Raw genomic sequence first — 57,671 nt, forward strand, 5'->3', positions numbered from 1 at the left:
CAAAAGTCACCGCTAAGAAGCTGTTGCTCCCAGCAATCGCTAAAGAAAGATCTGAACGGATGCGCCCCATGCTGAATTCTGTTTTCATCGCTGGCAGTTCAGCCATTGATTTCAATTTGCTTTCCGTCGATCGGCGCAAACTCTTTTCTTCCGCCAAGATCAAATTGACGGCACTTTCTTTGTTCAAATCATTTCGTTCAATCAATAAGTTCTTGGTGGTTGAATAGGAACTTGTCAGCATGACAATGATCGGGATCCCCGCAACCAGCATCAAGGTGATCATCACATAAATTCCTATCGTCTTTTTTCTTTTTTTCACAACTGTGCCACTCCTTCATTTCCAATTTCACACGATCCAATGAAGACTCGTCCGTAGACGACCCTTAGTAAGGATAATCGGTTATTTCTTTGAATGATTAAGAGGGTTCATTGGCAGAAACGGCTGCAAGCGCATTTTCTTTTTTGCTAAGGCTTACGGTTGCTGATCTAACGAATAGAAAAGCTCCTCAGTCATGAAGGAGCGTTGCGACTGCATAAAAATAGCCAGCACGGAAGTTTCCGCACTGGCTGCAGGGGCCCCTTTAATGGGACTGCTTTTTATTGCCTATAATTCTTTGATGACGGCTTTTTCTTCCGCAGTCAAAGCGAAATCAAAGAGCGCTAAATTTTCGGCTTGATGTTTTTCTGAATGGGATTTCGGAATCACGATCACCCCACGCTCGATTTGGTAACGCAAGACCACTTGGCTCCAGGTTTTTTGATACGCTTCACCGATTTGGGTCAAGGTTTCCCGAGCCGCTTCTGAAATCCGTGAAAGTGGCCCCCAGGCTTCTGGAACTACCTGATAGGCTAAGGAATAGGCGATGATCGCATCGTTCCACTTGCCTGGATGCGATTCGATTTGATTGACCGCTGGTTTGATCCGACTGTTTGCCAATAAATAGCTAAGTTCTTCTTCTTGGAAATTGGACACCCCGATCGCTTTTAAGACTCCTTTATCGACATAAGCCTCAAGAACCGCCCAGACAGCTGCGATCTCTGCCAAGTTGTCCCACGGATGATGGATCAAATAAAGATCGATCGATTCCGTCTGCAAGGCTGCTAAACTCGCTTCGACAGACGCTTTCACGGCAGCTGCATCTTGCGTATGCTCTGGTTTGCCAGGAATCTTAGAAGTCAGGAAAAATTCGCTGCGGTCGATCCCGCTTTCCTTGATGGCTTTGCCTACCACGGCTTCGTTGCGGTAAGAAATCGCCGTATCAAAATGCCGATACCCAAGCTTGATAGCAGTCAACAGCTCTGTCGTATCATCATTGATCGCACCTTGGTATTCTCGGTTTTCTTTCCCAAATGTATTCGTCCCACTGCCGATCACTGGAATCTGAATGCCGGTATTCAATTCAATCGTTTCCATGCTACTTCCCCCTTTGTGTTGTTTCTAGTCTATCAAAAAAGCAGGAGTAAGGGGAAGAAAAACTCTTATTGCCGCTAAAAAACGGGGAAAAACACAAAACGCATGTTCAAGCTGCCCCTCCTCCGTTATACTGAGGGTAAGACACGAAACACCCAAATAAGGAGGGTTACTTTTGAAAAAAACACTATTTTTTCTTTGTGGATCACTGACATTCGGTCTAGGTACTTTAGGAATCTTTTTACCTTTCTTACCCACAACGGTCTTTTACTTGCTGACGGCTTATTTCTGGCTGCGGAGTTCCGATACCTATTATCAACGCTTGGTTCAATCAGAAAATTATCAAAAATACATTGAAAAACCACTCGTACAAAAACAGCTGAGCACCAAGGCAATGGTTCGGATGTTTGCCATGATGCTGGTAGTCTTTGCAATTCCTGCACTATTGATCCCCAATCTGCTGGTACGTTTCGTCCTCGCTGCCATCTACCTCGCCCATGTCATTGGGATCACTTGGTATTTAAAAGGACGCAAACCCGCGATTCAAAAAACGGATCAGCCCCTGTAAGAACGACGCTGCACGAACACACCGTAATCCACCAAGCAGGCGAGCCTTGCTAGTGGACTGCGGTGTATTTTTTTCTCCTATTTTAGCGGGAGCCCACTGACGCCTCTTCGATGATGGGGGCGGATTGGGCGATCGCTAACCAGGCAGCAGGGATTCGGTATGGGGAGCAAGAAACATAGTCGATGCCGATCTCTCGCAAAAATGCAATGGAATAGGGATCGCTGCCGACTTCGCCACAAACACCGATCGAGTGCTCTGGCTGACGATCTCTTACGCCAGTGATCGCTTGGCGCATCAACGTGCCAACACCCGCCTGATCTAAGTGCCGGTAAGGATCTTCTTGTAAGATCTCCGACTGCAAATAGGCTTGAATAAAGCTGCCTGCATCATCCCGCGAAAAGCCAAAGGTCATTTGGGTCAAGTCATTGGTACCAAAACTAAAGAACGCAGCATCTTCAGCACACTCCCCAGCGATCAAGCACGCTCTAGGTGTCTCGATCATCATGCCGATCTCGATGTGCAATGGTTGCTGCAGGGTTGCTTCTGCTTGAGCGATCACCTGCGTCAACGTCGCTTTCAACACCTGCAGCTCTGCGGGCAAACTGATCAGGGGCAATAAGATCGCCGCCTCTACCTCGACTCCTTGCTGCCGCAATTCCACAGCCGCTTCACAAATCGCCGCTGTTTGCATTTCATAAATTTCTGGATAGCTCAGTCCTAAACGGCTGCCGCGATGCCCCATCATGGGATTGACCTCTTGCAGCTCGTCAATTCGCCGCTCGATCACTGCCAATGATTTTTGACTACGGCGAGCCATTTCAAGGCGTTCATGCTCATGGGGCAAAAATTCATGAAGTGGTGGATCTAATAAACGAATCGTGCACTTCTTTCCTTGCGCGGCCTGCAGCATTTCTTGGAAATCGGCTTTTTGATAAGCCTTGATCTCAGCCAACGCCTTCAATCGTTCCTCCTTCGTTTCTGCCAAAATGACTTCCCGCATTTTCCACAAACGCTCTTCCCCAAAAAACATATGCTCCGTCCGTGCCAGACCGATGCCCGCTGCCCCAAAGGCCAGCGCAGCCTCAATGTCATTTTTTGTTTCCGCATTTGCGTAAACCTTTAGATCTGCCTGGGCTTGTGCCCACGTCAAAAGCTGATCCAGCAAGACCCGCTCCTGGACACTGGTCATAGGCAGCTGCCCTTGATACAGTTTGCCAGTGCTGCCGTCTACCGAAAGCACGTCACCTTCTTCAATCAGCAGCTCGCCACAGCGAGCCTGCTTCAAAAATACATCGACACTTAATGCCTCGCACCCTACCACACAGCAGACCCCCAGACCACGGGCGACCACCGCCGCATGCGAAGTCATCCCCCCACGAGCGGTAATGATCGCTTCACTCACCACCATGCCTTCAATATCTTCAGGTGAGGTTTCCTGCCGCAGCAACAGGACTTTTTCTCCTGCGCGGCTGGCTTTTTCCGCCGCCTCTGCAGTGAAATAGACATGGCCTGAAGCTGCTCCTGGACTAGCCGGCAAGCCCTGCGCAAAGGCTTTGGCTTGCTGTAAGGCTTCGGGGGCAAATAACGGGTGCAGCAATTGATCGATCATTTCTGGTGTGATGCGATCTAGTGCTTGCCTAATAGTGATCCGACCTTCTGCGACCATATCCGTTGCGATTTGCGCTGCGGCAGCGGCGGTTCGTTTGCCGTTTCTTGTTTGCAAGACAAACAGCTGGCCGTCATCGATGGTAAACTCAATGTCTTGCATGTCTTGATAGTGATCCTCCAAACGCTCAGCCAGTTGCTTTAATTCCTGATAGATCATGGGATGCTGCTGTGCCAACGATTGGATCGGTTGCGGTGTACGAATCCCTGCAACCACATCTTCCCCTTGGGCACACACTAAAAATTCGCCGAAAAGTCCCGGTTCCCCGGTTGCTGGATTGCGGGTGAAGGCGACACCCGTCCCGCTATTTATCCCGCTGTTACCAAACACCATTTCTTGAATCGTTACGGCAGTCCCTAGATCGTCAGGGATGCGATGGAGAGATCGGTAGGTCTTTGCCCGTGGGTTGTTCCATGAGCGAAAAACCGCCGTGATGGCTGCCAACAATTGCTGAAACGGGTCTTGCGGAAACGCTTCTTGAGTATGTTCCATATAAATACTTTGAAACACGCGGCAGATCATTTGCCAATCATTGCCGGTCATCATTTGGTCTGACGCATAATTCTGCTGTTTCTTATAATCTGTCAAGTAGGCTTCAAAGTGCTCTTTTGCTACACCTTTCACCACATCCCCATACATTTGGATCAAACGGCGGTAACAATCATAAGCAAAAACGGGGTCCCCCGTCTGCTGAGCCAAGCCTTGGACGGTTTCATCATTCAACCCAAGGTTTAAGATCGTATCCATCATCCCTGGCATGGAAAACTTAGCCCCACTGCGGACAGAAACCAACAACGGCGACTGCAGTCCGCCAAATGTTTTGTTCCTGCGCACTGCCAATTCTTCGATGGCAGCTTTGACTTGCTTGATGATCGCCTCAGGAAGAACCTGTTCTTCTAAATAGGTCAGGCAAATAGTCGCAGGGACGATAAATCCCTGGGGAACAGGCAAACCCAAATTGGTCATCTCCGCAAGATTTGCCCCTTTCCCGCCTAATAGTGCTTTTTGCTCTTTTGTGCCTTCTGAAAACCATACGACTGCTTTTTCCATCATGTTCCTCCTTTTAAATGTTATATACTATTTCGATTAATTAGCAGTATATAGTATGACACATTTAATCGTCAAGCTGAAAAAAGAAAACTTTTAAGGGATTTATCCTTTTTAAAAGAGAAGGATTGCCTTTTTATTCGGAAAATCATATAATCAATAGCATAGCACATAAAAGAAAGAAGGTGACACATTGGAATTAAGCCAAAGACAAATGAAAATCATTGAGATCGTCAAAGAGCATCAGCCGATCAGTGGGGAGACCATTGCGAAGCAGTTGGGCTTGAGCCGCGCAACCTTGCGGAATGACTTATCGATTTTGACCATGACCGGTTTATTAGACGCCCGACCGAAAGTCGGCTATTTCTATACAGGACAAACCGTTGAGCCTTTGCTTTTCGAAAAACTCTATCATACCAAAGTTGCAGAAATCATGATCCCACCGTTGCTGATCTCACAAACGGTCTCCGTTTATGAAGCGGTCACGACTTTGTTTATGTACGATGTCGGTTCCCTCTATGTCAAAAATGACCAAGACGAGCTGATTGGGGTCCTCTCCCGCAAAGACCTACTGCGCTTTGCGATCAGCAATGCCGCACCAGAAAAAACACCTGTAGCGATGATCATGACTCGCATGCCAAACATCGTGACCATCACAGCCGAAGAAACAATTTTGACGGCTGGTACGTTGTTAGGGCGACATGAAGTCGATACCTTGCCTGTGGTCGATCCGCAGGAACCAAAAAAAGTCATCGGCAAAATCACGAAGACACGGCTGATGAATTACTTTATTCAAGCAGGCAATGACAGTGACAACACACACTTTTAGGGGGCAAAAACAATGAAGAACGTTCGAATATATTTGATTTCAGATTCCGTAGGCGAAACGGCACAAAAGCTGATCGCAGCCGTTTCCGCGCAGTTTCCCACGATCGACCTTTCAGACATCCAGCTCTTTCCCTTTACTAATGATGAAGAGAGCTTAGGCGAGATCCTCAAAGATGCCTTGCTAGACAAATCGATCGTCGTTACCACCTTAGTCAATAAAGAATTAGTCGCCTTTGTTGATGCCTTTGCCAAGCGGACTGGTTTGCAATATGTCGACTTTATGTCGCCCTTGACCACGATGCTGGAAAAAACATTCGGTGTAGAAGCCGTCCAAGAGCCTGGTGCCTTGCATCGCTTGAACCAAGCATATTTCAGCCGGGTGGCAGCGATGGAATTTGCCGTAAAATACGACGACGGCAAAGACCCACGGGGATTTCTCGATGCTGACTTTGTCCTCTTAGGGGTTTCGCGAACCTCGAAGACCCCATTGTGTTTATACATGGCAAACCGCGGCTACAAAGTGGCAAATCTGCCTTTGATTCCTGAAGTTGCTTTGCCAGCCGAAGTGCACCAAGTCGACCCGCGAAAAATGGTCGGTTTGACCACGAATCCAGAATCTCTGACCGAGATTCGGCGATCCCGAATGCATTCATTGGGCTTAAAAGAAGAGACCCATTACACCAATTGTGAACGAATCGAAGCAGAATTAGCTTACGCGAATGAATGGTTCAAAAAGCTGAACATTCCGGTGATCGATGTCAGCAAACGCTCCATTGAAGAAAGCGCGATGCTGATTGAAGAACAAGCCAAAGAACAGGCCCATGTTCAATAAAGACGCCTTGGCAAACCTGACCGAGATCATCAACTTGGAAGCCATCCAGCAGCTGCCGAAAGCCACCGAGCACTTTGTCAGCGATCTGCATGGTGAATACGATGCCTTTGACCATATTTTGCGGAATGGTTCTGGCAGTATCCGAGAAAAAGTCGAGATTTTGTTTACTGGCGTCTTGACGAAAGAAGAACAGACCGAACTTTGTTTTGTCATTTATTATCCAGAGGAGCTATTACAAGAACAGGCCTGGACCCCTGCCGATTGGCGCTTAAAGATGGCACAGCTAGTGAAAGTTGCCCGCTTTACTTCCAGTAAATACACACGCTCCAAGGTACGCAAAGCACTGCCGTCTTCTTTTGCTTATATCTTAGAAGAACTGTTGTACCAATATGATGCTGACTTCAATAAAGAAGCTTACTATCGGGCGATTTTTGATAAAATCATTGAATTAGAGGCCGCCCCGCTTTTTTGCCAAGAACTGGCGTACTTGATTCAGCGCTTCGTAGTGGATCATCTCCACGTCTTAGGCGATATTTATGATCGCGGACCAGCGCCAGACAAAATCGTCGATCGCTTGATGACTTTGCCCTCACTGGATATTCAGCTAGGCAACCATGATATTTTGTGGATCGGCAGCTTTTGCGGCTCGCTGCCCTGTTTGGCCAATACGATCCGCATCGCTGCTCGCTACGGCAATCTGGCATTATTACAAGATGGTTATGGGATCGATCTATCAAAAGCACTGGCTTTTAGCCAAAAATATTACACAGAAAATGAAGGCTTTTATCCGCAAAAAACAGTGGACCCTTTATCAAGCCAGCAAAAAAAAGCAGCCATGCTTTTGCAACAGGCGTTTGCCATCATCCAATTCAAAGTCGAAGCAGCCGTGATCCAGCGGCGACCAGCATTTGCGATGGCAGAGCGCTGCTTGTTGCATCGCTTGTCTCAAGATCGGCAACAAATCCAGCTAGACCAGACCTATCCTTTGATCAACGGCTGTTTTCAACTAGTAGCTCCCGATGATCCTTACCGTTTGACAGCAGAAGAACATGAGGTACTGCAAGATTTGCTGAGCCAATTTCAACGCTCGCCCCGTTTAGCTGCGCATATGCACTTTTTAGTTGAGCATGGCACATTGTACCAGCGCTTCAACGACAACCTGCTGTATCACGGCTGCCTGCCTTGTCAGGAAAACGGCGATTTCCTGGCCTTTACTTTCCAGCAGCAGCCCTTAGCAGGCAAAGCGTTGATGGACTTTTTTCAGCAATGTTTGCAGGAAAGCTTTGCCGCACCAGAAAAGCAAACAGACCTTGCCACCGATATGATCTGGTATCTTTGGTGCGGCGAAGGCTCTTCCCTCTTCGGCAAAAAAGCCATGAAAACCTTTGAGCGCTACTTTATAGCAGATCGCAACACCCATATGGAACAAAAAAATGCCTATTATTCTTTAAGGGAAAACGAAGACTTCTGCTGCCGTGTCCTAGCTGCCTTCGGTCTGCCGCCGACAGGCCACATCATCAATGGCCACACCCCTGTCAAAGTCCGTAAAGGCGAGACGCCCATCAAGGCAAATGGTCGTTTATTGGTGATCGATGGCGGACTCTCTCGCTCCTACCAATCCGTCACAGGCATTGCCGGTTACACGCTGTTGTCAAATTCCTTTGGTATGACCTTAGCAGCCCATCAACCCTTTACAGATCGCCAGCAAGCCATCCAGCAGCGACGTGACATCGTCACTCAGAAAAAAATCGTCGTGCGGCAAACGGAAAGAACAACGGTAGGGCAAACAGATATCGGCAAGCGGCTGCAGCAAGAAAGCCGAGTGCTTTTTGAAGAATTAAAAAATCATCCGATCCCTTGACGAGTCATTCGTCAACCAATCGGATGATTTTTTTTACAGTCCTTTAGAACTATGAAAGGCTTTGAGTTTTTCCAACGCCTGCAGCACAATGATCAAGACCAAGATCGCTAAGGCCAAAAAGAGCGTTTCTAACCCTTTTCCTTGTGCCAAAAGCAGCTCTCTTAAAATTGCTGTAATACTGATCAAAATCAAGTAACGCACCGGAATATGGTGACCTTCTTTTACGTAACGCAATAACATCAAAATAATTTCCAGTAAAATAAACAATGTCGCGATCTCTTCGATCAATAAGGAAAGATCACTGACTTCATGCAGCGGGATCACATGGACAACGATTTTATAGATCGCTTCCGCCATCACCACCAAAACCAACAGAACCAACAGTCCTAACATAATATCAACAATCACACTAATCATTTTTTCGAAGTGCTTAAAATACTTTCCCATAACACCCCTCCTCGCACTTATTATAGCGAAACTGTTCAAAATCACTTTACGATATGCTTGCAAGTGCAGCTTTTTTTAGGAAGGAAGAAAATAAACACGCAGGACTGAGGGTAGTCGCTTTTTCACTAGTCAAAAGGGATAGCTGCTTTCTGCGACTTTACGGAAACACAGCAACGAAAAAGCCTGTTTATAGCAATGGCCGGGCGTGACCTCCTTCACACAAGCAAATAAAAAAGCTAGGCATAAAGCCTAGCTGAAATGGTGCCTTTGGATTGGACTGGTTTTCCTTATAAACTGGGATCAGTTGACCCCTTCGACTGTTAGATCAACGTTTTCACTCGTATCTTCCGCAGCTTCGTCATCGCTATTGGAGGTTTCCGAAGACGGTTCAGTCGTTTCACTACTGGAGCTGCTGGTTGTAGTACTGGTCGAACTCGTAGACGAAGAGCTTGAAGAACTGCTGCTAGCGCTACTGCTGGAGGTATCGCTGGTGGTCGTTGAGCCGCCACTCGGCGCGGTACTCGAACTGCTTTCGCTACTTGCAGAAGTACTGACGCTAGGCTCTGTCTCTACTTCGCTTACAGAAACAGACGTGCCTTCATTTGTCGACGCTTCGATCGAGCGACTAGTCGTTGAAGACGGTGTATACGAACTAACACTGGCTTCATAAAAAATCTGACTGGAATCAGAGGTTTCTTCGATACTGCTGCTTGCGGTCTGGTAAGGTGGCTCGGAGGAACTACTGGAAGAATCTCGAACAAAGGGCGCGGCAACAAAGGCATTGGCATCTTGATTGATCGCCACACTCAAAAAAACCGCAACAAAACAACTGACTAATGCCGACTGCATATTGAACTTGAATTTCATCGCACTCCCCATCCTTTCCCAAAAATATGGTTGGACCTTCCGTCAATGATCTATCTCATTCTTATATTATACAAAAAAAAGCAATCGTCAACAAATTAAGTTTTATTTTCAAAGATGACAAAGACATGAATGCCCGTTGCGCAACAAAAAAAGCCCGAGGGCGACGGTCGATCACCTGCGGGCCCATCCCTTCACTAAGGGTTGGCAGGCGCGACGGATGCTCGTTCCTCTGGCTTTAATGGTTCCTTTACTTAAGAAATTCTTTTACTTATAAGTTTCGCAGATGATTCGGGTCATGGATCGGTGCTTCAATATCACTGTCTCCCATGCGCGGTGTTGGATGAACGGACTCATCGGACATCGCTGTTTCACCTGGTAACGGTTGATCGATGATTGGCTCAGTATCTGCATCACGATCCGTTATTTTGTCCATCGGCTGATAATCGTAGACGCCGACAACGAGTTTGTCTCGTTCGATGTCATCTCGGTAGCCGTATAATGGATCATGTTCATCGTCTCTGTGATCTGAATCGCCAAAAGAAAACGCATCTTTGATTTTTTCCCAAAGCGAACGATCTTCGTCTTCACTAGCAGCATGCTCCACTTCCACATCATCGATGGATTCTAACCCAAATTGATCGATGACTGTTTGATTCGCATACAGCACGATATCGTCTTTGCCATAGCCTTCGTTTGTCAATTGCTCAATAACCGGTAATACTTCTGTTCGAGTGTCGTAACTGCCAATAATCGTTAGGTTTCTGTTGTGCATGTGAAATCCTCCTTATTTTGTGTACGCTTCGATTGTTCTGGTTCTGAAGCAATTCTTTTAAATCTAGCAATTTCTATTGCTTCTTTCATTCTAACGCAGGGTTCCCTGATTGACCAAATAGTTTGATTGCGCTTACGAAAAACAAGTAGTTTCTTGATAAACCGCTAGCAGCTTAGTGAACGCTTGATCCAGCATAAAAAAACCGCGTGAGCCAATGGCATACACGCGGTTGCTTTTGCTTATTATTTGGAAACGATCAACTTTTGCCCGACATAGATCGTATAGCTGCTGTTGATCTCGTTCCATGATGCGATTTGGCTGATGCTGGTGTTGTATTTTTGTGCCAGTGACCATAGGCTGTCACCTGATTTCACCGTGTGCGTCTTCGTTGAACTACTGCTGGTATTCGTATTAGAAGACCCACTGCTAGCAGCTGTCAAGTAGGCACCGCTGACCCAGCCTTTGCCAGAAACATAATACCATTTGTTCGTGCCATTGACGGTCGTCCCGGTTTTTGTTGCGGTAACCGTGACGGTTGCCCCTTTACTTAAAGAACCAGTAATACTGCTGCTGGTAGAAGCATCGGAACGAACATTTAAAATCTCGGTGGTTTTCATTTTCTGATTTGTCGTCGTTGAACCGCTGTTATTGGAAGAGCTGCTGGTTGTTGTCAAGTAGGCACCACTGACCCAACCTTTGCCAGAAACGTAGTACCACGTTTTATTGCCTTCCACTGAAGTGCCGTTCTTTTTCGCTGTCACGGTAACGGTCACCCCTTGACCAAGCGTCGTCACGACACGGCTGCTGGTAGAAGCATCCGAGCGGACATTCAATGCGGCCGTCGTCTTCATTTTTTGATTGATGCTTGAACTGTTGTCTTCTTTTTCTGCTTCAGAAGCATTATTGTTGGTCACTTCAGTAAGGTAGGCACCGCTGACCCAACCTTTGCCAGAGACATAGTACCAATTTTTGTTGCCGTTGACTGATGTGCCGGTTTTCATAGAAGTGGCTGTAAAGGTCGTGCCTTTGCTAAGTGATCCTACCACTGATCCGCTAGTAGAAGCGCTGGAACGAATATTCATCGCTTCCGTCGTCTTCATTTTTTTGTTGATCGTCGTGCCAGAATTGCTATTGTCAGAACCGGTGTTGCCTGATCCGCTATTGTTATTTGAAGAATCGGTCGAAACCTTCGTCAAATATGCACCGCTGACCCAGCCTTTGCCAGAAATTTTATACCACGTGGTGTTGCCGTTGACGCTGGTGCCCGTTTTGGTCGCAGTTGCCGTAAACGTCGTATTGGCTGCTAACGAACCAGTGATAGAGGCACTGGTGGAGGCATCCGAACGAATATTCATGGATGACGTGGTTTTCATTTGCTGATTGATCGCTGTTTCATCACTGACGATCGTTTCATTGCTATTGCCGCCGCCTGCATTTGAGCTGCCAGTGTCATATTGCGTTAAATTATACGTACTGATCAAATTGTTTAATTTGCTGGCATAAGAAGTATCGGTTGCATACCGCCCTTGCAGCCAAGCGGTCGCTTGCGTGTAAGAGGTCGTATTGCTTTTCCACGCACCGCTGTAATAGTAGTTGCCGCTAGAAAAACTCGTGTTGCGCAACACATACGCATTGTCTTCAAAAGACTCTTTTAATGATGGGTATTTCCGAAACTTGGCGCTGATCAAATAATAATTGCCTGAACCATCATCTTCATACGTATCCATTGTCACGTATTGGCCATTATAGCTACCTTTGATCCCAAACATATTGTTGGCCGTGGTCGTCAAAGTTGATGCGCCCCAGCCAGATTCCAAAATCGCTTGTGCCATCATGACAGAGGCATACAGATCGTTTGCTGCCGCTACTTCCGTTGCATAGCCGCAAATCTGACTGATAAAGGCAGCCGGATCGATCGTAGCCCGTGAAAATAATGCCCGACTGGTCAAATCCGAAAGGGCTGATGGTACTTCATCTGCTTCTAAGACTTCATCACTAGCGACTGTTGTACTTTCTGTCGTCGCTGTTTCTGATCCCTCAGTGACCACTTCCGTCCCTGACTCCTCCGTCGTTTCCGAAGTTTCTTCGGTCACAACAGGTGCTGTCGTTTCCTCAACCGGTGTGCTGTCGGTTTCTGGTGTCGTGTTTGTTGTTTGTTCAACGACCTTGAGGTCATTGCTAGTTTCTGTCGTTGCCGTTTCAGCCGCATGCCCTAAGGTCGGGATAAACGTTGATCCCGCTACTAAAGTAGTAGCCATCGTAATACTTTTTTGGGTATATTGTGTGCGCTTCAAGCGCTTTTCTAAGCGGCGTCGTTCTTTACGAATTGTCATTTAATCCCTCCGTCGTATTAGCCTTTTTTTATTGTAACACGATTTATTAAAAAATGGGGGGTTAAGATGAAAAAACAGTGAAATCAACGAGATAATTTCTTGCTGTAAAACAGTTTTCTCTTTTGCTTCATCAGTCAATCCTCTGTTTTAAAAAAAGAAAAAAGAGTGGTTTTGGCACCAAAAAAGCAGCCTTTATCAAAAAGACTGCTTTGGTTGAATTGTTATTTAATAACAGGTGCGGGCTTTTTGGCTTTTTTCAGCATCGCATAGCCAATGTTGAGAACGAGCCCAAAAACCGCCAAGAAAATTGCTGTATAAAAGGCTTTTGTATAATCTCCTTGGTTGCTTTCAGCGATTGCTGCTGCCACTCTAGGCCCAAAGAATGCCGCCGTAGAATAACCAATAAAGACGATTCCATAGTTGACTCCTTGATTGATCGGTCCGTAATTTTCCATAACGATCGATGGGAAAACCCCCATCACGCCCCCGAAGCACAGTCCTAAACCGATGATCCCGACAGTGAAGATCACGGTTGTTTGACCAAGCGTTAATAAGAATAAGGACAATGCCACCACGCCATAGATGATCATCAACGTATTCGTCCGACCAATTTTATCAGAAACGGTGCCCCAAAGGACACGACCAAAACAGTTGCTCAATGAGTACAAGCTGACATAAAAAGCAGCGGCGGCTGCCGTCAAACCGAACATACTTTGCCCGATCACTGATGCGTTAGAAGCAATCATCAAACCTGAGAAAGCCCCTGCCCCTAACATAACGATAATCAAGTAGAAGGTTGGGGTCTTTAGCATGTCCAACCAATTCAGATTGATTTGTGGGCCATTTTTCCCTTGCGCCGCTGGTTGCCAACCTGCTGGGCGATAATCTTCTGGTGCCTTGCGAATAAACAGACTAGCCACTAAGACGATCACGATATAGGCGATCCCTAAAATCCGAAACGCTGCTAGTACATCTTGTGATTCGATCAAACGATTTGCAATCGGTGCGGCAATAATCGCTGCCCCACCCATACCTGCTGTGATCAAGCCAGAAGCCAGTCCCCGTTTATCTGGGAATAGCCGAATCGTATTGCTTAAACAAGCCGAATAGGCAAAGCCTTGCCCTAAACCAGCAAAGACTCCATAGGTCAGGTAAAGCATGGCGGGTGAGTTGACCAATCCCGTCAGGAAGAAGCCCGCTCCGAACAACACGCCTCCACCAGCGATGACCCATCTAGCGGCTCCTCGGTCTGTCAGCAAACCACCCAAAATCATGGTAATCGGGCCAACTGCGGCATTGATGGTAAAGGCTAACATGATCTCTTCCATGGACCAGCCTTTTAATTGACTAAGAGGTCCTGCAAAAACACTAAAGGCGTAAACGGCGCCCGTACACAGCAATACCGCGGTCGAAGCGATCAGAATCAGCCAGCGATTGATTTTTGTTTCCATTTTTTCTCTCCTTTGCTTTAAGCATGTTACTTTATTCACATGTTTTTTCAAAAGCTAGCGCGCGTGTCGAGACACAACGCGCAAGGCTTTTTATTCGAGATGTTCTGCGACTGCTGTTTTTCCAGCAATTCGGCCAAAAGTAAAGATGTCTGTCAACGAGTTGCCGCCTAAGCGATTGCCAGCATGGATCCCCCCAGCAACTTCCCCTGCTGCATACAGCCCTTCAATGATTTGATCTTCCTTCGTCAACACATGGGTTTGCGGATCGATCTTCAATCCCCCCATCGTGTGGTGAACCGCTGGTTTTCTTGGTGTGGCATAGAAAGGCGCTTTTTCCACTTTCAAGTCGAAGACATCTTTGCCAAACTCTGGGTCCTTCCCAGCATCCACATAGCTGTTGTATTTCGCAACGGTCGCCTCTAAGACGGCTGGATCAACATTGATCTGCTCTGCCAGGCCAGCCAAGGTCTCACTGCGGAACAGCGTACCAGCAGCTACTTGCTTATCGATTTTTTCTTGGCTCGTGTTATAAGCGGTTTTCTTGATCTCTTCATCCGCGATCAAATAGAACAATCCGCCATTATCGATCGCCGCTTGGGTCAATACATCGCGGCTTTCGTATTCATTGACAAAGCGTTCACCCTTTTGATTGACCATCACAAAGTTAGCAGGTGGCACTTGCAGGCCACTGAACAAAGCCCCTGTGTTTGGATCAGATACGGGCATCATTTGCGAAAAGCCCATGCCAACAAGGTCCGCGCCAGCACTTTCCCCTAGTTTGATCCCGTCACCAGTGATCGCTGGTGAATTTGACGTTTTGATATCGTCTTCGATCTCTGTCCAATAGGTATTGTATTTTTTCAACATTTTCGTATTCGCTCCGAACCCACCAGAAGCTAAAATCACTGCTTTGGCATGGATCGTGACTTTTTGACCGTTACGGCCTTCCCCGATGATTCCAGTAACCTTGCCATCTTCGATCAATAATTCTTTGACAGGCGTATCGGTTAAGATCGTTCCCCCATGTTCTTTCACGAATTGATGCAAAGCAGAGACAAAGGCATACCCTTCGTTTTTGACTGGTTTATGTCCTCGGCGCCATTTCGCTCCTACTGGCATATCGACATTGTTCATATCAAATTCTACGCCGATTCCTTCTAGCCATTTCACTGAGTCCAATGCTTGATCCGTCAAGATCTTCACTAGCTCGTATTTCCCATAGATCGGTTGACCATTCAAATCTTTGCGTTTTCCGCCTAAATAGGTTTGAATTCGATGCCACAAAGCAGAATCAAATAAGTATTCTTTTTCGGGCGTCGTTTCTGAAAGATACGCAGTGATTTGTGCCTTCAAAGCTTTGAAGTCTGGCAAGTATTCTGCATCGATCTCTTGCTCATCGATCGTCAGCACTTCTTCTAAAGCACTGCGTTCGCCAGGCAATGCGGAAAAGCCGTTTTGCCATTTTGGATCTGCGGCATTCATCGGTCCGCCAGTACGTACGGTATTGCCTCCGATCGCTGGGAATTTTTCTACTAAGATCACGTCTTTATTGGCTTGCAGCACACTGGCAGCTGCACTCAGGCCCGCACCGCCGCCACCTACGACAACGACATCGGTGGTATACGTTTCATCTTCTGTTTGCAAAGCACTGGCGGCTTTTGGCCGTTTGCGCAAGACATCTGGGTTCGCACCAGCCATTTTCACGGCTTTTGCTACGCCATCAACGACACCGTTACTAGTAACCGAAGCACCAGAGATCGCATCGACATTTAAGGTTTGCCCTTCAATGATCTCTTGAGGAATCCGTACGAAAACGACATCAGCGATCCCTTCGGATTCACCAGAAGTATCGATATCGATAGCTTCGATCCGTTCTTCACTCAATTTGACGACCATTGGTAGATCCCCGTTATGTCCTGGTGCTGTGACGGTGTATTCGCCAGGCTCATAAACGACTTCTTCTGGTACGTTCAACAAATTAGCGACTTCCGTAAACCGAACGAACTTGCGGAAACAGCTTTCCAAAAAATCGACCGTTCGTTGATCTTTTAAATTGCCTTGTTCATCAAAGGCTTGATGCGCACGTCCCAACAAGAACTCATTTCCTGGCATGACTGTCGCATTGACACCCGGTGCATCAAGGATTTGGCGCAAATGAAGCTGTGCTCGCGAAGAGCCTTGTACATCGTAGGATGCACCGACGATCATCACTGGTTTGCCATCAAAGGGATGGAGATTGAAGGAGAGCCATTCCAAGACGCTTTTCAATGCGGAAGGAATCGAATGGTTATGCTCTGGTGTCGCAATGATCACCCCATCGGCTGCTAAAATCTTGCTATTTAACCGTTGGATCACTTCACTATTGGTTTGATCTTGTGTTTCATTGAACATTGGGACATCCTTGATTTCCAGCAGTTCAATTTCTGCTAGGGCAGCAAATTCTCGCTGCATAAACGCCACTAATTGGCGATTGGTGGATTTTTTGGCGTTCGTTCCGATTAGGCCGACAAATTTCATGACTGGTTCCTCTCTTTCTTATGCTTGTTCCCACGAAAATTTCTTTGCTCGTTCTTTAGCCGTTGAATATTCACTGACCAGACGGTTCGTGATTTCGACAAACAAGACAAATTCATTGAAACAATCTTCGAGTTCGGCAACTTTTTCGCTATCGATCAAGTTTCCTTGTTCATCGAAGGCTTGCATGGAGTGCCCTAATAAAAATTCCGCACTCGGCATGATTCGAGCTTTTACTTCTGGTGCATCTAAGATCTGACGCAAGTGGGCTTGGGCTCTCGATGAACCTAATGCACCAAGAGAAGCACCCGTGATCATCACTGGTTTGTCGATCAAAGGCCGCGTCGTATAAGAAAGCCATTCAATCATGCTTTTTAGCACCGCTGGGATCGAGTGATCGTATTCTGGTGTACTGATGATCACCCCATCGGCTGCTTCGATCTTCTCTGACAAGGCTTGGACTGCCGCTGGTGCCGTCCGATCTTCTGGTTCATTAAATGCTGGCAGATCACTGATTTCGCAAAGTTCGATCTCCGCTTGGTCACTAAAATGGCTTTGAATAAATTGCAGTAAGCGACGGTTGGTCGAACACGTCGAGTTGGTTCCTACGATTCCAATCAATTTCATTATCATCTCTCCTAATTGTGAATAATTTAACATTTAACAATAAATAAAAAGTTTTTGACCATTGGCTTTGATTTCTTTTTTCAATCGTTTCTCAAGTTGGTTTTTAAGACCTACTGAGATGAAAGGCTTCTTCCTAAACAAAAAAATCTTCCCCAAGTACCCATTTAGTTTACGACTGAATTCTTTATTTGTGAAATATTTATTTAATTATCCATCGATAACAAATTTGTTATAATAAGAAAAATGACTAGGAGGACCACGCAATGGCACTTAAAGATTCCCATCTGATGCTGCAATACCTCGATACCTTGTTAAAGCATAGCAACTATACCAAAGCCGCCAAAGACCTCTACATCTCACAGCCTTACTTGACACAAACCGTGAAACGTGCCGAACAAGAGCTAGGGACCCCCATCATCAATCGGCAGCCGGGTCATTTTCAACTGACGGAAGCTGGTAAAATCTATTATCAATATCTGGAAACCTTGGAAACAGAGTCTGCCAAATTGAAAAGTCGGCTGTCTTGGTATACAGCGACCGAGAAGCGTTCTTTGCGCTTAGGCATCTTGCCGAGCCTTGGTTCCTATCTGCTGCCACTCTTTTTGCCTGCATATTATGAACACTATCCCAACGTGCACTTTTTCTTACGGGAAGACCTGCCGAAGCACAATGAAAAACGACTGTTGAATGGGCAGCTGGACTTTTTTATCGGACAAAATCCTGAGACGATCGCACCGAATCTAACAGTCCACAGTACCAATCAAGAACGGTATCTAGCGATCATTCCGCCTTGTTCTCCCCTGTATCAACCAGAGAAGCGGTATTTAGCACCTGATTCATTGGCAGTCAAAGACTTGCTGCAAAGTCCGTTGATTTTGACTGCCAGCGGCTCGGCGATTCGGCGCCAAATCGATCAATTGCTGCAAAAATACAAAGTAGAGGCGACCGTGCTCATAGAAAGCAGCAATATTTATACAGCAGCGGCATTAGCAGAAAACAACCTTGGGATTGCGATCGTACCAGAAAGCGTGCTGCAAGCAGCGACCGCGACTCCTTTTAATCTTTATCCAATGCCAGAGGAACTCTTGTCCCTCACCTATTTTATTGCCCATCAAGCCGAACGGGCATTGTCAAACAGCGAAGCCGACTTGATCGAGACCTTTTTGCAACACGTCTAGCTTTCTTTTTACAAAAAAACAAGCAGCCACCACCTATATTCCTAGGTGATCGCTGCTTGTTTTCATTCTGCTGTTGGCGTTTCGATCAAACGGGCTAATTCTTGCGGATAGATCAACTCTCCATGTTTGGTAATGATTAACCCAGTGATTCCTTCTAACGGCGCCAGCTCCTGCAAGATGGCTTGTGGCTCTTTGCCGAACAAGCGGGTTGTCCAAATCTCTCCATCAACCGATTGGTCGGAGAGAATCGTGACACTGGCAATGGCTGACTCTAACGGATAGCCCGTATCTCGATCAAAAATATGATGATAGGTCTTGCCCGCTACCTGATAGGTTCGTTCATAGATCCCTGATGTAACGACTGATTGATTACGAACCTTCAACGCTGCGACAAAATTCCCTCTTGGTAAGAAAGGGTTTTGGATCCCGATCCGCCAATAGCCATCTTGATGGCTTGGGGCATCGCCGTAAGTCACCACATTGCCTCCAAGATCGATCAAAGCGGCTGTAACACCAACCTGTTTGAAATAGGTCATCAACAAATCAGCAAAATATCCTTTTGCCACAGCCCCTAGATCAAGCTTCATGCCAGCAGCTAATCCGACGGTCTGCAGCGTTTCATCCAAAATGATCTTGGCAGGATCAGTCTTTGGCAGCAGCTCCGCGATTTTCTCAGGCGTTGGTAGATGAGCATCTTGGAACCCGATCCGCCATTCCTGCACCAAAGGACCGATGGCAATATTTAAGTAGCTATCTTTGGGTACGCTATGGGTTTTCCCTAGTGCGATCAATTCAAACAATTCCGGTGCGGTGGCGATCGCTCCTTGTCCTGCCTGCTGATTGATCTGCATCAACTCAGACGTCGGGTCATTGGCACTAAATCGCTGTTCAAAGGCCGCAGCTCTTTGAGCAGCTTCCTCTAAGATCACTTCTGGGGTTTCATGCTGCACCCAAATCGTGATCACCGTTCCCATTCCCTGTAACACTCGTTGGCCTTCTGGCATTGTCCTTGCTCCTTTGTCCTCTTCTTTTGGCTATCATAGCAGTTTCTGGGAGAAAAAAGTAGTCTGCGGGATGCCGCCACTGCTTTTTTTGAAAAAAAACTGCGAGGTCTCCCTCGCAGTCTGCTGTCTCTATTGCTCAATGATAAAAGTCGAAGCGGCCTTTCGCCAATACTTCTTTGACCCCACCGGTTTGGTACAAGGAACGGTCCATAATGGCTTTTTTCACCACGGAAGCGGGATAGCCTTTGATGCCCATTTTCCCTACTAAGCCAAAGGCATGGGTATTGCCGATAGACGCCACTGAACCTAATGATTCAAAGTGGAAATCTGTTGGTTTTTCCCCGTTCATTTGACGTAAGATATTTTTACCCGCATGCTGCCCCATCTTCAAAGCGATTTGAGCCGTTGTTGGATACGGGCGATTGGTCGCTGGGTCCATGACTGCTGAAACATCACCGACAACATAGACGTTACTATGATCAGGGTCTGTTAGGTCTTGATTGACCATCACACGACCACGACGAGCAGAAAAGTTTGATTCAGCCATCACATGGCTGCCGCTGACGCCTGTGGTCCAAACGATGGTTTTGGCTGATAATTCAGCTGTTGCTCCTGTATCGGCATCATCTTGATAGACAACGACACCTGGTTTGATTGCTTTGATGGGTTTACCAGTCAGGAAGTTCACGCCCCATTTAACGAGATTTTTGATCCCATAATCCGATAGTTTTTCATCAAACATCGGTAATAAACGAGTCACTGCTTCGACACAATACAGTTTGATGTCTTCTGGTTTGACGCCTGCTGCTTTCGCAAAGGTTTTACGGTTTTCCACCAATGAACCTAGCAATTCGATTCCGGTGAAACCAGCACCGCAGACAACGATTTTTAGGTAGTCAGGATTTTGTGTTTCTTTGTATGCCTTCATTTGTTTCAACAAATGATGATAGATGTTTTCTGCGGAGTCGACATCCACCATTTCCAACGCATGCTCCTCGACACCAGGGATCCCAAATGATTCTGATTCAAAGCCTAACGCCACGATCAAATAATCATACGTGCACGTGGATTGATCTTTAAAAACGATCACTTGCTGGTTACGATCGATCGACGCCACTTCCTTTTGAACAAAGCTCGTCTTTTGGGGACGAACAACATCATTGATGGGATAGCAAATGCGGTCTCTTGGTTGCGTACCGGCCACAACTTCATGAAGATCGGTTGCCTCATAATGATAATCGTTTTTGTCGATCAATGTGATGTGAAACGCTTCTTTTGCTCCTTGCAGTACGTGCAATGCTCGCAATCCAGCATACCCTGCTCCTAAAATGACAACTTCCTTCATGTTTCCTTACTTCCTTTCTTTGCTGTAAAAATTATAAAGTCAAACCAATCGCAAAACTCAGCACTTGTACGCATGCTCCGACCGCAAGGATCCGAACGGCACAAATGAAGGTCTCTCTTTTGATTTGTTTTTGCATAAATCGTTTTGTCTGCTGCCAGACAAAGGGCGCCGCGAAAAAGGTCAGAACCAGTGACCAAGGCGCAATGTTGAGGGCAACTGAGGCAATGATCGCAACAAACGCCAAGACGTTCATCGTGATAAATAATTTCAACGCACGGGCTTTACCAAGGTAATGCACTAGCGTATAGCGCTCATTTTTTTCATCCTCTTCCAGATCACAAATGTTGTTTGCCAGCATCAAGTTGGCGATCCATAATGTGTTGGGTAATGAGATCAAGAAAATACTGCCGATCGTGGCAATATTCCATTCAAAGGTTTGATAGGCATTGAGATAGACACAGATCAACGAGATCATAAAGCCCATCGTAAAGCCAGAAAAGAACTCGCCTAAAGGCAAACTAGAAAGCGGCCGTGGACCAGAGGAATAAAAGATCCCGACTAGGTAACAATACAGTCCCATCCAAAAGAGCGGCCAACCAACTACCATTGCCAAGGCGATTCCCATGGCGGCGGAAACGATGATCATGGAGACCATCAACCAAAAAACCAATTTGACAGACAACTGTTCCCGACCAATGATATTGGTTTTTTCTTTGTAATCATGCCCTTCTGTGGCATGATGGTAATCGTTGTAGTTATCTAAAATATCCACCGCCATATTGAAGATCAGCATGGCAATGAAATACAATAGGACATAGCCAAGATGAATCGTTTGATAATTGTACCAGCTGTAGCAGACACCAATGAAAAATGGCAAAATACTGGCGGTTTTTGCTTTAAATTCGACAAGTTCTAAAAATACAGGTAGCGTCACAACTTCACCTCCTTTAGTGAGTGCATTAAACTAGTCAATCACGCCCCTTTACGCTAGAATAAGGGCTGAATGACTGTTAGAAAGGGTTATACTATGTTTGACTTTTGGATCGATTATCCGACGATCGAACAACGATTGAAAACCGTATGTTCCATCATTGAAGAACACGTTACTGTTCGTAACAAAGAGATACAAGATGTTTTGATCGACTTTACTTATTCAGGTGGAAAAATGCTGCGGCCAGCGCTCTTTTTTTTGTTTGCTGACTTAGGCGATCCCCATTATAAAAAAACCGACCAATTAACAAAAATTGCTGCTTCTCTAGAAATTTTACACATGGCCACTTTGATCCACGACGACATCATTGACGATTCGCCGCTGCGGCGCAGTCAAGTCACTGTTCAAGCCAAATACGGCAAGGATATCGCGGTCTACACGGGTGATCTTTTGTTCACCCAATTTTTTGAGCTTTTGATCGAAAGTATGAATGGCTCCCCGTTTTTAAAAACCAACGCACAAGCCATGAAACGACTCCTTTTAGGTGAACTTGATCAAATGCACACTCGCTACAATATCCATGAATCGATTGACGACTATCTGCAAAGCATCAACGGCAAAACCGCTGAACTGTTTTGGCTCGCTTGTCTCGAAGGCGCTCATTTTGGCGGCCTCGACACAGAAAACCAAGAGCGGGCGGGTGAGATCGGTCGCAACATCGGGATCGCCTTTCAAGTATTCGACGATATTCTCGACTACACCTCTGATAGCGGCACTTTGAAAAAACCGATTCTAGAAGATTTGGCACAAGGAGTCTATACCTTACCGCTGCTATTTGCCAAAGAACAGGCACCTGCAGCATTCGCTCCTTATTTGAATAAAAAAGCAGCACTCTCCTTGGCAGAAGCCCAAGAAGTTGCGGATCTTGTCGTCCGTTACGGCGGTGTCGAAAAAGCGCGTGCTTTCGCGGTCACCTACACGCAAAAAGCCTTAGACGACATCGATCTGCTGCCCGAAGCACCTAGCAAAGCCAAAATTCGTTCATTAACTGAACTGCTCTTGCAGCGCAATTACTGAGCCATAGAGCAATGAGAAGAAAAGCGTCCATCACTGATTGATGGACGCTCTTTTTTATCGTCGTCCTTGGTCAATGGCCAATAAGTGTTGAAAATGTTTGTTTTCTGCTGCCAATTCGGCAGGTGTTCCGCTCATGGTCAACTGACCATCTTCAATAAAGAGCACACGGTCCATCATCGAAATTCCTTGCAAGTGGTGGGTGATCCAAATGATCGTTTTGTTCTCCAGCACTTGGAAAAAGGTTTCGAGCACGCCTTGCTCCGTGATCGGGTCTAAGCCGACGGTTGGCTCATCCAATAAGATGATCGGAGTGTCTTTTAGCAAGATCCGCGCCAATGCCAAACGATGCCGTTCTCCACCAGAAAAACGCAAGCCGGCTTCATCCACCATCGTCGCCAAGCCGTTAGGCAAAGCTGCCACCATTTCTTTCAACCCGACTTGCTCCAGTACGCGCCAGACTTCTTCTTCCGAAGCCGACTCATTGCCTAGCCGAATATTATTCAAAACGGTCGTATGAAAAAGATAAGGACTTTGATTGATGACACCGATCAAGTCACTGATCGACTCACTCAATGCCGTCACAGGTACGTCGTTTAAGGTGATCGACCCTTGCGTCGGTTGCAGATCGCCTCGCAACAAGGAGGCAAATGTACTTTTCCCAGAACCGCTGCGACCAAGGATCGCTAGTTTTTGATACGCAGGAATCGTTAGATCCAGCCCATGAAGCACTTCTTTGCCTTCAGGATACTGAAAATGCAAGTCCTTGACTGTGATCGACACGAGGCCCGTCACTTCAGGGACTGACGGTTGCTCCATGGAGACTTGGCGATTTTCTTCTGGCAATGCATTGAAGCGATCGATAGAGTCTTTGTAGCGATTGGTTTCTTGAGCAGCAGATGGTAATGGCGCAAATGCATCAACTAAAGGAAAGACACACAGGACAAAGGCAGCGATCCAGTTGGCTGCTCCTCCGTGGTTACCTGGAAAGCGAATGCTGGTCCAAAGCAGCAATGCGACAGCGATCACTCCAAAGATGCTTTGTAAAAGAAAATCACGCCGGCGATCAAAGGACAGCATCTGTTCATCCACCGCCCGCAACTGTGTTTCCAGTTCCTTATGGGCAGCCACGTACTCGCTGCCTCTTTGAGAGAAGACCCAATCAGAAACCCCTAATACATTATCCGTCAGTGTCGTATACAAGTTGTTTTTCATGTGTTTTTGCTTTTCTTGCCGCGCGCCGTTGATGATCACCGACCAAAGCGGCAAGACAAAGACGATGATCCCTAATAGCAGCAGCATCACCAAAGCAAACCACCAAGAAAAATAGCCGAGTCCGATGATCAAGAACGCATACAAGATCCAAGCGATCACGGTAGGAAAGATCGTCCGCAAATACAGGTTTTGAATATGGTTGATATCTTCTGCCAATAAGCCCAAGATATCCCCCGTGCGATGTGCTTGCTTAAAGAAGATCGCATCTTTTTCTACTACGTTGTACAATTTCAAACGTAAATTAGAGGTCATGCGCAAGACCCAGCTATGACTGGTCAACCGTTCCAAATAGCGAAAGACTGGACGGCCGATCCCAAACGCTCGGGTCAGTACGATGGGGATGTAAACCAATAGAATGTTTTCTGGGATCGATGCCGAGCGGCTGATCAGGTACCCAGAATTAAACATCAGTGCCCCACCACAGAAAAAGGTCAAGAAGCCTAGGAATAAGGCCAGCGCCAAAACGTTTTTGTATTTTGACAAGAAAGGCTTGACCCACGTATCAGTTTTCAATGAGCGCAATAAGCCGATTTTATTCAAGCTGTTCCCTCCTCATTCCATTGACTAGTTCTGTAAAAGCACCTTGCTTTTGCTGCAGTTGTGCCAAGGTTCCTTGTTCCACGATTCTTCCTTGATCCATCACGATGATTTCATCCATTTCTTCCATCCAGTGCAAGCGATGGGTTGCAAAAAAGACTAAACGGTTTTCCATCAGCGGTAGCATCCGTTCTTTTAAGGCAACTTCGGTTTCAATATCCAAATGAGCCGTTGGTTCATCAAACAAAAGAATCTTTCGTTGCTGGTCTAAAAAGGCACGGGCTAGAGCGATCCGTTGGGCTTGTCCGCCACTTAGATGCCGTTCCCCTTCTCCTAACATCGTGTCCAACCCTTGCGGCAGCTCTGCTAAAAGCTCAGTCAAGCCTGCCACTTCAATGGCTTTCAGTACGGCTTCTTTGGTAGCTGTCGGCTGATAAAACGCGACATTTTCCTGCAAGGTCAACCGATAGATATAAGGATTTTGCGGAATATAGATCAGCTGTTCTTGCCAGCTTGCTTGGCGAAAGGCCGTGGTCTTGGCCCCTCCGAGAGTGATCTCACCACTGTCTGGCACGAGAAAGCCACTCAAGGTATTGATCAAGGTAGACTTGCCAGAACCGCTCAGACCGATGATCCCGATCTTTTTGAAGCCAGTCACGTTCAAATTGATATCCGTCAAAGCCGCTTTTTCCTCGTAGGAAAACGCCAGCTGATCGATCGTTAACTGGGCGTCTTCCTGCCAACGAGGCACCGTTACTGCCGGTACTTGGGCTTCGGGCTGATGCAAGATCTCCGTCACCGCAGTCATCGCATTTTTCCCGTCTAAGGTTGCATGGTAATCACTGGAAAAGTCGCGGATCGGCAAGAAGTATTCTGGTGCTAAAATCAAGATGGTTAACGCTGGAAACAGCAAGATTCCTTCATTGATCAGCCGCAAGCCTAGCAAGACTGCCACGACGGCAATCGATAAGGTCGTGAAAAAGTCTAAGGCGAAGGTCGATAAAATACCGACTTTTAATGAAGCCATCGTCGCTTTCCGAAACCGTTCGCTGGAAGCAAAGATACTCTTGCCATATTTTTTACTGACCCCAAACAATTTCAGCGTGTCGATCCCTCGCAGGGAGTCGATGAAATGATTGGACAGTAATTGAAACGTTCGGTATTGTTTTTCCGCTTTGCTTTGCGCGGCATAGCCCAAGATGATCATAAAAATGATGATCAAGGGGAACACCAACAGCAAGACCAAGCCCGACTCCCAATCCAGATAAAAAACGAGTGCCAAAATGACCCAAGGAATGATCGACATATTCATGATTTTGGCAAGAATCAATTTCAAGTAGTTTTCGACTTGGTTGATCCCTTCCAAGACCATCGTTGTTACATTCCCCGTCCCTTGCTGTTGTGCGATCTGAGGACCGACCCGAAACAATTTCTCCAACAATTGATCCCGCAGATCGGCGGCTTGCTGGTAACTGTAATCATCGAGTCTTTTGGAACGGAAATAGATAACGGCTTGTCGGGCGATAAACGAACAAAAGAACAGCAGAATCCAGCCCCACTGTTCCTCTAATGGTCGTCCTTCCCATAAGCCAGTGATGGCACGTGCCAATCCATACGCCTGCCCAATAATGAAGAGCGCCTGCAGGAACGAAAGTCCCGCAAGCAGCCCTAAAAGTTGTTTCATTCCTGGGAGCTTCATGATTTGTTTATCAATCATTTATACCCCTCCAACGCCTCCGTATGACTGATCCGTTTACGGAAGATATAGTAACTCCAAGCCGTATAGGCCAAGACGAAAGGCAAGATCGTCAGTGAAAGATAACTCATGATCTTCAATGTGTAGCGGCTTGAAGACGCATCAGCGATCAACAGGTCATAGCTTGAATCGATCGAACTGATCAAGACTCTTGGGAATAACCCTGTGAAGATCAATGCCACCAAAGCGATCAACGTCAAGCCGCTCGCAATGAAAGCCATCATTTCTTTGCCTTTAAAGACGCCGATATTTGCAATCAGTGTCAGTACAACGATCACGAGCAACAAACCAAGCGTTGTCGCAAAATGATTCTCGAAGAAATCCGTTTGGAAGTAAAGCATCACAGCAAAGACGACTAAGCCTGCATATAAGATGCCATAAAAAATACTTGCATAGTTGCGTGCCCGTGCCCGAATCGGGCCTTCCGTTTTCAAAGCGATATAGTTTAATCCGTGCAAGTAGCACAACAAAGTCAACGCGATCCCGCCAACGATTGAAAAGGGATTGACGTAATCCGTAAAGGTTGCCGTCATGTTGCCATCTTCACCCAAAGGCATTCCTTGGATCATGCTGACAAACATCAGACCGAAGAAAAACGGTACGATCGTACTGCCGATCGTCAACGTCCAGTTCCAAATGTTTTTTTGTTCTTTCGGGAAGTTCGCTCGAAACTCAAAGGAAACACCGCGAATGATCAACCCGACTAAGATCAATAACAAAATCAAATAAAAACCGCTGAACAAAGAAGCATACCAGTATGGAAACGAGGCGAACATCGCTCCGCCAGCGGTCAATAGCCACACTTCATTGCCATCCCAGACAGGCCCGATCGTTTTAACGATCTGGTCTTTTTCCTCTTCATTGTGGGCCAATGTCTGCACAGACATCCCCACACCAAAGTCAAACCCTTCTAAGAAGAAGAAGCCAGAAAATAAAAGCCCAATCAACGTGAACCATAGTAATTGCAGACCGGTCATCCTTCAAACGCCTCCTTATCAAATGGGTCTTCGTACCCTTCTTGGTTGTCTCCTTGGCTGATTTCGCCGAAGGCTTCTTTTTCAGGTCCATGATCCATTTCCCTTTTCACCAGATAGACCATCGTTCCGCCTAAGCCAGAGAACAAGAGGAAGTAAACGATGTTTGAGATCAAGAGTGAGGTCACGGAAACGTTTGGTGACACACTATCTTCGATCGTAAACAAGCCGTAAACCGTCCATGGGTAACGTCCTAACTCCGTGATCAACCAACCAGCTGTATTGGCAATAAATGGGGTGAACAAAGTGATCGCCACTACCCAAAGCAGCCAGCGTTTTTCAAAGAGCCACGGTTTCTTCTTACGCGTAAAATACAACCCCAGACCAGAAACCAACAGCATCAAGGCACCAAAACCAGCCATGATCCGGAAGCTCCAAAAGAGTGTGTTGACCGGCGGGTAGTAATTACGGTCGCCATAGGTTTCAATCAATTGCTGATTGACCGTATCCATCCCATCGATTGATCCGAAGGGTTCATTGAAGGCTAAGATACTCAACATATATGGAATCGAAATACCGAAGACTTGGTGATGTTCTGCTTCATTCGCCCAAGCAACGACGGTCCAAGCCGCAGGACTCCCAGTATCTTCATACGCCCCTTCCATTGCGGCAAATTTCATTGGTTGTTCTTCAACCAAGTATTTCATTTGTTCATCCCCAGCTAGCAAGACGGTGAATGAACCGAACAATGCCACCGCAAAACCGATCCGCATTGATTTTTTGAAGAAGTCGCGGTCAATGTCTTTGTCTTTCTTCAACAGACGAAAGGCTGATAAACCAGCAACAATGATCCCACCCATCGTGATGGCAGCGGTGATCACGTGTAAAAACTCATACCACACCTGTGGATTTGCCAATAATGCACCGAAGTCAGTCATTTCTGCCCGGCCATTGTTCAAGGTATACCCCACTGGATGCTGCATAAAACTATTGGCAGCTAAGATCCAAAACGCCGATAGCATCGAACCTAGCGTCACCAACCAGAAAAAGGTGGCGTGCAGCTTGGGACTGACCCGATCCCATGTAAAGATCCACAGTCCTAAGAACGTCGATTCTAAGAAGAACGCCAACAAAGCTTCTAAAGCCAAGGGCGCACCAAAAATATCCCCGACAAAACGAGAATAGTCTGACCAGTTCATCCCAAATTGAAATTCTTGAATGATCCCTGTCACGACCCCGACAGCAAAACTCAATAGAAAAATATTCCCCCAAAACTTCGTCATCCGGCGATATTTTTCATCTTTTTTGATCACATAAAGTGTCTCCATAATTGCAACGACGACACCAGTTCCGATCGAAAACGGTACAAAGAAAAAGTGAAAAATCGTCGTCATCGCAAACTGGATTCGCGCTAGTGTCACAATATCCATCCTACATCCTCCTATTTCATAAAAAGTACATTAAAATAATTCTAAATAAAGAAAAATTCCAACTTCGAATATACTCCTCTAATCAGTAAAAAAGAAGCAAATTGCTTGCATTTACTGATTTTTAATCACTTCCTCTCCGATTCTTAAACATAAGGCGCTTTCATCGGCGGGAAACAGCTTTTTCTAGCTACTCCCAGCCATAACGGGTTCCTTCAGAAAGCAATGGATCACTCAATAAAATCCCCGGAAACTCTTCTTTCAATACAGATGTGCTTAATAATTGATACATAGCAAACGTGTTCTTCATCCCTAATCTTTCCAGCTGATCTAACGTTTGCTGCATCAAGTCCGCCGCTTGTGCCTTATTTTGTTTTAATAGACATGTCCAGCCTTCAAAAAACGGCATAAAGATCGCTTGTTCAATGTGTTCTTTTTCATAAACATGATCTCGCCATAAATGAAAGGTCTTTTCCGCATAATTCGCCTCGTCGAAAACAGCAAAGACAGAAAATACCGTCTCAAACGTGTTGTACAAAATATCTTCATTGCCAGGAATTTTTGCAAAGCGCTGACTCTTTTTGATGGCGATCGTCAAGCAGCGCCAAAGCAAAGCTGGCTCCATCGAAATTGCTACGCGGGCAAACAGCCGCAGCTCATAAACACCCCATGTATCGGTATTCAGCAAGTAATGCTTGGCAGAGTCCAAACAGTAATTGTGTTTCAGGTAAGCCTCCTCGATGGGCACCCCTTTAAAAAGCTCCTCTTTCATCAAGTAGTCAAAACGGATCAGTTGTAAGAAGTGGTCCAGCTCCAAGGAGTAATGCTGTTGAAAATACGTGGTCAGCTTTTGATATTTCTTTTTTAATTTAGGTACTTCATCAATGGATTCGATCCCCATCGAACGGACATAGTCAACCATTAGCTTTTGAGCCTCCGAATGATGCTCCCCCGTATGCAGCAGCTGAAATTCGGCAAAACTCACTTCCAATTTATCTAGCAAGCGATGAAATCGTTCGCAGGAAATCGTCGTTTTGCCATTTTCAAATTGCGATAACAAAGACATCGACAATTGTTCATCCACTAATTCCTTCAACAGCAAGCCTTTGCTTTTGCGAAGCTCTTTCACTGTCGCACCATAATTGTTCATTTTTTCACCTTCTTTTTCAATATATTGAAATAAGCAGTTGCTTTTCCCGAAGAGCCTTTATAGTTGAATTATCTTATAGAAACGAGGGAAAAGCTATGGATACCCATATAAAAAAGAAAATGCTTCACGTGAAACATTTAAAAAAAAGCTTCAAAGACAAAACCGTTTTGAAAGAGGTCACTTTTGACGTCACTCCTGGCGAAGTATTTGTCTTACTAGGATCAAACGGCGCTGGAAAAACCACTTTAGTCAAAATTTTGTCCACTATCCTACCTTTTGACCAAGGAACCGCGCGGATCGATGGGATCGACTTGACCAAAGATCCAGCAGCGATTCGCGAAAAAATCAGTCTGACAGGGCAATTTTCCGCCATCGATCAAGAACTGACCGGACGAGAAAACTTGCTGATGATTGCTGCCTTGCGCCATGTCAAAAACAAACAGTTTATCGTCCAACATTTGTTAGAGCGTTTTGATTTGGTGGATGCCAGCAACCGACTAGTCAAAAATTATTCTGGTGGCATGCGACGACGCTTAGACATCGCCATGAGTTTTATCGGCGAACCTGACCTGCTCTTTTTGGATGAACCAACGACCGGGTTAGACCCGCAAAACCGCTTAGCCACATGGCACATGATCAAAGAGATCGCCGCTCAAGGACGAACGATTTTCCTAACGACTCAATACCTCGAAGAAGCTGAATTTTTAGCAGACCAAGTCGCCATCTTGCATGAAGGGAAAATCATCTTGCAAGGAACACCAACGGAAGTCAAAGCACTGCATCCTTCACAAACGATGGAAATCAGCGTATTGACGAAAGAACACTTGCAGACCGTGCGACAGCATCTGTCTGACTTTCCGCTGCAAGTCAATGAGTCCAGTCTCTCTCTGGCATTTCCCGTCAGTCAAGACTTCCAGCATTCCTTCACGCTGTTGCAGGAACTCAATCAACTACCGATCACTATCACCAGTTTTAATCAAAAGAATGCTTCGTTAGAAGATATTTTTCTAACACTTGTCCAAGGAGGAAACCAATGAAAGCAATTATAGAAACCAACACCTTATTCAAACGCAATCTCTTGCTATCGATTCGCAGTATGGAGACTTTGCTAAGTGGAATTTTGACCCCAGCGATTTTAATGATCCTCTTTGTCTATGTTTTTGGGGGAGCCATGAACGTCGGTGATACCTCTTATGTCGATTTTGTCGTTCCCGGTGTCTTCGTCCAATGTATCGCCCAAAGTGCTTCCTCCGTTGGGGTAACGGTGACGGAAGATTTAAAATCCGGCATGGTGGAACGGCTGATGACCTTGAATATTTCTAACTCAGCCTTTTTAAACGGCCATGTCTTCGCCGCGACCCTTCGGAGCTTGATCAGTACCTTGGTCGTATTGATCGTTGCCATGGTCATCGGTTTTCGCCCTCAAGCCACAGTTGCTGGCTGGGGGCTCGCCTTCCTATTGATCTTTTGCTTCACCTTCGCTTTTACTTGGGTCTCCGTTCTGGTTGGTCTCATCGCCAAAAGCCCCGAGACAGCTACCTTGTTTACTGTCTTGATCACCCTTTTGCCCTACTTAAGCTCTGGTTTCGTCCCTACGGAAACCATGCCGCGCCCATTAGCCATTTTTGCTGAATACCAACCAATGTCGCCGATCATCCATTCTTTGCGAGGGCTTTTGTTAAACTTAAAAGATACCACCTTGATCAGTGCCTTTAGCTGGTGCGGCGGTATCGTAGTGGTGAGCTGGTTCTTGGCACGAATGCTTTATCAGAAACGGTTACGCTAGGTAAAAGGAATCAGTGGTATAATATAAGTAGTTTTCTATTATAAAAAGGCAGGGATACTCATGGATCTTAAAAACCGGCTGATCGCCTTCGCTCAGACCTTCAATGATGTTCAGATCGACCATCCATTTGCAAAGTTTCCCGAGTACCAAGTCTTGCGGCACCGTAAAAGTGGTAAATGGTTTGGCTTGCTGATGACTGTAGAAAAGCAAAAATTAGGCTTGGAAGGAACGGAAATGATCGAAATTTTAGATATCAAAGCAGCGCCCGAAATGGTTTCGATCATCAATCAAAGTCGCGGCTATTTACCCGCTTATCACATGAATAAAAACCATTGGCTCACCGCATTACTAGATGGCTCTGTATCAGAAAAACAACTCCAATCTTTGTTACGAGACAGCTATGAACGTACCCGTTAAACCCAAATATCACCAAAAACCGATCAACGATGCGCCTATATAGGAGCACCGTTGATCGGTTTTCTTTTATAACGGATCCTGTGTCATCCGTGAGTCTAACGAAACACTTAGGCCAACTCTTCTCCGTTTGTTGCAATGACTTGTTTGTACCAATCGAAGGATTTTTTCTTGGAACGATCCATCGTGCCGTTACCTTCGTCATCAAAGTCAACATAGATAAAGCCATAGCGTTTGCTCATTTCGCCTGTTGAAGCACTGACAAGGTCGATACAGCCCCATGGCGTGTAACCGATCAAGTCTACGCCATCAGCGATCGCTTCGCCCATTGCTTCAATGTGGCGGCGCAAGTAATCGATACGATAATCATCTTCGATCTTACCTTCTTCGTTAAAGGTATCAATGGCTCCTAAGCCGTTTTCCACGATAAACAACGGTTTTTGGTAACGATCATACAGTTCATTCAACGCGATGCGCAGCCCTTCTGGATCGATTTGCCAGCCCCATTCACTTGCTTCTAAGAATGGATTGCGGACGCCGCCCAACAAGTTTCCTTGCACTTCATCGGCTTCTTCTGTGGTGATATCCACGGCAGAAGACATGTAGTAGCTGAAGCCAACATAGTCAACAGTATGTTCAGCGATCAAGGCTAAGTCTTCTTCGGTAATCTCAAGATCCTCTTTATTGACGCCATGTTCTTTGTACAAACGATCCGTAAAGGATGGGTATTTTCCACGTACTTGCACGTCGGCACAATAGTAGTTGAAGGCTTGATTATGGATCATCGTCGCCACTTGGTTGACTGGGTTCGCATCAATGCTGTAAGTCGTTGCATAAATGATCATACAGCCGATCTGTAACTCTGGGTTTAATTCATGGCCGATTTTGACAGCTTTACTGCTGGCAACAAATTGGTTGTGCCACGCTTGGATCACGTTTGTAAAGTCGCTGGCACCCGTGCTGTTGACCATCCCTTGACTCAATGCGGAGAAATGGAAAGCAGAGTTGATCTCATTGAAGGTCATCCAGTATTTGACTTTGCTGTGGAACCGTTCCAAGACAACTTTTGCAAAACGTTCATAGAAATCGATCAATGCTCGATTTTTCCAGCCACCGTATTCTTTGGCTAAATGCAAGGGCATTTCATAGTGAGAGATCGTAACCACTGGCTCGATCCCGTATTTCAAACATTCATCGATCAGCGCATCATAAAATGCCAGTCCAGCTTCGTTTGGTGTCGTTTCATCGCCTTTTGGAAAGATACGTGTCCATGCGATGGAAAAACGATAGCTCTTGAAGCCCATTTCTGCAAACAACGCAATGTCTTCTTTGAAACGGTCATAATGGTCGATCCCGCGATGATTTGGGTAGGTGTATTTGTCCTCATCGATCGTCCAATCAAATGTATCACTGCCTAAAATCGCTAAACGCTGTTTGCCGCCAGGCATTGCATCCGCCACTGACAAGCCTTTGCCATCGCGATCGAACGCCCCTTCTAATTGATTCGCTGCGGTCGCGCCGCCCCATAAGAAATTTTCTGGAAATTTTGCCATTTGCTCGTTCTCCTTTTGTTTTCTTTTGATAAACCTACCTAGCTGATTACTGAAAAATCCCCGATAAAAAACAAAAAACCTAAATAAGAGCCGCTGCTAAAACGAGAAGAGCGCTTTCTTATTTAGGTCTTGCCTGATCGAGTCAGTAACAATCCACGTGGGTTTTCTTTCTTTAACTATAGCACTAACTCGTTGGCTTGTCATCATAAAATCGGTTTCTTTTAAACCGTTTCTCCCGTTGCATCGATACTTTCAGTTTGAACCTCCGCTTGCGCTGCTTCTGCTTCGGTTTTTAATTTTCCTTTATCTAATATTTTGACAAAAGGAATGTACAGCAAGCAGCCTGCCAAAACGCAAACGACTTGTAGAACTGCGACCTGCCAGCCTCCAGCTAGAAACCCATTTAGAAAAATCGGTGTGCCAAAGGGAACTTGTACGCCACTAAGTCGTGGGACGATCCCACTCCAGATCGCTAGGTATGCCACAAGTACTTGAACCAATGGTGTTAATATAAACGGAATCGCCATGATTGGATTCAAAATCAGCGGTAAGCCAAAAATCACTGGCTCATTAATGGTGAACAATCCAGGAACGGCACTCAGGTTAGCGACTGTCCGTGATTGTTTGGATTTCGCCAACAGCAAAATAACGATAATCAATGACAATGTTCCTCCTGCCCCACCAATACCAGCAAACAAATCATAAAACGACTTGCTCAAAATATTCGGTAGCTCGGAACGCGCAACGCCGCTAGCTAAAGCATCCATATTTTCCACATCCATTGGTAAGTACAAAGCGGTGACAAAGCTACCCACCACCAACGAACCATGGATACCGAAGAACCATAACACCATTTGGATCAGTACAATAAATAACAACGAACCGACACTAGAAGACAAGCTTTGCAGCGGCATTGCCAAGATTTGATAGATGAAATCTGAGAATGAGCCATAAGAAGTAAAACTGAATGCCCAGCTAATGACGATCGCGGTAAACCCAGAAATAATTGCTGGAATCAAACCGGCGAAGGTATCCGTCACAAATTGCGGCACGCCTGCTGGCATTTTGATGGCGATATTTTTTTCTAAAATAAAGCAGTACAAACGAGCAAAGACTAAGCCACAGATCATAGCGGTAAACAAGCCTTGAGCACCGAGTTTGCTCATGTCGAGGGTCGTTGTTTCCTCTAAGGTAACCATTGGCGTCATCATCAAAAAGGCAAACAGTGAAACGATGCCGGCAGGAACCGCCGATTGCTTAAATTCTGTCGCTAAACGGTGACCGACCAGAAAGGAAGCGTACACTGAGATAACCCCGACGGTCATACTGTAACCGACGGAAAAATAGCCGCCAATATTGATCGAATTGATAAAGTCTGTCCATCCTTGAATCGGCAAAACTGCTAACAATAAGGCGATCGAACCAATAATGTTGATCGGCAGCGTCGCCATCAACCCGTTTGAAATTGCCTTTAAATACCGATTGTTGGAGATTTTATCTGCAAATACTAACACCTTATCCATATACTTATCCATTTTTTTCACTCCTTTATTTGGATGACGAACAATACGTCTTCGTGACAATTGTGGGGATGGAAAACAGTGATACCATCGGTAACTGTCAGTTTTGGTTTCAAGAAACGATTGGTATTCAAATCGATCAATGTGACGGTCGCTGTAGAAAGATCTCCTTGCAGGCGGACTGTTGTATTGCTTGGCAAGTAAAGCAACGCATCCTTCGATCCTGCGATGGCTGCCATACGAATCTGTTCATCTGCATCGATCAAGCGCTCTTGGCAAGGCACAAGCTCCTGAATATTTAATAATTCGAATAATTGCTTGATAAAGCCATAGTCATCTGCCCCAGGAAAAGATAAAGCTTCTGGCCAAATCATCGGACGATCAAACGCTTCCCCGATTTCTTCCGCAAAGGTTGCCGTCGGGGTTTGCCAACTCCAGATGCCGTGGGCACCGTACGTGATCCCAGCCGAGCCGCCGGCTAAGAGTGATTGCCATGCCGCTTTGCGGACATCCTTTTGACCAAATCGACCATATACATGACGGGCATAGCCCATTTGTTCATAACAAGGTTCTGAGTTGATGATCGGCAGCTGCGATTGTCTTTGATAAAAACGCTCTGCCAAATAATAAGGCATATTCAAAAAGGCGCTGTTATGACCTGATTGGTATAAAAATAAGTCCAAATGTTCGACGATCGTTGCGGGAATCTCTTCAAAACGTCCCTTGATATGAATCGTTTTCAGGGTATTCGGCGAATGCTTTTCAAAGAAAGCAAAGGCTTCTAGATACGTATCGATGGTTGGCTGTGTTGGGAAATCCGTATCGCCACCAATAAAGTAGATCGGATGGAAGGCATCAAACGTCTTAATCACTTTTTGATAGTAGACCTGGCGGCAATCCTTCGGCAACACGTTGCGTTCTTTGTCCAACTGGCTAGCCCACGTGCCGGCGACATAGTTTGACCACAAGACGACCAAAGCTAAAGTAAAGCCTTTCTCATCGGCAATTTTACAAAGACGCTGAGCCCGTTCGAAATAGGCATCCTCCCAAACAGTAAAATCAAAGACGCCCGCATCAACAGGAAACGGCAAGCAGTCAAATTGACCACGGCTGCGATCCCATTGCGGTAACACATTGATTTGTAGGGTATTGAAGCCCTGCTCTTTGCGTTTGTCTAAGTAGGTGATCCAGTCATTTTCTTGAATACTAGTAAAGGCACTCCAGCAAGTATCGGCTAAATAAAAGAAATGCTGGCCGTCTCGCAATAAGGTGCGTTTGTTTTGGCTCACGGTGATTTTCACGGTGGTGCTCTCCTTTCATTGGCACAAGTTGTGCACTGGCGGTTTTTTAATCAATATAACTACTGAGCCAGCCTTCGCACAGCTCGAACCATTTGGCGACATGGGCATTGAGGTGACTTGGCTTGCGTGCCGTTGTTCGATCCGCTAATGCAAGTCCGTGTTCGCCTTTTTCAAAAATATGCAGTTCAAATGGAATTTCTGCTTCTCTTAATTTGACCGCCAGCTTCAACGAGTGCGCCACATCGACTAAGACGTCTTCCGTCGTATGCCAGAGAAACATCGGAGGTGTCCACTGATCGACATGATGCAAAATGTTCATGGATTGAATGGCTTCTTCCGTCGGTTGTTTACTCCCAAAAAAGCGTTCGTTGGCAGTTAAAGGTGTTTCGATCAGACTAGCGGCAAAGCCTAGCTCATCGATTGGGAAGGCGTGCTCTTGATAAACCAATGGGTAGCCGGCGATTGCCAGATTCACTTTCAGTAAGTCACTGCTGACGCCCAACGCTTCTGCCAGCTCAGCATCGTGCCAGCGCGTCGCTAACTGCAACGCTAGATGACCACCTGCTGAAAAACCGCAAACGATGATTTGTTCCTCATCCACCAACCATTCTTGAGCATGCGCACGAATGATTTTGACGGTTTGGGCGGCTTCCATCAAGGCATTATGGGGAACGTTTTTCACCTGGTCACCGGTGGTGTACCATAAAACAACGCTATTTAGCCCGATACTATTGAATTTCAAGGCAATGACTTCCGCCTCTCGATCACTGGTAAAGGCGTAGCCGCCGCCTGGACAGACGATCACTAGCGGTCGTTTCTTGCCGACATTGTACTCTTTGGATTGGTGCAATAAATAGGTATCCACGTAAGCCGTTTGATTCAGTTGAATTCGTTGAATCTCCATATAGTTCCTCCTTTATCCTTCACTAAAAGCAGCTGACTTCTCAATGAACCGTTTCCATTTTTCATATTTCAAACGGATCACGGCCTGTTCGGCTTGCGGAACGATCGTGGTTTGCTGAATAGCTGGTTCATTCATGGTTGGTTTGGCAACAAGCATTGTGCCGATGGCTGAAAATTCTTCGACTTCGCTGACGATGACGGGTTTATTGATCAAAGTCGCCAATAAGCTCATCAAGGCGCGGTTTTTCGAAACACCGCCATCGATCATTACCTGATTGATCAGTCGTTCAGCGACTTCTTCCATCACATCGATCACTGCTTTGATTTGAAAAATGATGCTTTCTAAAACGGCTTTCAACAGCTCATGAGTCGTCGTTGTGCGTTTCATGCCGACAAAGCTGGCAGTCATCGTATTATCCCAAAAAGGGGCACCCATTCCTTGCAATGCTGGGATAAAATAGATGTCTTCTTGACTGTCACTGGTCAGCACTTCTTGGCAGATCTCAGCTACATCTGGCAGCGGAGCCACTTGCTCACTGAACCAGTTGATGGCGTCACCACAGGAACGGATGATGCCTTCTAGCGCAAACGCTGTTTCCTGGCTAGTTTGCCAGCCGACCGTCGTCAAAATGCGGCGATCCCGCAACGTCTGCTCCTGCTGCACTTGCATCATGATCGAACAACCGGTGCCCATCGTGATTTTTACATCCCCAAGGCTTTGACAACCTTCACCGAATAATGCCGCTTGTGAATCGGCTAAGATCCCTTTGATAGGGATTCCGTGATAGCTACCAAAAACCGTATCAGCAGGTTGGATCGCTGGCAAGTCTGCTAAATGGATGCCAAAAAGTTTGACGAGCTCTGCATCCCAACGGCCCTCTTCAATATTATAAAACAATGTTCGGCAAGCGTTGCTGGCTTCTGTCGCAAATACTGTCCCTTGCGTTAAATTCCACAACAGCCAGCTGTCCATCGTACCGATCGCCAACTCGCCAGTTCCCGACTTTTCCTTGATGGCCGATAATTCTTGTGCCAGCCATTTCACTTTGGTGCCAGAAAAATACGGGTCTAAGCGTAAACCGGTCTTCTGATTGATCGTCCTTTCCCAGCCTTGTGCCGTCAATTCTTCACAAATCGCGGCGCTGCGGTTGCATTGCCACACGATCGCATTGTACAGGGGATTGCCAGTCAATCGGTCCCATGCAACGATCGTTTCCCGCTGATTGGTCAATGACAAGGAAACGATTTGATCTACAGTGATCGCTTGTTCTTGAAACACTTGTGCCAGCAATTCTTGGACATTTTGCCAAATCTCGAGGGGATCATGTTCGACCCACCCGACTTTTGGATAAATTTGGCGATGTTTTTTATCGTAACGCTGCAGGATTTTCCCTTCTTGAAACAGTAAAAGTTTGGTACCGGATGTACTCTGATCTAAAACAAGCTGATAGGTCTTGTCCATCCTAAACTCCTAGAAACGCAACCGCTGTTTTCGCTATGGAGGCACCGTCTAAGCCATAATGGGCAAACAGTTCTGACGAAGAACCAGTAATCAAAGCTTCATCCGGAAAAGCAATGATTTTTTGTCGAATGTCCGTTTCTTCTGTCAGTGTTTCCGCCACGGCAGCTCCTAAGCCGTTGTATCGGCTATGTTCTTCCACAGTGATCACGGTGCCTGTTTCTTTCGCCACTCGTTTGACCGTTTCTGAATCAAAGGGCTTCAAGGAATGAACATTTAAAACGGTAGCAGTGATACCTTGTTTTTCCAATAGCTCAGCAGCATCCAACGCTTGGCGCACGGTTTCGCCAGTGGCGAGCAATGCGACATCTTGACCGCTTCTCAGCTCAATGGCTTTGCCGATCTCAAAAGGATAATCTGCAGAATCATAGCAATCTTCAACAGGATTGCGACTGAGACGGATATAGGCTGGTTCATTTGATGCCGCTAAGGCTTTAAACATTTGGATCGTTTCAAAGCGATCTGCTGGCAACAGCACTTGCAAATTAGGGATCGCTCGTGCCACTGCGATGTCTTGCAAGGAATGATGACTCATGCCTAATGCCCCATAGCTGACACCGCCGCTGATGCCTACGAGTTTGACATTTTTATTCGAATACGCGACATCGACTTTGATCTGCTCGATACTGCGCATGCTGAGAAAACAAGCTGGAGAGGCAACGAAAGGGCGTTTGCCCATATGGGCTAAGCCGGCCGCAATACTGACGATGTTTTGCTCTGCGATCCCTACTTCCACCAATTGTGTCGGTAATTCCTTGGCAAAAGCTGCTAACGAAGCGGAACCACGAGAATCACTGGTCAACACCGTGATCGCAGGATTCTTTTTTCCTTCTTCAATCAATACGTCGCACATCGCTTGGCGATTGGCAATATTATTTTTTCCCATGAGTCAAAACCTCCATTTGCTGATCAAGTTCGGCAATGGCTTGTGCAAGCTCTTCTGCCGTTGGCACTTTATGATGCCATTGCGCTTGATTTTCGGCTGCAGAATAGCCTTTGCCTTTGATGGTTTTAGCAATGATCAGCTTCGGTTGATTGGGCTGATGCGGTTTTTCTAATGCAGCCACCAAGGCAGCCATATCATTGCCATCAACGATATGCACATCCCAACCAAAGGCACGCCATTTTTCATCTAGCGGCTCCACTGCCATCACATCTTCCGAGGCGCCCGTGATCTGCAAGCCGTTGCGATCAATGATGGCGGTCAAATTGTCCAGCTGGTAGTTGGCAGCCGCCATGGCTCCTTCCCATACCGAGCCTTCTGCTAATTCGCCATCTCCCAACAACGTATAGGTTTGATACGTACGGTGATCCAGTTTGCCTGCCAAAGCGATCCCTACTGCGACGGGTAAGCCGTGACCTAGCGAACCAGTATTCATCTCAACACCAGCTACTTTATTGTTTGGATGACCGATCAGTCTTGAACCAAATTGCGAAAAGGTGGCTAATTCTTCTTTCGGCAAAAAACCTTTGTCCGCTAAAACGGCCCATAATACTTCTGCAGCATGTCCTTTACTTTGGATATACTGGTCACGATCTTGCTTTTGGGGATCTTTCGCATCGACATTCATTATCCGATAATACAGAGCCACTAAAATATCGGTACAAGAAAGATCCGAACCAGTATGTCCCGTTTTTGCTTGATAGATCAGCTCTAACACGGATTTTCGAATCGTTAAAGCCTTCATCTCCAGCTCGTTTATTTCCATGATTGATCCCCTCTCAAGTATGCTTTGACGTCTTCTTCGATTGGATCATAAAAATCTGGCTGCACGCCGATGTATTTGCACGCTTCGTACAAGATCGGCACCACATTTTTTCTGACCGCCGCAACGTGATGAATATAAGGGCCCTCAACGAGTTTGAATTCCAAGCGATTCAAATTCGCAAATTCCAGATAGAGATAGGTTCCTTGATTGTATGGTCCATCGATCCCTTTACCAGTACCCATCAGCAGTGAGTACTCGCCGTTGTCCCCATCAAAGCGACACAGCGTATACTCGTCTTTGATTGCCCGAAAAGCGACTGATCCTGGATAGTCAAAAACAAAATGTCGTTGCGGCAAGATCGGTTTGGTCTCTGCGGTGGAATAAGCAAAAACTCCTAAGTGCTGCAGCAATTCGCCATTCTCATTTTCTGGATGGCGGCAGTTGACATCCGCAAAGATTGCTCGGTGTTCCCCCAACGAAGCGGCTTCGACTAACAGTTCCGAGATCGCCCCATGGACATCCGTCTCACAGACAAAAGGCAAGCCTTCTTCTTGTAACAGCGACAGGGAGGCATACGGTAAAATACCGATTTCGTCTTGTAAGGCCGTCCAACACTGGATGACTCCTGCATTGCAGCCGTAGCTTTCACATAAGTTTTGCAAAGCCACTTTAAGGGCTGCCACCATCTCCAAATCTCTCGCCGAAATTTGGACTTCCGTATTGGTTTCGAAATAATCAATGACTGCTTGCAATTTATCTGGCTGCTGTTCTTTGACTTTCTTGATTTCTTGCACCACTTCTTGGATCGGTACTGGTGATAGCGAAATATTGAAACGCTCCAATAGTTCGCCTTCGTTGCAGATCACGGTCCAAAAATCAAAGGGACGTGGACCTACTTGCAAGATTCGTGTTTGTTTGAAGGTCTTGACGACATTGCAGACTTTGATAAAGTCTTGCAAGCCGCGGGCAAATTCTGGTGAATCAATATCAGAATTTTTGACATAGGTGAAAGGTACCTTGAAACGGCGCAAGACTTTCCCAATAGCGAAAAGACCGCATTGCGTATCCCGCAAACGTGAACCATCGGCGGCTGGTGTCTCGTCTTTGGGTCCCCATAGTAAGACGGGAACATCTAGTTTTTTGGCTAGACGAGCACAGGCATATTCCGTACCAAAGTTTTCATTGGCTAGAAAAAGACCGTCGATCTTCGCTGCTTTGAATTTTTCGGCGATTTTTTCAACCCCTTCATCATCGTATAGCAAGCCGTCTTCGTTGATATCTAAAATATCTACATAATCAATGGCCAGTTCGTCCATTTTTTGTCGTGTCAGATTGGCGTACTCAATGGCTGCTTCTGCACTAAATAAATTTCTTCTAGTCGGGGCGAACCCGATGGTTACTTTATCCATAAAACCACCCTTTGCGTTTTAGTATATTTAGCTAAATTTTTATTTCTTCGGCGATTCGTACTACATTTCTGCTCAGAAATTCCTCATCCGTCAGTAAAACGATTTTTTTATCAGGAAAGGTTGCGGCGACTTTCGCTTGATTGAAGCGGGTTTGAGGAGCTAAAATCAAAAAATCATAGTCATTTCCCACCATAAATATTTCTGAAAAAGGCGCGGAATTCACTTGGTAATGCTGATCATCCGCTAGTTGCTCTTTGAGCGCTTTGACGAGCAGTGCGCTGGAGAGCCCAGTTGCACAAAAGAGACCGATCTGTGTCATCTATTCACTTCCTCAAAATGTAATCCCTTACTTTTTACACCTTAAATATAGCACAAGCTAAATATTTTGCAATAGTTTTAGATAAATATTTTTGTTTAATAACTAAAAAAAGACAAAACGCTTGCTAAACGTTTTGTCCTTTTTCATATTTTTCTTCTTAATTGATGCTTTCGCGTTCGACGATCGTCGTGGCGACCAGCATTTTCAGATGGTTTTCATCTTCACTCGTGATTTTCTCGATCAAGCGTCGCACGGCTTGGCGACCAAGATACACTTTATCTACTTTGACGGTGGTCAGCGGTGGGTTGCAAAATTCCGCCAAAGGAATATCATCGAACCCAACGATGGTCAACGGATGATCGGGAAACACTTCGCGAATGGCTTTCATTGCACCGATGGCGATATTGTCATTGACCGCAAAAAAAGCGCTTGGCAACGGTCGCTGATCGGCACGCAAGGATTCCAAATAGACCTTCATATCTTGATAGGAGCCTTCCAAGGTGGGTTCTACTAAGGCTTCCGTCTCTTCATAATGGATCAGATCATGCTCTTGGATCGCTTGGATGAACCCTTGCTTGCGTTCACGGAAGTTGTTGATTTGAAAGGTAGAATTGATAATGCCGATGTCACGGTGGCCTTTTTCGATCATCTTTTCAACGATCTCATAGGCACTGTCACGATTATTGATGGCGACAAAATCAAAGTCCTGCGAATTAAACACCGTATCTAAAATCACTAACGGTACTTCCAAATGGCGAAAGACTGCTAAATCTTGTTTTTCCAATTCCGTTCCTAACAATAGCAAACCATCTGCTAATTCTGGACGGATCTTTTCAATCGGGTCTTCTTCTGGTGCCAGTGTGATATGGGAAATGACCAGTTCATAGCCTAACGCACTGCACTCCATTTCGATTCCTCGGATCAATTCAGAAAAGAAAGGCGTATCCCCTACGACATTTCCTTGTTTGTTCATTACGACAAATTTGATTTTTTGGCTTTCCGTTTTTTTAATTTCTCGCTGATCAAAATACCCCATCTCACGAGCGATCTTCAAGATCGCTTGCCGTTTTTGTTCACTGATCCCCTTACGATTGTTGATCGCATTAGAGACTGTTCCGCTGGAAACGCCAGCTTTTCGGGCAATATCAGAGATCACAACTTTCATTTGCTCACCGCTTTCTGCTTCTCATTCTGTTAAAAGTATAGCAAAAGAATTGTTTTTTTACTACCAAAAAAGCTAAAACAAACTAAAATTTTTAGTTTGTTTTAGCTTCTACTTTAATTAGTTACTTTGTTCCGCCAAAATGCAGAAGGACAATGGGGCGATGGTTATCCTTGACGTTGCTACGCCGCGAGAAGCGATCCCAGCTCCTTTGGGGTCAGCAACGAGGTGCCAAGAAGTATTTTCTGTTGCCGTCGGTAAGTCAAAGGACCAGCTTTCTTCCGTGCTGTTGAGTAAAACGAACAAGGAACGCCATGGATGCTGTTCGTCACGATTGGGTACTTGATACGCCAAGCGATTTTCATCCTTTGTCTCATAAAAGACCATGCTTTCAGCCGTTTGGGTCGTGGCATCTCTCAATGGTGCATAGGACTGCCGCAATGCCCACAAGCCCCGATACAGCTCGCGCAATTCTTTGAAGGTTTTGGCACGTGCCCAATCCAGCTGATTGACTGCCAGTGGCGAACGGAAGGAATTTTCATCGCCTTCTTTGGTACGTCCAAATTCTTCCCCAGCTTGGGTCAGCACGGCTCCTTGGCTAGTAAACAAAATGGCTGCTGCTAGTTTGTTACGAGCTAAAAGCTCAGGATCAAAATCATAATTTCTTTCCTTCGCTGAAGCCTGCATGGTTGCCACCAGTTTGTCCCATAAGGTCAAATTATCATGGACTGACGCATAGGCGATCACTTGACGGGGCGATTTTGCCCAGCGCTCGGCGCCTTCTTGCCCAGCAACTTTCGTATTTCCTTGAATCGCCGTTGCCAAATTTGCCGCATAAAAGGTTTGCTTGACTTGCGGTTGACCATTCATTCCTTGAATAAACGCGCCGTCTGTTTCTTCAAAGACATCGCCTTTGATACTGTCTCTTAAATCATTGCTAAAAACCGCAACGCCTTCTGACAGTGCCCAAACATTGCTTTTATTGGCTGGGATATTCGGCTGAATGATTTGATTGCTACCGGCATCCCATGGCTCACCGTATAAAATCACATGGCTGAAGCCGGCAGCATCTAGGCGTTGCCGCAACTGGTTCATGGTTTCCACATCGATCAAGCCCATCAAATCAAAACGAAAGCCGTCGATTTTGTATTCTTGCGCCCAATATAAAACTGAATCAATGATAAATTTACGCATCATTTTCCGTTCAGAAGCCACTTCATTGCCGCAAGCAGAACCGTCCGCAAAATTCCCCACATCATCTTGGCGGTAGTAATAATCAGGCACCGTCAAATTAAACCACGATTCTTCTGTGATCGCAGTGTGATTGAAGACCACATCCATTACAACGCCGATGGCTTCTTCATGCAGCGATTGGATCATTTGCTTGCATTCACGAATCCGCGCCTTGGGATCACTAGGATCAGAAGCGTATCGTCCTTCAGGGACATTGTAATTTTTCGGATCATAGCCCCAGTTGTAGGCAGACGAAGTTTCATCATTGTCAAAATCGAAGATCGGCAGCAGATGAACATAATTGATCCCCAGCTCTTTTAAATAGGCTATGCCAGTTGGTTGACTTTCATCTCCCACCAGATGGGTCTTTTTTTCAGTAAAGGCTAAATATTTCCCGCGATTTTCTGGTGAAATCCCGCTGTTTTCGGCGCCGCTGAAATCTTCGACATGTAATTCCCAAATATAGGCATCGGTGATCGATTGTTGACCGACGCCGTGAGTCTCCTGCCAACCTTCAGGATCTGTTTCCTTTAAATCAATGATGGCCCCACGGTTTCCGTTGATCCCTACTGCCTTGGCATAAAGATCCACCGCTTCGACTTTTTGACCGTCTCGTTGAAATTCAAACGTATAAAACAGCTCTTTGACGGTTTCTTCCGTCGTGACTTGCCAACAGTTGTCTTCTTGGACCATTGGCAGTGTCAGCAGGCGATCATCAGCCCCAGCGACACCGCTTTGATAAATCAATACTGAAACGGCCTCTGCTTCTGGTGACCAGCATTTGAACGTGGTTTGCTGTCCTTGAAAAGTCACACCAAGATCATTCCCGTGATACGTATGTTCTTCTAAAAAACCGATCCTGCGATCGATCGCAATCTTTTTTTCTCCATACTGCGTGTTTTGTCCCATCAAAATTCCTCCATTCAACGTTGCTAACTATAAAACCCAGTTACTTTTCTGCTATTTCTACCTTCTCATATTTCTTGAAAATTGCCAACAATAACTGACAGCGTACATACAAAAAACAGCTAAGACCAAAAAAGCATGCAATGTACATGCTGAAAACCAGCGCATAGGGTGAAAGAAGCATGATGACAATAGGGGCTGCAGTCAGAAGATGAAGACTAAGTATTTTAAAAGGGTGCTTTGCGGCGACTTTGATGCTGTTCAAAAGGATCGTTTTGATTTCGCTATCGTAACGTGCGAGTAAGAAAAACGGAACTTGGAAAAACTGAAGCCACATGAACGTACAAATTACTAAGCCTACGGTAAAAAGATCAGGAGTCCCTTTTAGTTGGAAATAATACAACCAATCAGCAGTCAAAAGCCACAAAGAAAAAAGTAGACTAAGCCAGATGAGAGTGCTCTTTCGAAAGCTTTGGCAAAAGACCGACCAAAACTGCTGAACAACAGTCGGTGCTTTTCCTTCTATCAGATCAGTCGCCACTTTAGAACCCGCAGTGATGGCTGCGCCGATCGTGAAGAGCGGCAAACTAAAAAACAAGAGCAGTACATTCAATAGGAGCAACTGGCTGAATTTCCAAGCGATTCGTGCGAAGAAGTTTTCTGAATGAAAAAAGTGTATCATGTGGGTTTACTCCTTTACTGATCCGACAACGATTCCTTGAACGAAATATTTTTGTAGAAGCGGATAAATAATCAATAACGGCACCACTGCCACCACGATCTTCGCTGCATTCAAGTTTCGATCAGAGACCGCTAGTAGACTTTGTAGCTGCTCGGAAGTCAAATTTCCGGCTTGTTGCATTGTTTCAGCAATGTTGACTGATAGTGTTTGGATATAGGTCATTAAAGGATAGTTTTCAGTCTTGGTCATATAGATCAGTCCACTGAAAAAATCATTCCAACTGCCGACAATACTGAATAGAGAAACTGTTGCCAAACAAGGCAATGACATTGGGATATAGATTCGTCCCAAAATCTGCAGTGGGTTGGCACCATCGATCCGAGCAGATTCTTCCAATGATTTGGGGATTCCCCGAAAGAAATTCATCACCAAGATCACACTGCCGATAGGGACTGCACTAGGTAAAATCAGGGACCAAATCGTATTCAATAACCCTAGATTGCGAACGACTAAATACGTTGGGATCATGCCGCCGCTGAAGAGCATAGCAAAAACCATCACGCCCATGAATAATTTTCTCGTTCGAAATACTTTTTTTGATTTAGACAGCGGGTAAGCCATCGTTACGATCATCAAGAGGTTCAACAGCAGCGAAACGATCACACGAATGACCGAGATCCCAAAGGAACGCCAAAATTGCTGATCGCTCATGATGCGCTCATAAGCTGCTAAGGTCAGATCCACTGGCCATAGCCCCACAGCATTTGCCGCGACCGCACTGCTGCTGCTTAAAGAAAGTGCCACGACATTCAACATCGGTACTAAACAAGAAAGAGCTAAAACAATGACGATCAAATAAATTACTGCATGCCGTATACTAAATTTTTCTTTCATCTCTTTTTTCCTTTCCTTAAAACATCACTCTGTCAGTCTTCTTCTCCGCAATTTTGTTGGAAGACCAAATCAAGAATAGACCGATCACCGATTTGACCAGACCAACGGCAGTCCCTAAGCTGTAGTCTCTACCGATCAGACCGATTCGGTAGACATAGGTATCGATAATATCACCGCTTTGATACACAACCGGAGAATACAGGTTATAAATTTGGTCGAAGCCGGCATTTAAGATATTAGGCAGCGACAAAATCGTCATCAGCAAAATAAAAGGCATCATCCCCGGCAGGGTTACGTGCCAGACTTTTTTTGACCAAGAAGCACCATCCATCGTTGCTGCTTCATATAACCCTGGATCAATCGAGGTAATGGCAGCAAGGTACACGATCGAACTGTAACCGAAACTTTTCCAAACATCGGTCCCGATCAGCAAACGCGGAAATAGCTGATTACTACCCAAAAAGTTTAATGGTTCTACACCAAAGTTTTGTAAAATCTGATTCACCGTTCCATCAAGGCTGAATAAATTGACCACTACTGAAGCCAGTATGACCCATGAAAGAAAATGGGGCAAATAAACGATGGTCTGAATGGAGCGTTTCATCCACTTTACACGTACTTCATTTAATAGAATCGCAAAAAGAATCGGTACGATCGTATTAAAGATAATTTTCCAAAAAGTGATAAAAATCGTGTTTTTAGTCACTAAGAAAATATCCGGTAAACTGAACAAATAACGAAAGTGCTCGAATCCCACAAATTCAGAACCTAATACACCTTTCGCTGGCACATAATCTTGAAATGCCATCAACAGCCCAAACATAGGACCATAAGAAAAAATCAAAATAAAAATGATGCCTGGTAAAATCATCCCTAAAAAGAAAAGCTGGTCTCGAGAAAACCACTTTTTCTTTTCTTTTTTGCTTTCTTTTTCAACAGAAAGTTCCATTTACTTACTCCTCCATAAAATTTTTGCCTCACCAGCCGCTTGATGAAAAAATTCGAACAAAGAAAAGGCACCTGCAGTCGATTTTCCTGCATACAACCTTGCTTTTCTTTGTTCGAAAGATGAGTGTCAGAACCGCTGGAGTGGCCGCTTAATTATCTGCTCGCTGATCTACTACTTCTTGCATTTCTTCAAGTATGGCTGTCCCACCTTGGCTATTCCAGGTCTCAACATAGTTGTCGAAGTTTTCCAGGGGTTCTTCTCCAGTGATAAACTTAATGAAGGTCTCTTCCTCCAGTTTCCCTACTTGTGCGCCGTTTCGTTCATTGGCTTTGATCGAATCAAAACGCGGTGGTTTCACTTCATTCAAACGTCCTTGCTCTCTGATACCGCCCATCACATTATTGACGGCTAAATAGCGGGAAGCATAGCGGGTCCAGTCCACCGGATCGGTTTCTTCAGGGCTATCCAGATATTGCTTGATTTTTTCGGCATTTTCTTTGATGAAGAAGTTAGAGATATCATCGATAGATGTTTCACCAACCGCCGCCTTGGAAGCTTCTACAGCATCATCAATCTCACTATAGGCTTTTAAGAAAACAACATTCCATGGACGAACCGTCCCATCGACATCCACTTTCGCATAGTCATAAATTTCCGGAAACTCGGTTTCAATATCTTCCGAGTTGGCAACTTCACCATAAATCAGATTGATCATCTCCATGATTTTTTCCGGCTCAGAAAAACCTTTGCGCACCACGATGTATTGCCCAGTGCCACGGTTAGCCACGGCATTGACCTCGCCATCGCCGTTAGCATTTTCAAGCGCATAAGGAACAAATTCAGCATTCGGATCATTTTGTTTAGCTTGTACTAACCCCCAGTCAGGCATGTGCCAAGGACCAAAAGCGATGCCCGTTTCTCCATTAACCATCATGGCATGGATATCGTCATACGTCCGGGTACCAAATTGCGGATCCATGAACCCTTCATCTTGCCATTCCTTCAGCAGCGTTAGTGCTTCTTTCATTTCTGGCGTATTGGATCCATAAAACATCTGTCCATTCTCATCTTGGAGATACGATTTTGGGTAGGCTCCAAACGCATTCATAATGGCTGTCCCTGTATATGCCGTGCCGCCATGATTTGGCGAGGACAACCAGAAGGCCAATGGTAAACCAACCGCTTTTCCGGTGTTGGCTAAATCATTTTCTTGAAAAGCAATCGCTGTTTCCTTCAACTCATCCAATGTAATTGAGCGATTGCCATCTTTATCCAGTTCAATACCCAGCTCATCTAGCCAGTCCTGGCGCAACCAGACAAGATTGGGCCCGAAGTCATCGCTAGTAGATGGGATCGCCATCAAGCGATCATCAAACGTAGCTGCTTCTAACTGAATCCCATCAAACGAATCATAGATGTCTTTTAGAAAATCGTCGGCATGCTCCTCAAATACTTCGGTCAAGTCTTCCACTAAATCATTGTTAACTAATTCTTCCAATTCATCTCTTGATCCGACGATCATTGTATCCGGTAGTTCCCCTGAAGCGATCGCTAGCGATACTTGCCGATCGTAATCTTCCCCGTGAGCTTCAAAGGCACTCTCCAGTTCGATGCCCAAGCGTTCTTGAATCAATCGAGTATACGCGTTGTTGCTGTAAGAGTCCCCCTCCGGCAGTTTTGAGTTCGGTGCGGTTTGGCGTCCGATCGTAATCACGGTATCCCCATTTTCATTGGTCTTTGCTTCTTCTGAACTGCATCCTGTCATAATAAGTGCTGAAGCCATGGCTGTTAAAATTGCTGTTCCCCGCCTGAATTTCATTGTTTTCCTCCTCAAACTTTTTTGATATCCTTATTATACGCAATCGCTTCCATAGAAAATATAGCACTTTTTTCAGATTTATAGCACGATTTCCAGAAAATAAAACGTTTACAAGTTTGCTCTGTTGCTTTTTTGTTTATCGCTTACTATAGAAAGAAGAAGCGACTGTGTAATTTTCTCTATACGAAAGGACGGCGAAAACCATGTACCGACTGCTGCTTGCTGATGACAGCTACGATCAAAGAGAAGTGATCAAATACTTCTTGAGTCAGCATGAAAAAGAATGGCGGATCGAAGAAGCCAAAAATGGCCGCGAAGCCTGGCAACTTTTTCAGAAACAGCCCTTTGACTTGATAATTACCGACGTAAAGATGCCCTTTATGGATGGACATGCCCTCGTAGCGAGAATCAAAGAAGCAGTTCCTGAAATTCCTGTGATGTTTATCAGCGGCTTTGAAGATTTTCATTATGTAAAAAAAGCCATACAGTTACAAGCGGTTGACTACCTCTTAAAACCAATCGACCCTGATGATTTTTATGAACAAATAAATAAAATCATTCTTTTTATCGATCAACAAAAGCAGCGCTCTTACACAAAAACAATCGCACAAACCCATTATTTGAAAGAGATTCTGAGTAAACTTTTTTATGGCTATCCTTGGCATTCACTACCGAAGGAAGAGCAATCGGTTGCACAAGATTTTTTTAAGACTCATCCCTCTTTTTTTCTCGTTACTTGGCCGCTGGATTCTTGGAATGCGCCGGATTTCGTCCCTTCACTGTCTGCTGCATTTCCTGAAATGTTCAGTTTATTTTTAGCTCCAGCACAACTGCTCTTTTTTAACGAACCTTTGCCAAAAAGGGAAATCGAGGAGCGAAAAAACAACTTGACTACCTATTTTTCCGAGCAGTTTCAGCAAAAAATAACACTTTTTGACAGCGGACCAGTTCCCCATCATTCCGGGGTGTACGGCACCTATCATGACTTACTGAAGACCAGTCAGCGGTCTTTTTATCAGCAAAACAAAGGGAAAATCTGCCAGCTGCTTCCGGGAGATCACTACATCGTCAAGAAAGCTCTTTTTGAAAAAACCGTTTCGTATGTGAATCAATACGAAAGTAAAAAAGCACACGCGCTTGTGAAAACAGTTTTCGACTGCTTTGAAACAAATGGACGTGAGGAACCAACCAATACCAAATTTTATTTTGCGACCTTTTATCAAACCATCATCGATCAGTGCACGATCGCCTTTGATGCGGAGCATGGCGCTAATCAGATCGGAAAAATACTGGAAGCGTCAAGTCTACAATTAATTGCGGATATTTTTGATGCCCTCTTCCGTTATATCCATGATGCACTGCTTCAAATCAACGGGAGTCAGTCAAATGACTATGTGCGCCAAGTAAAATCCTATATATTCGCTCATTTTCACCAAGAGTTGAGCTTGGAGCGCTTAGCAAAGGAAGTCAATATCAATCCTAACTACCTAAGCGAATTATTCAGTACTTCTGAAGGCATGGGTATCACCAAATACATCAAGTCTTACCGTATCAAACAGGCTCAGAAGCGTTTAAAGAACTCGAACTGCAGCATTCGAACTATCTCCAAACAAGTTGGCTTTAATCATTATTCCTATTTTTGCAAAACGTTCCGAGAAATTGTCGGAATGACGCCGGATGCCTATAGAAAGAGAGGTCCCTCTTGTTAAGAAAAGTCCACGATTGTTTTAAAAATTTTCGTTTTCAAAAAAAGATCGCCCTTATTTCAATTCTTTCAAGCATTGTTCCTCTGATCGTTTTGACCTTTGTCGGGGTATCTATCATCCGAGCCTTTATCCAACAGCAGGAAAAAAGTGCTTACTCCGATAATTTCAAAAGTATCAGCTATCAGTTAGAAAGCAAGATCCATACCTATCGGGACAGCCTGCTCTTTTTAGCCAACAATACCGCCTTGACGCAAGAGCTTTCTAATCAACGCTTCTCAAACTTTGATCAATACAATCTCTTTCAAAATACGATCGTGCCTTTGTTTCACAGTGTTCGTTTTCCGCAAGCAGATATTAAAGGCATCACGCTATACACCACGATCGATCTTTATGATCATGGGCAATACGTCAAAAAAATCACGGCTGATACAGCACTACCTTTTCTAAAAGAAAAACCTTCGACCGAGATTCGAACGTATTTTGACAAAGAACGGGAGGAACTTTCTTTTTATACCAACCTTTTTTTAAAAGACCATACCGCAGATTCCTTAAACTACATCGTTTTAACCATCGACCGAGCAGCATTGTTCACGAATCTTGATACAGTCACTGAGGAGCCTTATGATTTGACGATCCAGTCAGAGACCGGGCAGACGCTTTACCGCATTGATTATTTGACGAAGCAGCAACGTACTCAAAAACAGTGGCTGGTTGGAAACGCAGTTATTGAAGAGGCACCTGTACTGCTGGATAATCATTGGCAAATCGTTTTTGTTAAAACCGCACAGTCATTTTTCAGCAGTCTACTGTATCTAGTTGGTGCGGCACTCATTATCTTTGGTTTTGTATTAGTGATATTGGTTTTATCCAGCTGGTGGCTAGCAAAAACAGTGGTACAGCCGATCAATTCTTTGGCCCAGAAAATGGCTTCTTTATCAATGGATCAATTCAAAATCGAGCATAGTTATTCTTCAGAAGATGAAGTTGGACAGTTATACACCAATTTTCAAAAAATGCTAGATAAAATCGCTGAGCTGATCAATGAAGTATATGAAGCCGAACTGAAACAAAAAGAATACGAATTGCGGGCTCTGCAAGCCCAGATCAATCCGCATTTCTTTTATAATTCCTTAGCATTGATCAGCAATACCGCCACACTAAACGGCAACCACGAAATCCGTGAGATGGCTCAGCTGCTGTCTCGATTCTACCGTCTCAGCCTAAACCAAGGATCCAATCGGTTATCCGTCAGCAAAGAACTCGATCTGACGATCACCTATGCTAAAATTCAGCAAAAAATGCATCACCACTCCTTTGACTTAGTCCTCGAAATCGACTCAAATATCGATGAATATCCGATGATCAATCTACTCTTGCAGCCGTTTGTCGAAAATGCCGTCTTTCATGGTCTGGATCATATTGAAGATGACCGCAGAGGTGTATTGACGATCCGCTGCCTCAAAGAAGGACAATGGCTGCGGTTTGAGATTCAAGACAATGGTCCTGGGATTGATCCTGAACAGCTAAAACAACTGGAGCAACCTTCTAATCAACATTATGGTATCAACAATGTGCGGCAGCGGCTAGCATTGTACTATGGCACGCAAGCTTCCTTAGCAATTCAATCAGTAAAAGGTGAAAAAACCACAATTGTTCTACTCATACCGCAAGACTTACCTCCTCAAAAAAAACCGTTAGTGAATAATGTTTGATCACTAACGGTTTTTTTGTGTCGAAATATTCAGATATTTATTTTAATGCTTGATTTCAAGTACCTATTCTTCTACAGCAAACGCACCAGCCTCTAACAATGCTTGCGGTCCCCGATCACGTGGCGCGCTTTCTGGTTCCTTTAGCATTCGTTCCCAATACTCAATGGTATCTTTCATAAAATCATTCTTGCTGTCACTACACCCTTCACGAATAAACAGCAATACCAACCCACTAAAAAAGATCAAGGCTTCTTCATGATATTTTCTCAGATCGCTTTTATGCGCACATTGAAAAACAGCTGATTCAGCAATTGCTTCTTGAAAATAAGCAAAAGAACGCTCTTTTATGTAAGGACCACAGCCAATATCATTTAAAAAAAGTGCGAAAAAGAGGTTGCGATTGCGGCTGGCAAATACGTAATAGTCCTGCCAAAAGCTGTATAAGGAATCGAGTGTCTCTTCTGACTCTTTTTTTGTTTCGTGAATGTCGCGAAACACATCATCAACCATCGCCTGTTTATAATTTTGCATGTTTGAAAAATTTAAATAGATCGGTTGGGTCGATGTTCGTGCATATTTAGCAATGTCGCGGACAGTGATTGGTCGATAAAGATATTCCACCAGATATTTTTTTAAGCAATTGATCAAATATTTTTTCGTAATCGTTGCTTTTCTCATAATACCCCTTCCTTTCTGGACGTCACCAATTCTTGCTGATGTTCGTCTCATTCACTTTGACTACTTGCAGCTTTTAGAAGCACAACCAACGCCCATTTTCTTACTGAAAGTAATCTTTATACTTCTACTTTAACAAAAAAGAGCACGTTAACCTATACTTTCCGCCGATTTTCTTAATTTTATTTTTTATTTTTGACCATTTTATCAAAGAAACTCTTGTTTTCTTATGGTGCTCAGACTTAAGGCTGATTTTGACTGGTGCTGCTTGTGGAATGATACTATGTAATGTATAGTATGAGTATGAACAGGAGGAGAGCCTTTGGATGCCCAATTAAAAAAAGGATTATTGGAAATTTGTGTTTTGGCTTATTTGCAGCATGGTGACTCTTACGGCTATGAATTAGTCAAAAACATATCTCCTTTACTGCCAATCTCAGAATCAACGCTCTATCCTATCTTGAAGCGCTTAGAAGCCAGCCGAGCGGTTGAGACTTATAATAAAATCCATCAAGGACGGACCCGAAAATATTACCGCTTGACCAAAATCGGAAAACAGCGGATCGACGATTTTTTAACCAACGACTGGCCCCAATTGACATTGATCCAGCGATTTATTAAAGGAGGAACATTAGATGAACAGAGTTGATTTTATCAAGGCATTGGCTGCGGAATTATCTGAAAAAGTCAGACCTAGCGAGATTCATCAGCTGATCAACTATTATGACGAGATGATCGAAGATTTGATGGAAGAAGGATACACCGAAGAAGAAGCCGTGGCACGCCTTGGCTCCCCAAAAGAACTGATCCAAGCAGTTACCGAAACGGAAGAGGTCGTAGTAGAGATTCCCCGCCGCTTTCATCCCTTTTTGCTCTTGATTTTAGTACTAGGCTTCCCATTGTGGGGCAGCCTCTTGTTAAGTGCCGCTTTGCTGATCCTAAGCTTTTTAATAATCATCTGGTGTGTGCCTTTCACCACTGGCATGATTGGTGTCACTACGTTTATCGGTGGGATCGCCAGCGTTGTCTTAAGTCCCATGCTGATGGCGGATGGTTTCTATCTCTTTTTAAGTCAATTAGGCATGGGGATTTTCTTATTTGGTTTAGGGCTGCTTTGCCTGATCGCCACTTATAGTATGAGCCGACCTTTTTCACGTCTTACCCACTCCCTTGTCGTTTGGCCGAAATCATTTGTTCAAAACTATCGAAAGAAGGCAGTCCTATGATCAAAATCAATAAGCGCTTTTTCGTTTTTCTCAGTCTGTTGTTTATTATTCTCGGACTGGTCATCACCTTTATCGGTTTTTCAATGTCAGGCTACTCACCTGATGCCTACCATATTGAGCATCGTCGCTGGTATCAACTCGTTGGTTTCTATACGGAATAACAGACGGAAAATAATTATAAGTTGATTTTTTCGTCAGAAAAACTAGCAATTTGCATTAATTTCATGTATCGGTGAAAAAATTGAACTTCTCTTTTTGACGGAACCATATTACTATATAGGTACATCCTGTATCCTATTTCATAGGGTAACCAGAAAAACCCATACCATCCTATGGGTTTTTTTGCTGTCTATAAAAGCAAAAAAACGTGCCGCAAGTCCAGGTATCGCTAAGCCAGCTGTTTTAGCTAACCTTGGCAGAACCTGTCTGCAGTACGTTTTTTCTAATGATCGATTATTCCCCTAGTACTGGCTGTTCTTGCACAGTGCCAATAGGAAACAAGGCGCGAAACACTCGGCGAACGATTGGACCTGCAATGAACAATTGCAACGGCAATGCGACGATCACATTTTTCCCAATGTTGCTTAGCCAATTGACGAACACCGAGTGATCAGGGTTTGGGTGCATCAACGCACCAAAGAGTGACATACAGATCACCATGCCGGCGATCATCAATGAAGAAATCAACCCGATTTTTTTCCAAGTAGCTGATTGATGGTCCAAAAATCGAAACGCCAAACCTTTTGCCGGACCAGAAACAATGAACCAATCCAAAATAAAGGCCACACAAAGGGCTAATGGCAATTCATTCCACGCCAATTGGAATGCCAATGCAGAAACACCGACTTGAAACATGAGGTTATAAACACTCATAAAATACACCATGAAAATACACATAAGTGTCGTATAGATCAAACTTTCTTTTTTGTTGATGGGCATGTAACAACTTCCTTTCTCTTTTTCGTACTCAACTATTCTAGCAGAAGAAAATTTTTCGTGTAAGTAAAAGTTTGAAAACTTTCAAAAAAGTTTTTTGCTATTTTTTTATCCACTTCTCTTGACACTTTCTTATGAAGTCAGTAGAATAGCGATAGATTGAATCGTACAGATAACAAGCGGGTTCGCTTGTCGAGAGAGAGGCGGTTTCTATGAGAATAGAAACGGTCTCTTTTTTTGCGAATTTTTAGAGGTGAGAATATGGAAAACAACAAAAAACTCGTGGGGGCGATCCTCGCAACCGGATTGATGTCATTTGCAGGTGTGCTGATTGAAACAGCCATGAATGTAACGTTTCCGACATTGATCGATCAATTTACGCTTTCAACATCCGATGTTCAATGGGTGACGACCATCTACTTACTGGTCATCTCCATCATTGTCCCAATATCGACCTACCTTTTGAAACGCTTCTCATTGAGAACCTTGTTTCTAGCTGCCAACGCCTTTTTCCTTGTTGGCTTGGTGATCGACTTTTTATCGCCGACGTTTGCCATTTTGCTGATTGGCCGCTTTTTCCAAGGTGCCAGCACAGGGATCGCACTGCCTTTGATGTTCCACATCATTTTGACTTACTCCCCCTTTGAAAAACGGGGAGCGGCAATCGGCTTAGGGAATTTGACCACTTCCATCGCTCCAGCGATCGGACCGACATATGGGGGCTTATTGACCGCCCATTGGTCTTGGAATGCGATCTTTCTTTTCTTGATCCCAGTCTTGCTGATCTCCCTAGTACTCGGCCTTTACTCGATCCCTAAAACGGCTGGGGCAAAAGACACTTCCCTGGATTTACTGAGTGTATTAGGAATCGTCTTGATGTTCAGCGGCTTCTTATTGTTCTTGAATCAAGTAGGCACCTTAGCGAGTCTACTGCCGCTGCTTTTCGGTTTCATTGGTGCTGGCTTGTTTTATCAACGCTCAAAAGGCCCGAACCCTTTGATTCGTTTGGCTGTTTTGAAAAACCGTAGCTTCAGTTTGTTTCTGTTTGGCTTTCTTGTTTGTCAGTTCCTTTTACTGGGCATTTCCTTTGTCTTGCCGAACTTTGTCCAACTCGTCTTGGGAAAAGATGCCTTTACTGCAGGATTAGTTATGCTTCCTGGGGCGGCGATCGGGGCGATCCTTGCGCCGATCTCTGGTCGGTTGCTGGATAAAGTTGGACCGAAAAAACCGATCCTGTCTGGTTTGACGTTGATTGCCATCGGTTGGCTTGCCTTAGCCCTCGTTTTGCGTTCGCCTTTCATTTGGAGCCTAGTTGCTGGACATGTCTTTTACATGATCGGGATCGGCTTAGCCTACAGCAATATGATGACCACCGGCTTAAACAAGCTGACTCCTGCGTTGTACGCGGACGGTAATGCGATCTTTAATACGCTGCAGCAATTTTCTGGTGCAGTGGCGACGGC

The 57,671-nt window shown here is 45.1% G+C and carries 50 protein-coding genes (2 of these 50 running past the window's edge); 15 read left to right on the top strand and 35 right to left on the bottom strand.

The features are described 5' to 3' along the window. Positions 1–319, bottom strand: the beginning of a protein-coding gene (locus ECA1_RS02685; protein ID WP_060791657.1) for a methyl-accepting chemotaxis protein. 1,727 nt of this gene lie to the left of the window's left edge; 319 of the gene's 2,046 nt are visible here — the first part of the coding sequence; the start codon lies at positions 317–319; the stop codon falls past the left edge of the window. Between the two features lie 285 nt (positions 320–604). After that, positions 605–1,414 (bottom strand): aldo/keto reductase family protein, encoded by an 810-nt coding sequence (locus ECA1_RS02690; protein WP_060791658.1) that lies wholly within the window; start codon positions 1,412–1,414, stop codon positions 605–607. Between the two features lie 172 nt (positions 1,415–1,586). Here ECA1_RS02690 and ECA1_RS02695 point away from each other — a divergent pair, with 172 nt between their 5' ends. Further along, on the top strand, positions 1,587–1,979 hold the full coding sequence (locus ECA1_RS02695; RefSeq protein WP_005232815.1) for a YbaN family protein: 393 nt from the start codon (positions 1,587–1,589) through the stop codon (positions 1,977–1,979). 82 nt (positions 1,980–2,061) lie between these two features. On the opposite strand, the gene ppdK is transcribed toward ECA1_RS02695, so the two are convergent. Further along, on the bottom strand, positions 2,062–4,695 hold the full coding sequence (gene ppdK, locus ECA1_RS02700) for a pyruvate, phosphate dikinase (protein WP_060791659.1): 2,634 nt from the start codon (positions 4,693–4,695) through the stop codon (positions 2,062–2,064). Positions 4,696–4,885: 190 nt separating this feature from the next. On the opposite strand from ppdK, the gene ccpN reads away from it, so the two are divergent. From ccpN to ECA1_RS02715, 3 genes are read left to right on the top strand one after another with little or no spacing between them, the layout of a single operon-like run. Beyond that, positions 4,886–5,521 (top strand): transcriptional regulator CcpN, encoded by a 636-nt coding sequence (gene ccpN / locus ECA1_RS02705; RefSeq protein WP_060791660.1) that lies wholly within the window; start codon positions 4,886–4,888, stop codon positions 5,519–5,521. Between the two features lie 12 nt (positions 5,522–5,533). After that, on the top strand, positions 5,534–6,352 hold the full coding sequence (locus tag ECA1_RS02710) for a pyruvate, water dikinase regulatory protein (RefSeq protein WP_060791661.1): 819 nt from the start codon (positions 5,534–5,536) through the stop codon (positions 6,350–6,352). Beyond that, positions 6,342–8,213 carry a fructose-bisphosphatase class III gene (locus ECA1_RS02715; RefSeq protein ID WP_060791662.1) on the top strand — a complete coding sequence of 624 codons (1,872 nt, stop codon included), beginning with the start codon at positions 6,342–6,344 and terminating at the stop codon, positions 8,211–8,213. Before ECA1_RS02710 ends, ECA1_RS02715 begins: the two co-directional genes overlap by 11 nt. A gap of 33 nt (positions 8,214–8,246) precedes the next feature. Here ECA1_RS02715 and ECA1_RS02720 read toward each other — a convergent pair whose 3' ends face one another. From ECA1_RS02720 to ECA1_RS02750, 7 genes are all read right to left on the bottom strand, one after another. Continuing rightward, positions 8,247–8,660: a phosphate-starvation-inducible PsiE family protein gene (locus ECA1_RS02720; RefSeq protein ID WP_010748527.1), complete on the bottom strand. Its 414-nt coding sequence runs from the start codon at positions 8,658–8,660 to the stop codon at positions 8,247–8,249. 300 nt (positions 8,661–8,960) lie between these two features. After that, positions 8,961–9,527 carry a hypothetical protein gene (locus ECA1_RS02725; protein WP_015508723.1) on the bottom strand — a complete coding sequence of 189 codons (567 nt, stop codon included), beginning with the start codon at positions 9,525–9,527 and terminating at the stop codon, positions 8,961–8,963. Between the two features lie 268 nt (positions 9,528–9,795). Continuing rightward, positions 9,796–10,299, bottom strand: a complete 504-nt coding sequence (locus ECA1_RS02730; RefSeq protein ID WP_060791663.1) for a general stress protein — start codon at positions 10,297–10,299, stop codon at positions 9,796–9,798. A 242-nt stretch (positions 10,300–10,541) separates the two neighbouring features. Further along, entirely contained in the window at positions 10,542–12,632 is a 2,091-nt protein-coding gene (locus ECA1_RS02735) for an SH3 domain-containing protein (protein WP_060791664.1), read from the bottom strand. Positions 12,633–12,853: 221 nt separating this feature from the next. Beyond that, entirely contained in the window at positions 12,854–14,083 is a 1,230-nt protein-coding gene (locus ECA1_RS02740) for an L-lactate MFS transporter (RefSeq protein ID WP_005226552.1), read from the bottom strand. A gap of 90 nt (positions 14,084–14,173) precedes the next feature. Beyond that, positions 14,174–16,600, bottom strand: coding sequence for a flavocytochrome c (locus ECA1_RS02745; RefSeq protein ID WP_060791665.1), 2,427 nt, complete (start codon positions 16,598–16,600; stop codon positions 14,174–14,176). A gap of 18 nt (positions 16,601–16,618) precedes the next feature. Beyond that, positions 16,619–17,224, bottom strand: a complete 606-nt coding sequence (locus tag ECA1_RS02750) for an NADPH-dependent FMN reductase (protein ID WP_060791666.1) — start codon at positions 17,222–17,224, stop codon at positions 16,619–16,621. A gap of 263 nt (positions 17,225–17,487) precedes the next feature. Between ECA1_RS02750 and ECA1_RS02755 the strand changes: the two genes are divergently transcribed. Beyond that, positions 17,488–18,402, top strand: coding sequence for a LysR family transcriptional regulator (locus ECA1_RS02755; RefSeq protein WP_010748521.1), 915 nt, complete (start codon positions 17,488–17,490; stop codon positions 18,400–18,402). Positions 18,403–18,464: 62 nt separating this feature from the next. On the opposite strand, the gene ECA1_RS02760 is transcribed toward ECA1_RS02755, so the two are convergent. The 3 genes from ECA1_RS02760 to ECA1_RS02770 all read right to left on the bottom strand — a co-directional run bounded on the left by ECA1_RS02760 (position 18,465) and on the right by ECA1_RS02770 (position 21,685). Continuing rightward, positions 18,465–19,406, bottom strand: a complete 942-nt coding sequence (locus ECA1_RS02760) for an FAD:protein FMN transferase (protein WP_060791667.1) — start codon at positions 19,404–19,406, stop codon at positions 18,465–18,467. 136 nt (positions 19,407–19,542) lie between these two features. Continuing rightward, on the bottom strand, positions 19,543–20,751 hold the full coding sequence (locus ECA1_RS02765) for an NAD(P)/FAD-dependent oxidoreductase (protein ID WP_060791668.1): 1,209 nt from the start codon (positions 20,749–20,751) through the stop codon (positions 19,543–19,545). Between the two features lie 31 nt (positions 20,752–20,782). Then, positions 20,783–21,685 carry a prenyltransferase gene (locus tag ECA1_RS02770; RefSeq protein ID WP_060791669.1) on the bottom strand — a complete coding sequence of 301 codons (903 nt, stop codon included), beginning with the start codon at positions 21,683–21,685 and terminating at the stop codon, positions 20,783–20,785. Positions 21,686–21,778: 93 nt separating this feature from the next. On the opposite strand from ECA1_RS02770, the gene ECA1_RS02775 reads away from it, so the two are divergent. Beyond that, complete coding sequence (locus tag ECA1_RS02775) at positions 21,779–22,759, top strand: polyprenyl synthetase family protein (protein WP_005226544.1); 981 nt, start codon at positions 21,779–21,781, stop codon at positions 22,757–22,759. A 54-nt stretch (positions 22,760–22,813) separates the two neighbouring features. Here the strand turns inward: ECA1_RS02775 and cydC are convergent, their stop codons facing one another. From cydC to ECA1_RS02800, 5 genes are all read right to left on the bottom strand, one after another. Next, the gene (cydC, locus tag ECA1_RS02780) at positions 22,814–24,571 is read right to left on the bottom strand and encodes a thiol reductant ABC exporter subunit CydC (protein WP_060791670.1); all 1,758 of its coding nucleotides are present in this window, start codon (positions 24,569–24,571) and stop codon (positions 22,814–22,816) included. Beyond that, positions 24,564–26,285, bottom strand: coding sequence for a thiol reductant ABC exporter subunit CydD (gene cydD / locus ECA1_RS02785; RefSeq protein ID WP_005226535.1), 1,722 nt, complete (start codon positions 26,283–26,285; stop codon positions 24,564–24,566). The genes cydC and cydD overlap by 8 nt, the downstream gene beginning before the upstream one ends. Further along, positions 26,282–27,301, bottom strand: coding sequence for a cytochrome d ubiquinol oxidase subunit II (cydB, locus tag ECA1_RS02790; RefSeq protein ID WP_060791671.1), 1,020 nt, complete (start codon positions 27,299–27,301; stop codon positions 26,282–26,284). Before cydB ends, cydD begins: the two co-directional genes overlap by 4 nt. Continuing rightward, on the bottom strand, positions 27,298–28,728 hold the full coding sequence (locus tag ECA1_RS02795) for a cytochrome ubiquinol oxidase subunit I (RefSeq protein WP_060791672.1): 1,431 nt from the start codon (positions 28,726–28,728) through the stop codon (positions 27,298–27,300). Before ECA1_RS02795 ends, cydB begins: the two co-directional genes overlap by 4 nt. A gap of 187 nt (positions 28,729–28,915) precedes the next feature. Further along, a complete protein-coding gene (locus ECA1_RS02800; protein WP_060791673.1) occupies positions 28,916–29,875 on the bottom strand; it encodes a helix-turn-helix domain-containing protein in 960 nt (319 codons plus the stop codon). A gap of 95 nt (positions 29,876–29,970) precedes the next feature. On the opposite strand from ECA1_RS02800, the gene ECA1_RS02805 reads away from it, so the two are divergent. The 3 genes from ECA1_RS02805 to ECA1_RS02815 are packed head-to-tail and all read left to right on the top strand — an operon-like array spanning position 29,971 to position 32,078. Continuing rightward, positions 29,971–30,912: an ABC transporter ATP-binding protein gene (locus ECA1_RS02805; RefSeq protein ID WP_060791674.1), complete on the top strand. Its 942-nt coding sequence runs from the start codon at positions 29,971–29,973 to the stop codon at positions 30,910–30,912. Beyond that, positions 30,909–31,661: an ABC transporter permease gene (locus tag ECA1_RS02810; protein WP_060791675.1), complete on the top strand. Its 753-nt coding sequence runs from the start codon at positions 30,909–30,911 to the stop codon at positions 31,659–31,661. Before ECA1_RS02805 ends, ECA1_RS02810 begins: the two co-directional genes overlap by 4 nt. A gap of 60 nt (positions 31,662–31,721) precedes the next feature. Further along, positions 31,722–32,078: an MmcQ/YjbR family DNA-binding protein gene (locus ECA1_RS02815; RefSeq protein WP_060791676.1), complete on the top strand. Its 357-nt coding sequence runs from the start codon at positions 31,722–31,724 to the stop codon at positions 32,076–32,078. Between the two features lie 107 nt (positions 32,079–32,185). Here ECA1_RS02815 and ECA1_RS02820 read toward each other — a convergent pair whose 3' ends face one another. The 15 genes from ECA1_RS02820 to ECA1_RS02890 all read right to left on the bottom strand — a co-directional run bounded on the left by ECA1_RS02820 (position 32,186) and on the right by ECA1_RS02890 (position 49,953). After that, positions 32,186–33,628, bottom strand: coding sequence for a glycoside hydrolase family 1 protein (locus tag ECA1_RS02820; protein WP_005226517.1), 1,443 nt, complete (start codon positions 33,626–33,628; stop codon positions 32,186–32,188). 221 nt (positions 33,629–33,849) lie between these two features. Further along, complete coding sequence (locus tag ECA1_RS02825) at positions 33,850–35,163, bottom strand: PTS sugar transporter subunit IIC (RefSeq protein WP_060791677.1); 1,314 nt, start codon at positions 35,161–35,163, stop codon at positions 33,850–33,852. A gap of 5 nt (positions 35,164–35,168) precedes the next feature. Further along, complete coding sequence (locus tag ECA1_RS02830; RefSeq protein WP_060791678.1) at positions 35,169–36,449, bottom strand: glycoside hydrolase family 140 protein; 1,281 nt, start codon at positions 36,447–36,449, stop codon at positions 35,169–35,171. A gap of 46 nt (positions 36,450–36,495) precedes the next feature. After that, positions 36,496–37,353 (bottom strand): alpha/beta hydrolase, encoded by an 858-nt coding sequence (locus tag ECA1_RS02835; protein ID WP_060791679.1) that lies wholly within the window; start codon positions 37,351–37,353, stop codon positions 36,496–36,498. A gap of 12 nt (positions 37,354–37,365) precedes the next feature. After that, positions 37,366–38,814 (bottom strand): FGGY-family carbohydrate kinase, encoded by a 1,449-nt coding sequence (locus ECA1_RS02840; protein WP_060791680.1) that lies wholly within the window; start codon positions 38,812–38,814, stop codon positions 37,366–37,368. Between the two features lies 1 nt (position 38,815). Continuing rightward, a complete protein-coding gene (locus ECA1_RS02845; RefSeq protein ID WP_060791681.1) occupies positions 38,816–39,757 on the bottom strand; it encodes a transketolase family protein in 942 nt (313 codons plus the stop codon). Then, entirely contained in the window at positions 39,744–40,580 is an 837-nt protein-coding gene (locus ECA1_RS02850; protein WP_005231740.1) for a transketolase, read from the bottom strand. The genes ECA1_RS02845 and ECA1_RS02850 overlap by 14 nt, the downstream gene beginning before the upstream one ends. Next, positions 40,571–41,989, bottom strand: coding sequence for an L-fucose/L-arabinose isomerase family protein (locus ECA1_RS02855; RefSeq protein WP_060791682.1), 1,419 nt, complete (start codon positions 41,987–41,989; stop codon positions 40,571–40,573). Before ECA1_RS02855 ends, ECA1_RS02850 begins: the two co-directional genes overlap by 10 nt. Positions 41,990–42,020: 31 nt before the next feature. Beyond that, complete coding sequence (locus tag ECA1_RS02860; protein WP_060791683.1) at positions 42,021–42,308, bottom strand: PTS sugar transporter subunit IIB; 288 nt, start codon at positions 42,306–42,308, stop codon at positions 42,021–42,023. A gap of 157 nt (positions 42,309–42,465) precedes the next feature. Beyond that, positions 42,466–43,473, bottom strand: coding sequence for a LacI family DNA-binding transcriptional regulator (locus tag ECA1_RS02865; RefSeq protein WP_016608965.1), 1,008 nt, complete (start codon positions 43,471–43,473; stop codon positions 42,466–42,468). Positions 43,474–43,590: 117 nt separating this feature from the next. After that, on the bottom strand, positions 43,591–45,612 hold the full coding sequence (gene pulA / locus ECA1_RS02870; RefSeq protein WP_060791684.1) for a type I pullulanase: 2,022 nt from the start codon (positions 45,610–45,612) through the stop codon (positions 43,591–43,593). A gap of 40 nt (positions 45,613–45,652) precedes the next feature. Then, positions 45,653–46,291: a DUF624 domain-containing protein gene (locus ECA1_RS02875; protein ID WP_060791685.1), complete on the bottom strand. Its 639-nt coding sequence runs from the start codon at positions 46,289–46,291 to the stop codon at positions 45,653–45,655. Between the two features lie 6 nt (positions 46,292–46,297). Then, positions 46,298–47,185 carry a carbohydrate ABC transporter permease gene (locus ECA1_RS02880; RefSeq protein ID WP_015508704.1) on the bottom strand — a complete coding sequence of 296 codons (888 nt, stop codon included), beginning with the start codon at positions 47,183–47,185 and terminating at the stop codon, positions 46,298–46,300. Positions 47,186–47,201: 16 nt separating this feature from the next. Beyond that, positions 47,202–48,134 (bottom strand): ABC transporter permease, encoded by a 933-nt coding sequence (locus ECA1_RS02885; RefSeq protein WP_060791686.1) that lies wholly within the window; start codon positions 48,132–48,134, stop codon positions 47,202–47,204. Between the two features lie 148 nt (positions 48,135–48,282). Next, entirely contained in the window at positions 48,283–49,953 is a 1,671-nt protein-coding gene (locus tag ECA1_RS02890) for an extracellular solute-binding protein (protein ID WP_015508703.1), read from the bottom strand. A gap of 203 nt (positions 49,954–50,156) precedes the next feature. Between ECA1_RS02890 and ECA1_RS02895 the strand changes: the two genes are divergently transcribed. Further along, entirely contained in the window at positions 50,157–51,662 is a 1,506-nt protein-coding gene (locus ECA1_RS02895) for a response regulator transcription factor (RefSeq protein ID WP_060791687.1), read from the top strand. Further along, positions 51,656–53,371, top strand: a complete 1,716-nt coding sequence (locus ECA1_RS02900) for a sensor histidine kinase (protein ID WP_060791688.1) — start codon at positions 51,656–51,658, stop codon at positions 53,369–53,371. Before ECA1_RS02895 ends, ECA1_RS02900 begins: the two co-directional genes overlap by 7 nt. A 63-nt stretch (positions 53,372–53,434) precedes the next feature. On the opposite strand, the gene ECA1_RS02905 is transcribed toward ECA1_RS02900, so the two are convergent. After that, positions 53,435–54,049 (bottom strand): TetR/AcrR family transcriptional regulator, encoded by a 615-nt coding sequence (locus tag ECA1_RS02905; protein WP_172462561.1) that lies wholly within the window; start codon positions 54,047–54,049, stop codon positions 53,435–53,437. Positions 54,050–54,368: 319 nt separating this feature from the next. Here ECA1_RS02905 and ECA1_RS02910 point away from each other — a divergent pair, with 319 nt between their 5' ends. The 3 genes from ECA1_RS02910 to ECA1_RS17600 are packed head-to-tail and all read left to right on the top strand — an operon-like array spanning position 54,369 to position 55,433. Next, positions 54,369–54,695: a PadR family transcriptional regulator gene (locus ECA1_RS02910; RefSeq protein ID WP_060791690.1), complete on the top strand. Its 327-nt coding sequence runs from the start codon at positions 54,369–54,371 to the stop codon at positions 54,693–54,695. Beyond that, on the top strand, positions 54,682–55,272 hold the full coding sequence (locus ECA1_RS02915) for a DUF1700 domain-containing protein (protein WP_010748498.1): 591 nt from the start codon (positions 54,682–54,684) through the stop codon (positions 55,270–55,272). The genes ECA1_RS02910 and ECA1_RS02915 overlap by 14 nt, the downstream gene beginning before the upstream one ends. Next, positions 55,269–55,433: a hypothetical protein gene (locus ECA1_RS17600; protein WP_005226470.1), complete on the top strand. Its 165-nt coding sequence runs from the start codon at positions 55,269–55,271 to the stop codon at positions 55,431–55,433. The genes ECA1_RS02915 and ECA1_RS17600 overlap by 4 nt, the downstream gene beginning before the upstream one ends. Positions 55,434–55,725: 292 nt before the next feature. On the opposite strand, the gene ECA1_RS02920 is transcribed toward ECA1_RS17600, so the two are convergent. Next, positions 55,726–56,211, bottom strand: a complete 486-nt coding sequence (locus ECA1_RS02920) for a DUF2798 domain-containing protein (RefSeq protein ID WP_005226468.1) — start codon at positions 56,209–56,211, stop codon at positions 55,726–55,728. A gap of 258 nt (positions 56,212–56,469) precedes the next feature. Here ECA1_RS02920 and ECA1_RS02925 point away from each other — a divergent pair, with 258 nt between their 5' ends. Continuing rightward, positions 56,470–57,671: the 5' portion of an MFS transporter gene (locus ECA1_RS02925; protein WP_010748497.1), read on the top strand. The gene runs 172 nt beyond the window's last position; only the first 1,202 of its 1,374 coding nucleotides appear in the window; its start codon is at positions 56,470–56,472; its stop codon lies beyond the right edge, outside the window.

Origin of the sequence: Enterococcus casseliflavus NBRC 100478 (assembly GCF_001544095.1) — a bacterium.
In the GTDB taxonomy this organism is placed as follows: Bacteria; Bacillota; Bacilli; order Lactobacillales; family Enterococcaceae; genus Enterococcus_D; species Enterococcus_D casseliflavus.

Coding starts and splice junctions, on each gene's coding strand:
- cydD (WP_005226535.1), bottom strand. CDS start 26,285: ATGATTGATAAACAAATCATGAAGCTCCCAGGAATGAAACAACTTTTA.
- ECA1_RS02920 (WP_005226468.1), bottom strand. CDS start 56,211: ATGCCCATCAACAAAAAAGAAAGTTTGATCTATACGACACTTATGTGT.
- ECA1_RS02800 (WP_060791673.1), bottom strand. CDS start 29,875: ATGAACAATTATGGTGCGACAGTGAAAGAGCTTCGCAAAAGCAAAGGC.
- ECA1_RS02820 (WP_005226517.1), bottom strand. CDS start 33,628: ATGGCAAAATTTCCAGAAAATTTCTTATGGGGCGGCGCGACCGCAGCG.
- ECA1_RS17600 (WP_005226470.1), top strand. CDS start 55,269: ATGATCAAAATCAATAAGCGCTTTTTCGTTTTTCTCAGTCTGTTGTTT.
- ECA1_RS02860 (WP_060791683.1), bottom strand. CDS start 42,308: ATGACACAGATCGGTCTCTTTTGTGCAACTGGGCTCTCCAGCGCACTG.
- ECA1_RS02735 (WP_060791664.1), bottom strand. CDS start 12,632: ATGACAATTCGTAAAGAACGACGCCGCTTAGAAAAGCGCTTGAAGCGC.
- ECA1_RS02740 (WP_005226552.1), bottom strand. CDS start 14,083: ATGGAAACAAAAATCAATCGCTGGCTGATTCTGATCGCTTCGACCGCG.
- ECA1_RS02905 (WP_172462561.1), bottom strand. CDS start 54,049: ATGAGAAAAGCAACGATTACGAAAAAATATTTGATCAATTGCTTAAAA.
- ECA1_RS02855 (WP_060791682.1), bottom strand. CDS start 41,989: ATGGATAAAGTAACCATCGGGTTCGCCCCGACTAGAAGAAATTTATTT.
- ppdK (WP_060791659.1), bottom strand. CDS start 4,695: ATGGAAAAAGCAGTCGTATGGTTTTCAGAAGGCACAAAAGAGCAAAAA.
- cydB (WP_060791671.1), bottom strand. CDS start 27,301: ATGACCGGTCTGCAATTACTATGGTTCACGTTGATTGGGCTTTTATTT.
- ECA1_RS02755 (WP_010748521.1), top strand. CDS start 17,488: ATGGCACTTAAAGATTCCCATCTGATGCTGCAATACCTCGATACCTTG.
- ECA1_RS02845 (WP_060791681.1), bottom strand. CDS start 39,757: ATGGGAAAAAATAATATTGCCAATCGCCAAGCGATGTGCGACGTATTG.
- ECA1_RS02690 (WP_060791658.1), bottom strand. CDS start 1,414: ATGGAAACGATTGAATTGAATACCGGCATTCAGATTCCAGTGATCGGC.
- ECA1_RS02760 (WP_060791667.1), bottom strand. CDS start 19,406: ATGCCAGAAGGCCAACGAGTGTTACAGGGAATGGGAACGGTGATCACG.
- ECA1_RS02710 (WP_060791661.1), top strand. CDS start 5,534: ATGAAGAACGTTCGAATATATTTGATTTCAGATTCCGTAGGCGAAACG.
- ECA1_RS02745 (WP_060791665.1), bottom strand. CDS start 16,600: ATGAAATTTGTCGGCCTAATCGGAACGAACGCCAAAAAATCCACCAAT.
- ECA1_RS02720 (WP_010748527.1), bottom strand. CDS start 8,660: ATGGGAAAGTATTTTAAGCACTTCGAAAAAATGATTAGTGTGATTGTT.
- ECA1_RS02815 (WP_060791676.1), top strand. CDS start 31,722: ATGGATCTTAAAAACCGGCTGATCGCCTTCGCTCAGACCTTCAATGAT.
- ECA1_RS02850 (WP_005231740.1), bottom strand. CDS start 40,580: ATGGAAATAAACGAGCTGGAGATGAAGGCTTTAACGATTCGAAAATCC.
- ECA1_RS02865 (WP_016608965.1), bottom strand. CDS start 43,473: ATGAAAGTTGTGATCTCTGATATTGCCCGAAAAGCTGGCGTTTCCAGC.
- ECA1_RS02765 (WP_060791668.1), bottom strand. CDS start 20,751: ATGAAGGAAGTTGTCATTTTAGGAGCAGGGTATGCTGGATTGCGAGCA.
- ECA1_RS02825 (WP_060791677.1), bottom strand. CDS start 35,163: ATGGATAAGTATATGGATAAGGTGTTAGTATTTGCAGATAAAATCTCC.
- ECA1_RS02895 (WP_060791687.1), top strand. CDS start 50,157: ATGTACCGACTGCTGCTTGCTGATGACAGCTACGATCAAAGAGAAGTG.
- ECA1_RS02890 (WP_015508703.1), bottom strand. CDS start 49,953: ATGAAATTCAGGCGGGGAACAGCAATTTTAACAGCCATGGCTTCAGCA.
- ECA1_RS02835 (WP_060791679.1), bottom strand. CDS start 37,353: ATGGAGATTCAACGAATTCAACTGAATCAAACGGCTTACGTGGATACC.
- ECA1_RS02715 (WP_060791662.1), top strand. CDS start 6,342: ATGTTCAATAAAGACGCCTTGGCAAACCTGACCGAGATCATCAACTTG.
- ECA1_RS02805 (WP_060791674.1), top strand. CDS start 29,971: ATGGATACCCATATAAAAAAGAAAATGCTTCACGTGAAACATTTAAAA.
- ECA1_RS02730 (WP_060791663.1), bottom strand. CDS start 10,299: ATGCACAACAGAAACCTAACGATTATTGGCAGTTACGACACTCGAACA.
- ECA1_RS02880 (WP_015508704.1), bottom strand. CDS start 47,185: ATGAAAGAAAAATTTAGTATACGGCATGCAGTAATTTATTTGATCGTC.
- ECA1_RS02775 (WP_005226544.1), top strand. CDS start 21,779: ATGTTTGACTTTTGGATCGATTATCCGACGATCGAACAACGATTGAAA.
- ECA1_RS02795 (WP_060791672.1), bottom strand. CDS start 28,728: ATGGATATTGTGACACTAGCGCGAATCCAGTTTGCGATGACGACGATT.
- pulA (WP_060791684.1), bottom strand. CDS start 45,612: ATGGGACAAAACACGCAGTATGGAGAAAAAAAGATTGCGATCGATCGC.
- ECA1_RS02885 (WP_060791686.1), bottom strand. CDS start 48,134: ATGGAACTTTCTGTTGAAAAAGAAAGCAAAAAAGAAAAGAAAAAGTGG.
- ECA1_RS02810 (WP_060791675.1), top strand. CDS start 30,909: ATGAAAGCAATTATAGAAACCAACACCTTATTCAAACGCAATCTCTTG.
- ECA1_RS02875 (WP_060791685.1), bottom strand. CDS start 46,291: ATGATACACTTTTTTCATTCAGAAAACTTCTTCGCACGAATCGCTTGG.
- ECA1_RS02840 (WP_060791680.1), bottom strand. CDS start 38,814: ATGGACAAGACCTATCAGCTTGTTTTAGATCAGAGTACATCCGGTACC.
- ECA1_RS02750 (WP_060791666.1), bottom strand. CDS start 17,224: ATGAAATTGATTGGAATCGTAGGAACCAACTCGACGTGTTCGACCAAC.
- ECA1_RS02915 (WP_010748498.1), top strand. CDS start 54,682: ATGAACAGAGTTGATTTTATCAAGGCATTGGCTGCGGAATTATCTGAA.
- ECA1_RS02725 (WP_015508723.1), bottom strand. CDS start 9,527: ATGAAATTCAAGTTCAATATGCAGTCGGCATTAGTCAGTTGTTTTGTT.